The sequence below is a fragment of the Bradyrhizobium sp. CCBAU 51753 genome, from assembly GCF_015291565.1.
Lineage (GTDB): Bacteria > Pseudomonadota > Alphaproteobacteria > Rhizobiales > Xanthobacteraceae > Bradyrhizobium > Bradyrhizobium ivorense.
This window is the reverse complement of sequence record NZ_CP030037.1, coordinates 571,191-626,983: the sequence shown is the minus strand read 5'-3', so window position 1 is coordinate 626,983 and position 55,793 is coordinate 571,191. Positions and strand designations below refer to the sequence as shown.

The window sequence follows — 55,793 nt, the reverse complement described above, 5'->3', positions numbered from 1 at the left end:
CTGATCTTCAGCCAGCTTCTCCAGATAGAATCGTTCGAGCAGACCTCGCATCCGATCGCGTTCGATACTTCCATTCCAGGTGAGGAAGACCGCCGCACTTAAGATCTGGTCGCGAACGAATTGATCAACTGACCGATCTGTCGCGACGCTCAAAAGAGCCTCGACGTCACCGTCGAAGACGCCGGCGACAATGCGTGCCATGTCCTGCGTCAAGCCATCTCCGAGCAGGTCGTCGAGCTCGGCTTCGGGTCTGCGCAGGAGCCGCAACAGGTCCTTGCAAACTTGCGTATCGCGGGCGCCACCCAGAATATACAGACCCCGAAACAGCAGTCGGGCTTCATCATCGGACAGCCGCTCGCCGTTCGCAGCCCTGGCGAGGAGGGCACGTAGCGCGGGAGCGGCCTCCTCCATCCTGGTCAGGCACATCCCGATAGCAACGGCAGGCAAACGGCGTTCGGTGGCGACCGCCTCGAGGTAGTTTTCGATCGGCCTCAGATCGCCTTGGTCGAGGATGGCCTCGACTTCTTCCTTCTTCATGGAACTTGGTCCTTGTTGTCGGCGAGAGCTTACACCTGAGGCACTGTACCGGGCCACCTGCGAACCGGCTGCAGCATGGGAGCTATACCCGACGCGGCAATGCACGTGCTTGCGGGCTGCGCTGCGCTCGCCTTAATCTTCCGTGGCCGTACCCAACGAGGCGCGGCCCAAACGAAACATAGGGAAGAGACGGGCCATGGCTCAGCAGAGCGCCGCGCGCACGACTGCGCGCCCAGCGGAAAGCGGAACGTTCGATGCCGTCGTGGTCGGCGCGGGTTTTGCCGGCATGTACATGCTGCACCGGCTGCGCGGGCTCGGCTTCACCGCGCGGGTGTTCGAGGCCGGCGGCGGCGTCGGCGGCACCTGGTACTGGAACCGCTATCCCGGCGCGCGCTGCGACGTCGAGAGCCTGCAATATTCGTTCTCGTTCTCGGAGGAGCTCGACCAGGAATGGAGCTGGTCGGAGAAATATTCTCCGCAGCCCGAAATTCTCGCCTACGCCAACCACGTCGCCGACCGCTTCGACCTGCGCAGCCAGATCGTGTTCGACACCCGCGTCACCGCGGCGACGTTCGACGAGGACGCCGGCACCTGGCTGATCGAGACCGACCGCGGCGACCGGGTCACCGCAAAATTCTGCATCATGGCGGTCGGCTGCCTGTCGGCGCCGAACCGTCCGGCCTTTGCCGGCATGAGCGATTTCCGCGGCCCGATCTATCACACCGGCGAATGGCCGCATGAGGGTGTCGACTTCACCGGCCTGCGGGTCGGCGTGATCGGCACCGGCTCGTCCGCGATCCAGTCGATCCCGATCATCGCGCAGCAGGCCGAGCAGCTCACCGTGTTCCAGCGCACGGCGACGTGGTCAGTGCCGGCATGGAACGAGCAGCTATCGGCGGAGTATCTGAAGGAAGCCAAGGCGCATTATCCGGAGCTGCGCGCCAAGGCGCGGGCGCGGCCGACCGGCTTCTATTTCCTGTTCAACGCGCAGCCCGCGCTGCAGGCCAGCGCCGAGGAGCGCGAGCGGCTCTATGAGGAGGCGTGGGAGCGCGGCGGGCTGCCGTTCCTCGGCGCCTTCGGCGATTTGCTGTTCGAGAAGGCGGCCAACGACACCATCGCGGACTTCGCGCGCGCCAAGATCCGCGGCATCGTCAAGGATCCCGCGACCGCCGAGCTGCTGTGCCCGCAGAACGTGTTCGGCTGCAAGCGGCTCTGCGTCGATACCAACTATTTCCAGACCTACAATCTGCCGCATGTGAAGCTGGTCGACGTGTCGAAGGCGCCGATCGAGCGCTTCACGGCCGAAGGCATTGTGGTCGACGGCACCGAGTATCAATTCGACGCCATCGTCTCCGCCACCGGCTTTGCCGCGATGACCGGCTCGTTCGACAAGATCGCGATCACCGGCCGCGGCGGACGGACGCTCGCCGAGAAATGGCACGCTGGCCCACGCGCCTATCTCGGCCTCGCCTCGGAAGGCTTTCCGAACCTGTTCATGATCACCGGGCCGGGCAGCCCGTCAGTGCTGGCCAGCATGATCCAGGCGATCGAGCAGCATGTCGACTGGCTGGCGGACTGCATCAGTCATATGCGCGACATCGGCGCCGGCACCATCGAAGCGGTTCGCGACGACGAGGACGCCTGGGTCGCCCATGTCAACGACGTCTCGACCGTGTCGCTGCGCTCGACGTGCAGCTCCTGGTATGTCGGCGCCAACATCCCCGGCCGTCCCCGCGTATTCATGCCCTATATCGGCGGCTTCCCGATCTATGTGCAGAAGTGCAACGAGGTGATGAATTCGGGCTATGACGGCTTCGTGCTGGCCGGCGGCCGCGCCGGCAATGCGCCGCCGCAGGTGCGCTTCACCGAACGCTGGCAGGTGCCGCTCGACATCGAGGTGATCTCGCCGGCCGCGGTCGCCGCCCGGCGCGTTCCCGTGGTTTAGGCCACCGTTCGCACGAGGGAATCGCGCGTGGTAGTGTCGCGCCGGACCGCGTCCACGTCCGCGGTCCGGACGGAGGCGATGACCGACACTGCGCTACAGGGATTGATCGAGCGGATCGGCGCCGACCATGTCGCGCGCCGGCTGGCGATCGAGACCGGGCACAGGAAACAGCTGTTCGGGCAGGGCACGCTGTTCTTCAACGTGGAGAACTGGGATATCGCACCCTGGATCGTCGAGACCGGACTGAAATGCGTCGGGCTCTACGGCCGTGCGCGGCGCAATGCCGACCGGGTGGAGGTGCGGCGCAATCTGGTGACGTCGGCGCGTCTGCCGGCGGCGTTCGACGGTTTTGTCATCCTTCAGCTCAGCGACCTCCACGCCGACATGAGCATGGGCGCGATGCGCCATCTGATGGAGATCGTGCGCACCATCGACTGCGATATCTGCGTGCTGACCGGCGACTACCGCGGCAAAACCTACGGCCCGTTCGACGCCAGCCTGGCTGCGATGAACGAGCTCTGCGCGCGCATCAAGCGGCCGCGCTACGGCATTCTGGGCAATCATGACAGCATCCGCATGACGCCGGCGCTGGAGGCGATGGGCATCCGCATGCTGTTCAACGAACAGCTGGCGATCGAACGTGACGGCGCGACGATCCATCTCGCCGGGATCGATGACGCGCATTTCTACCGCACCGACGACATTCCAAAAGCCGCGGTGGCGATTCCGCGCGACGCCTTCTCGGTCCTGCTGGCTCATACGCCGGAGTCGTATCGCCAGGCGGCGGAGGCCGGCTTCGATTTGATGCTGAGCGGCCATACCCATGGCGGCCAGCTCTGCCTGCCCGGCGGCATCGCGATCAAGCTGGAGGCGCGGCTGCCGCGCCGGATGGGCAAGGGCGCCTGGCGTTTCGACAAGCTCGCCGGCTACACCTCGACCGGCGCCGGCACCAGCCTCGCGCCGGTGCGCCTCAACTGCCCGGCGGAGATCACGCTGCACACGTTGCGGCGGCTGGGGTGACGATGCTCTGAGCCACGGACTTCTCGCCTCTCCCCGCCTGCGGGGAGAGGCCGGAACGCATCGCCAGATGCGTTCCGGGTGAGGGGGAGCCTCAGCGAATCCTATCCCTACCGTCTATGCTGTGACAGCCCCTCACCCAACCCTCTCCCCGCAAGAGCGGGGAGAGGGCGAGGAAAGAGCAGACCTCAATTCCCCGGCTTCTTCGCGCCCGCGCTCTGCTCATTGACCTTGCAGGTGATCAGCAGCGTATAGCCGCGTGCGTCCTTGGCGATCTCGGACGTCTCCTTCTTTTTCGGCTCACTCCGTTCGTTGGACCGGTACTCCACCGCGCTGTTGTCGAGGAAATCGCGCAGCGCACCGGTCTTGATGGCGAAATTGATGTTTTCCGGTATCGACCCGGTCGCGCGCGCCATCCTGACCGCATCGAGCTTTCCCGCCACCACGCCGACCACGACGCCATCGAAATCGAACAGCGGTCCGCCGCTGTTACCCGGCTGCACCGCGGCGGTGATCTGCAGATGACGGGTGTCGTTGAGGATGCCGCTCAGCGAGCTGACGATGCCCGTGGTCACGGTGAAATCGGATGTCAGCAAGCCATGATAGGGGAAGCCGATCGCGACCACACCGTTGCCGACCTGAATGGAGTTTTGCTTGATCCTGGCGACATCCTTGAACGGGCTGGGCGCCTGCAGCAATGCAAGATCGTTGGTCTGATCACTCGATACCAGCCGCAGCTTGACCGCCGCCTCGCCGCTCAGATTGCCCGTGATCTCGCTGCAGCCGTCGATGACGTGATGATTGGTGACGATGTGGCCGCTGCTGCTGACGACGAAGCCGGTGCCGGTGCCGCCCCTCGCCTGCTTCGCCGGCGGGCCTGGTGCCGCCTGCTGTTGCTGCGGCGGCGCCGCCGCAGGCTTTGCCGCCACCGCGAACTCGCCGGCATTGGCGATGCCGCTCTTCTTGACCGACACGACGCAGTTGAGCAGCGCCGGCAGCAATTGCGCCGTTTGATTCAGGTTGAATTGAAACAGCTGGCCCTGCGCGAAGGCCGTCATCTGGCGCGCCTTGCGGAATTGGTTGACCAGCGCCGAGTTCACCGGCATCTCGACGCTCACAAGCTTCGCGCCGAGCGGCATGCCATAGACGTTGAACGCCGGCTGGCCGTCGAAGGTCAGCGTGAGCGGGAAGGCTTCGCCCGGCGTCAGCCGCCAGCTCTCATGGGAAAAGCCCAGCCGCCAGCTGCCGTTCTCGGCGATCGACACCATGAAGAAGATGCCGCTCTGGTAGGTGGTGCCCGCCGAGCAATGGGTGAAGGCACCATTGTTGTCATTGGTGAAGGCGCCGCCCTGCCAGTTGCCGACCGAGATCGAACCATAGGGGCCACGGGCATGCGATGGAGCCATCGACGCAAACAGCCACGCGGCCGCAACGATCGCCCAAATCACAACCCGCATGACACGCGCACTCCCCCAGCCCGAACCGATCATAGGCGGCGGCAAAGTTCACCCGCAAGTGGTGCGCGACCCGATGCATGGTCCCGCGACCGCGCAATACCGCCGCAGATGAGGCCATCGCACACCCTCTGGTTACAAAGGTATGTTCCTATTTTGTTCCAAGCATGTCAACTGCGGCGTGCGGCCGTAGCGGCCGTAGCCCGGATGCAGCGCAGCGCAATCCGGGGCCGGTCCATCCGCGGTGACTTGCGGCCCCCGGATTACGCTTCGCTCCATCCGGGCTTCGATATCCCCATCGTCGCGCCAGGACGACAATGCGAAAAGGGCGACGCGTCGATCTCAGCCGTTCCGGAATGCGTAGGCGTAACCGTTGAGCGCCGGGGCGCCGCCGAGATGGGCGTACAGCACCTTCGATCCGGCCGGGAAAAATCCCTTCTGCACCAGATCGATCATGCCCTGCATCGATTTCCCTTCATAGACCGGATCGGTGATCATGCCCTCGAGCCGCGCGCAGAGCCGGATCGCTGCTTTGGTCTCCTCCGACGGCACGCCATAGGCGGGATAGGCGTAGTCCTCGATCAGCACGACGTCGTCGGCGACGATGTCGCGGCCGAGTTCGACCAGCTGCGCGGTGTTCTGCGCGATCGACAGCACCTGCGCCTTGGTCTGCGCGGGCGTGAACGAGCCGTCGATGCCGATCACGTTGCGGGCGCGGCCGTCGGCGGCGAAGCCGACCAGCATGCCGGCATGGGTCGAGCCGGTCACGGTGCAGACCACGATGTAGTCGAACTTGACGCCGAGCTGCCGCTCCTGCGCGCGCACCTCTTCGGCGAAGCCGACATAGCCCAGCCCGCCGAACTTGTGCACGGAGGCGCCGGCCGGGATCGCATAGGGCTTGCCGCCGGCGGCCTTGACCTCCTCGATCGCCTGCTCCCAGCTCTTGCGAATGCCGATATCGAAACCGTCGTCGACCAGCCGCACATCGGCGCCCATCACCCGCGACAGCAGGATGTTGCCGACCCGGTCGTAGACCGCGTCCTCATGCGGCACCCAGCTTTCCTGCACCAGGCGGCACTTCATGCCGATCTTGGCCGCGACCGCCGCCACCATGCGGGTGTGGTTCGACTGCACGCCGCCGATCGAGACCAGCGTGTCGGCATTGGAGGCGATCGCATCGGGAATGATATATTCGAGCTTGCGCAGCTTGTTGCCGCCATAGGCCAGCCCGGAATTGCAGTCCTCGCGCTTGGCGTAGAGCTCGACCTTGCCGCCGAGATGCTTTGAGAGCCGATCGAGCTTTTCGATATGGGTCGGCCCGAAGGTGAGCGGATAGCGCGCGAATTTTTCCAGCATGCTGGGATCCTCATTGGGGTCTCGGAACGGCGGCAACACCTATCACCACGCGTGCGAAAGGTGCTCTCTAAGTCGAGGCCCGTGTTTCTTCAGTATTGCACAATTTTCGCATCTGATTATCTTTTCTCTCATGAAATCCCGACCGAATGAAAGATTCTTCCATGCCTGCCCGGCTCGATCGCGTCGACCTCAAGATGCTGAGATTGCTGCAGAAGAACGGCCGGCTCAGCAATGCCGAGCTCGCCGAACAGGTCGGCGTCAGCCCCGCCACCTGCCACCGCCGGACGCAAGCGCTGTTCGACGAGGGTTTCGTCGCCGGCGTCCGCGCCATGGTGGCGCCGCGCAAGGTCGGCAAGGGCACGCTGGTGATGGTCGGCGTCGTGCTCGACCGCTCGACGCCGGAGAGCTTTGCCAGCTTCGAGCAGGCGGTGGCGAAATTGAAATGCGTGCTCGACTGCCATCTCGTCGCCGGCGACTTCGACTATTTCCTCAAGATCCGTGCCGGCGACGTCGACGACTTCAAGCGCATCCATGGCGACCAATTGATCGCGCTGCCCGGCGTGCGCCAGACCCGCACCTTCTTCGTGATGAAGGAAGTGGTCGACAACGCGGCGCTGGAGTTTTGAACGGCCGCTACTTGCCGGGCGATTTCAGGAAGGCGACGATCTTGGCGCGATCCTCCGCCGAGCGCACGCCGGTGTAGGGCTTCATGCCGTTGCCCGACACCACGGCGTCGGGGTCCTCGATGAAGCGCGTGAGCGTGCTCTCGTCCCAGACGATGTCGGCGGATTTCATCGGTCCCGAATAGGGAAACTTTTCAACCGATCCGGCCTTGCGGCCGATGATGCCGTGCAGATGCGGGCCGACGCGGTTGTCGCCGTCCTTGACGGTGTGGCAGGTGCGGCAGGAATTGTTGAACGCCTGCTCGCCCGAGGCGCCCGCATCCTGTGCGCGGCCTGGCGACGGCAGCAGGCCAGTCATCCCGCAGATTGCAACGATCAGCGCTGGCCGCATGGATCACCTCTTCGGTGTGGCATGCCGTCAACGCAGGGGCGGCGTGAAAGGTCCTGTGCCGGCCTGCGCGCATCTGGCGCACCCGCGCCCTCGGCACTAGATGTGCTGCCATGCAACATCCCGCCCTCGAGGATTTCATCGCCGGCCACCAGCGCCTGTTTGTCCTAACCGGGGCCGGCTGCAGCACCAATTCCGGGATTCCCGACTATCGCGACAGCGACGGCAACTGGAAGCGGACGCGGCCGGTCACCATTCAGGCGTTTCTGGGCGAGGCCGGCACGCGGCAGCGCTACTGGGCGCGCAGCATGGTCGGCTGGCGGCGGTTCGGCCGCGCCGCGCCGAACGGCGCGCATTGCGCACTGGCCAAACTCGAGGCGCAGGGCCGCTGCGAGCAGCTCGTGACCCAGAATGTCGACCGCCTGCACCAGGCCGCCGGCAGCCGGAAGGTGATCGACCTGCACGGCCGCCTCGACGTGGTGCGCTGCCTCGGCTGCGGCGCGACCATGCCGCGCGAACAATTTCAACACGAGCTGGCGCGGCACAATCCGGCCTGGCTTGCGCTCGATGCCGCCGATGCCCCTGACGGCGATGCCGATCTCGAACACGATTTCACATCGTTCGTGGTGCCCGCTTGCGAGGCCTGCGGCGGCGTGCTGAAGCCTGACGTGGTGTTCTTCGGCGAGAACGTGCCGCGCGACGTCGTCGCCTCTGCGCAGGACCATCTGGCGCAGGCCGACGCCATGCTGGTGGTCGGCTCGTCGCTGATGGTCTATTCGGGATTCCGCTTCGTGCGCATGGCCGCGGAGCGCGGCCTGCCGATCGCCGCCGTCAATCTCGGCCGCACCCGTGCCGACGAGCTGCTGACGCTCAAGGTCGAGGACAGTTGCGAGACGGCGCTGGCGTTTTTGCTGTAGGGCACCGCTCTCTCCCGTCATTGCGAGCGCAGCGAAGCAATCCATCCCTCCTCACGCGCGGTGAGTATGGATTGCTTCGCTGCGCTCGCAATGACGGCGGCGTCCTAGAGCCCGGCTCCTACGCCCGCTGCCGCTGCGGCTTGGTCATCGGAAGATTGGCGTTCCAGTGCTCCCAGCTGACGCTGGCGAGGCTGCCGCGATCGGTGCCGAGCGGACGACGGGTGCGGCGCTCGTACTCGGCGATGCAGCGGCCGGACTCGCCGATCTTGCGCTGCAATTCATCGATCGTCATCTGGGTCTGCCGGCCGCAATTGGCCTTGCCGAGCTGCTCGGCCTCGACCGCCTTCAGTGCCGCGCGAAGCTTCTTGAGCTGCGCGCGCTGCCAGGCAATGTGACTGTTGCTGTCCGCTGTCATGTGGCCGCCACCATCTTCGATCGTTGCACGCCGTTGGGCACCTCGACATCGACCTCGAGCATCGAGACGAACTTGCCGCGGTCCATCCGGACCACGATCTTGTCGGGATCGATCTCGACATGCTTGGACACCACGGCGAGGATTTCGCCGCGAAGCAGCTCGAGAAGGTCGGATCCGCCGCCGCCCTGGCCGCGCTCATGCGCGAGCAGGATCTGCAATCGCTCCCGTGCGACGGGCGCCGATGCAGCGCGGCCGCCGAACAGCCGCATCACGTTGATCATGCCGCCCTCCTTCGCAGCAGCCGGTCCATCAGCCCCTTGCGTTCGACCGGTACGGTCATCTCGACCGCCTCGCCCATCAGGCGGCGCACCGCGTCGATATAGGCCCGCGACGGCGCGCTGCCGGCATTGTTCAGCGTCACCGGGCAGCCGACGTTGGAAGCGCGCAGCACGTCCTGGCTTTCCGGGACGATGCCGAGCAAGGGAGTAGCGAGGATCTCCAGGATGTCGTCGATCGACAGCATTTCGCCGCGCGCCGCGCGCGCGGCATCGTAGCGGGTGACCAGCAGATGCTTCTCGACCCGCTCGCCGCGCTCGGCACGTACCGTTTTGGAATCCAGCATGCCGATGATGCGGTCGGAGTCGCGCACCGACGACACTTCGGGATTGGTGACGATGATGGCCTCATCTGCGTAGCGCATCGCCAGCGTGGCGCCGCGCTCGATGCCGGCCGGGCTGTCGCACAGGATCCAGTCGAATTTTGTGCGGAGGTCCGCAATCACCCGGCGGATGCCCTCTTCGGTCAGCGCGTCCTTGTCGCGCGTCTGCGAGGCCGGCAGCAGCCAGAGATTCTCCAGCCGCTTGTCGCGGATCAGCGCTTGCGGCAGCTTGGCCACCCCCTGCACGACGTTGATCAGGTCGAACACGACCCGCCGCTCCGCGCCCATCACGAGGTCGAGGTTGCGCAAGCCGACGTCGAAATCGATCACGACGACGTTCTGTCCCATCTGCGCGAGCGCAGCACCAAGTGCGGCGGTGGAGGTCGTCTTGCCGACCCCGCCTTTTCCTGAGGTCACGACCAAAACCTTGGCCATCTCTGTCTCCTTGTGGTCGATCAGTTCAAAGCTGTGATGCGCAGCATTTCGCCCTCGAGCCACGCCTGGGCGGGCCGGTTGCGCAAGCTGTCCGAGATTTCCTCTGCAGTCTGGTAGTAGCCATCGATGGCAAGCAGCTCGGCCTCGATCCTCTGGCAGAAGATCCGCGCCGACGAATTGCCGTTGATGCCGGCCATCGCCCGTCCGCGCAGCGTGCCGTAGACATGGATCGAGCCGCCCGCGACGATCTCGGCGCCGGAGCCGACCGAGCCGAGCACGGTGACGTCGCCCTCGGCGAACACGATCGACTGGCCGGAGCGCACCGGGGTCTCGAGCAGCAGCGACGGCGACTTCTCCTTAGGCTTTGCCGGCTTGGGCCGCGGCTCGACCGTGGTGATGGCGCAGGCGCGGCCGCCGGTCAAAAGCGGCGGCATGTTGGCGCCGAGCCTCGATTCGTCGACGCCTTCGATACCGAGGATCCGGATGTTGCGCTCGCCGAGGTTGCCGACCAGATGCGCGATCGCGCTTTGGCTTAAGTCGACGGCCGACAGGTCGAGCACGACCGGCTTGCCGGCAAAGAAGCCGGGCGACTTCGCCAGCGTCGCATCGATCTCCTCAAGCCAGGAGACGATCGGCACCACGGGCGAGAACACGAACGCCACATAGGAACGGCCGCGCATGCGGACCTGCTGACGTACGGCCTGTTGAGTTGCGTCCATCGCCCCTGACTCACTTGTCTTGTCGAATGGTTAACAATCGACCCGCATGGTTAACCGATGGTTAACGCGCGTCAGGGATTTCACGGATTTGGGCTGACGGGGTCCTCACTGTGTCCATCGCGCAAAGGGCGCTGTGCAAGCCTGTCGGAATCGAATCCGGCTCGATCAACGCCGCGGCGACGGCGAGCGCTCGGCCTGCACCGACGCGTCGAACACCGCGCGGCATGACGGGCTGAGCTGATCGACCTGGGCCGCCATGCAATCCCTGATCCGGTTGCGGTCCGGGATGTAGGCGCCGCACAGCCGCACCGCGTCGCCCATGCAGGCCTGCCGCTGCATCGATTCGTTCGGTCCGGACTGGGCCAAAGCGGGCGCAATCGTTGCGGCGAGAAGCACGGGGGCAAGACGAAGTTTCATGGATCACTCTCTAACTGGCAGGTTGAAGGGGTGGCCGGGACGGTTGTCACGGCGCGGGTGTGCGGCCGTCACCGGCTGCGGATTCGCCGCCGGCTTGCGCCGGCGGAAGGTGCAGAAGCGATGCGATGGTGGTGTCGAGCAGTTGCGCCCAGGCCGTTTCGGCATCGATCTCGGGCGCGATCCGCGTCAACAACATTGGAAATGCCGGCGGCTGGTCGAGGGCCGCATTGAGCAACGCGAAGAACAGCGCCGGATGCTGGCTGCGGATGATGCCGGCCTCGATGCCGGCCTGAAAAAGCGCGCGTGCCGTCTCGTAGGCCGGACGCAGCAGCCTCTCGGTCACCAGGGTGGCGCGCTCCGGACTCTCGGCGCCGCGCCGAACAACGAAATTCCGCACTTCCGGATACGCCGCATAGAATGTCGCGACGCGGATGATCAGCGCGCGGAGCCGGTCGCCGAGCGAGCGACTGGCGTCGTGAGCGATCGCATGCACCTCGGCCATCGCCGGTACGGCGAGCGTCACGATGCGATCGAGACAGGCCTCCCACAGCGCGGCCTTGTTGCCGAAATGAACCCGCACAAGGTTCGGCGCGACCCCCGCCGCCGCCGCGACGCTGCGCAGATCGGCGCCATCGAAGCCGAGATTGGCAAAGGCTTCGGTCGCGGCGATCAGCAGCGCCTGGCGGCCGTCCGGCATGTCCTTGCTGCGGCGTCCCCTGGGACGGGAGGCCGGCGCGGCTGCCGCATTGTTCGTATCAGTCATCGCATCCCATATATGTTCATACGAACATATATGCACGTCAATTGACCTTTCAAGGGGGGAAGCCGAGCAGGGGATTTTGGGAAAAAATGCTTCCAAATCAGACGATTACGACTATTCCGGCTTGATGTTGGCCGACTTGACGATCGGCCACCATTTCTCAACCTCGGCGGCCTGGTGGCTGCGCAGCGCGGCGGGGCCCTGCTTGTCCGGCGGCGGGATCTCCTGCCCGAGCTCGGCGAATCGCTTGCCGACGGCGGGGTCGGCGAGCGCGGCCATCACCGCCTTCGACAGCACAGCCACGATCTCGCCAGGCGTCCCCTTCGGCGCCCAGATGCCGTGCCAATAGGCGATGTAGAGCCCGGGCAATCCGGCTTCATCGACGGTCGGAATCTCGGGCGCGGTTGCGAGCCGCGACGGCGCCGTCACCGCATAGGCCTTCACCGTCCCGCTTTTCACCTGCGGCAGCGAGTTGGAGGCCTGATCGAACATGATGTCGATATGGGAGGCCATCAGGTCATTGAGCGCGGGGCCGGCGCCGCGATACGGCACGAACGAAAAATTGGCCTGCGTCAACTGCTGAAAGAACACGCCGGCGACATGGGCGCCGGTTCCCGGCCCTGCGGTGCCCGCGGTGGCCTTGTCGCCATTGGCCTTGAGCCAGCCGATCAGCTCTTTCAAATCCTTCGCGGGCAGGTCGGGCCGGCCGATCACGAGCTGCGGCCCGCTCGCGATCAGCGCCAGCGGTTCGAATTCGCGCACGTCATACTGCAGCTGATAGATCGCGCCGTTGAGGCAATGCGTGCCCCAATGCCCGATCGTGATGGTGTAGCCGTCCGGCGTCGCGCGCGATGCGCGCAGCCCGGCGACCGTGCCGGAGGCGCCCGTGATGTTCTCGATCACGACGGGATGGCCGAGCGTGCCGCGCATGTATTCGGCGATGATCCGCGCCAGCACGTCGGTCGGGCCGCCGGCCGCGAACGGCACGATGATGGTCACGGGGCGCGATGGAAAGGATTCCGCGCGGGCGCCGGACGCGGCGAGCGGCAGCGTTGCTGCTCCGAGCGCGAGCTGCAGGAATGGCCGGCGCGCGATCATCGGCTCAGCGGCCCATCGCGGCCTGGACGCGTGAGGCGATGGCTTCCGCGAGCATGTGATAGCCCTCCGGCGTCAGATGAATCCCGTCCGGCTGATGCGGCAGGCCGCTCAGCATCTCATTGCCCATCATGACGACCGGGATGCCGCGCGAAGCGAGGCGGCTCTGGATCTCGCCGCTGCGGTCCGGGCTGCCCTTGCGCCGGTCGTTGCCGCCCGGCTGCAGGATGACGAGGCTGGTGCCGTTGGGCACGGCGCGATCGAGCCGCTGCAGCATGCCCTCGGTGGTGTCGCCATTGATGCCGGCATTAACGACGCGGGCGGGCTTGCCCCGCCCCTTGAGGATGGCCTGTAGCTGAGCGGGATAGGCCTCGTTGCGGGCCACGCCCTTACCGTAGGTATTGCTGGCGCCGAGCGCCACGATGGTGGCGGCCTCGGCCAGCGCAGATCCTGCGCCGAGGAAGATGATCGCCAGCAGGATTCCTGCCAGCGGTCGGATGCAACGGATCTTCATTATCATATTGCCTCGCCTCGATGCACGGCGGGTGAAATCAGGCGCTGAAAAGCATGCAGCGCGGCCGTGACGCCGGCGCGTCAGGGCGCGCAACATCATTCCACAAGATGTCCTGACGGAGAAGGCTCGGGCGGCTTCAGTCCGGTGAAACCAGCAGCCACGCCAAGTACCCGTAATAGGCCACCGCAAATATCGCGATCGCAAGCGCAACGCCTGCCGCGAGCCTGGCTACCAAGGGTCTGGGTGCCTCCATATGTCCACAAGTCGATGACAACGCCATTCGTTCCGCGGCGGCTGCTGGCTAACGATCGCAAAACCATCCGGACACCGCTAGACTGGCCAGATGAAGAAAATCGGCTTTCTCTCGTTCGGGCACTGGACGCCCTCCCCGCAATCGCAGACGCGCTCGGCCGCGGATACGCTGCTGCAGTCGATCGAGCTCGCCGTCGCCGCCGAACAGCTCGGCGCCGACGGCGCCTACTTTCGGGTCCATCATTTCGCGCGCCAGCTCGCCTCGCCGTTTCCGTTGCTGGCGGCGGTCGGCGCCAAAACCAGCCGGATCGAGATCGGCACCGCCGTGATCGACATGCGCTACGAAAACCCGCTCTACATGATCGAGGACGCCGGCGCCGCCGATCTGATCGCCGGCGGGCGGCTGCAGCTCGGCATCAGCCGCGGGTCGCCCGAGCAGGTGATCGATGGCTGGCGCTATTTCGGCTATCAGCCGGCCGAAGGCGAGAGCGATGCCGACATGGGGCGGCGTCACGCCGAGATCTTCCTCGATCTCTTGCGCGGCGAGGGTTTTGCGCAACCTAATCCGCAGCCGATGTTTCCCAATCCGCCCGGGCTGCTGCGCGTCGAACCGCACGCCGAAGGCCTGCGCGAGCGGATCTGGTGGGGCGCCGGCTCGAACGCCACCGCGGCGTGGGCCGCCAAGCTCGGCATGAACCTGCAGAGCTCGACGCTGAAGAGCGACGAGACCGGCGAAGCCTTCCACGTCCAGCAGGCCGCGCAAATTCGCGCCTACCGCGCCGCCTGGACGGAGGCTGGCCACACCCGCACGCCGCGCGTCTCGGTGAGCCGCAGCATCTTCGCGCTGATCGACGATCGCGACCGCGCCTATTTCGGCGGCGGCCGCGAGGAGGAAGACCAGATCGGCTTCATCGACCCACGGACCCGCGCCATCTTCGGCCGCAGCTACGCCGCCGAGCCTGATGTGCTGATCGAGCAGCTCCGCAACGACGAAGCCATCGCCGAGGCCGACACGCTGTTGCTGACCGTGCCGAACCAGCTCGGCGTCGCCTACAATGTGCACGCGATCGAGGCGATCCTGACCCACGTCGCGCCAGCGCTGGGCTGGCGGTGACCCTCTCGTAGAGCGGGATGACGTTGAGTTGAAGCGATTTGGCCTGGATTCGGTCCACCTCTCCCCATCGGGGAGAGGTGAACGTCCGACGCCGCTCCAACTCAACCTAACTTCGTCGCGTCCTAGAAGAAGAAATCGCCGGTATCGATCTGCGAGACCACCACGTTCTTCAGGAAGATCGCGTCACCGCCGGGGATGCCGACGACAACGCCGCCGGCGACCGTCGTCACCGCAAGCTGGGCGAAATTCAGGCCGCGTCCGGTCAGGTCGATGTGATCATGACCGCTGGCATCGGCATTGTTGGCGTTGAAGTCAGTGATGGTGTCGAAGCCACCTCCGGCCTGGCGATAGTTGAACGTATCGCTGCCGCCGGCGCCGGTGAACGTATCGCTCGCCGCGGTACCGGTGAAGACGTTGTTCGACACGTTTCCGGTGCCGTCGTGGGCAATGGGTCCGATGAACGTCAAGTTCTCCACGTTCGCCGGGAGCACATAGTTGGCGAGGAACGTCTGAACGGTATCGGTCCCCTCGTTGGCGACTTCGTAGACGGTGTCCTGATTGGACTGAACGGCGTAGATATCGTCACCCGCGCCGCCCTGCAGCGTATTGGGAGCGGAGCCGCCGCCGATCAGCGTATCGTTGCCGCCGAGGCCGACCAGATAGTTGCTGCCGCCGCCCGCGATCAGGATGTTATCGGAGCCGTTGCCGACGCCGACGAAGTCGCTAGATCCGGTGTGGGTCAGGTTCTCGACATTGGCCGGCAGCACGAATGTCGTGAGCGGCGTCTGGACGGTATCGGTGCCTTCGCCAGCGAATTCGACGATGGAGTCACCGGAGGCTTCGACAAAGTAGGTGTCGTTGCCGGTTCCGCCCTGCAGCGTGTTCGGACTGCCGGTGCCGCCGAACAGGCGATCGTTGCCCGCGCCGCCGACGATGTAATCCGACAAGGTGGTGCCGAACACCGTGTCGTCGCCGTCGAGCGCGTTGTAGACGCCACCCGGGCCCGGAAGGGTCACGGTATCGTTGCCCGCGGTGAACAGACCCGCCAGCGCATCGTCGTTCAGAATATGGCCGAGCGCGCTCGCCGCGTGCGAGTCGATCGTGCCGTTGCTGACGCCGTAGAGATCGATCTGGAACGCTTCATTGTTTTCGAACGCGGTGTCGCCGACGACATTGATCGTGACCGTCTTGGTGGTTTCGCCCGCCGCAAACGTCAACGCGCCGCTCAAGGCACCGGAAAAATCGGTGCCGTTGGCGGCGGGGGTGTTGTTGAGGCTCATCACCCAGTTCACGCTGGTCGAACCGGAGGTGTCTCCGCCCCGGCTGACGTTGAACGTGAACGGCGTGAGGCCGGAATCGCCCTCGGCCTTGTCGGCGGACAACGGCGCGATCGACACGATCGGCGCCGTATCATCGTTCTGGATGGCGCCGATCGCGCTGGCGGCGGATGGCGCAATGGTCGCGTTGGCCGCGCCATAGAGGTCGACCTGGAAGATTTCGGTCGGCTCGAGCACCTTGTCGGCCGCGACGTTGATGGTGATCAGCTTGCTGGTTTCGCCGGCGGCGAAGGTCAGTGCACCAGAGAGCGGCCCGACGAAGTCGACGCCGTTGGCGGCCGGCGCGTTGTTCAGACTGATCACCCAGTTGACCGAGGAGGCCGACGCCGTGCTGCCGTTGCGATCGACCTCGAACGTGAAGGGCGTCGAGCCGCCGGAGCTTCCTTCGGCCTTGCTGGCTGACACCGGAACGATCGACAGCACCGGAGGCGGTATGTCGTCGTTCTGGATGATGCCGACCGCGCTGCCGGCGCTCGCATTGATGCCGGCGCCGGAGGCGCCGTAAAGATCGACCTGGAAGATTTCGTTCGACTCGACCACCGTGTCGGCGGCGATGTTGACGGTGATGAGCTTGCTGGTTTCGCCGGCGGCGAAGCTCAGCGAGCCGGACAGCGGGCCGGCGAAGTCGGCACCGTTGGCGGCCGGCGGGTTGTTCAGGCTGATCACCCAGTTGACCGACGAGGCCGCGGCCGTGCTGCCGACCCGGTCGACTTCGAACGTGAACGGCGTCGAGCCGCCGGAGCTGCCCTCGGCCTTGTTCGCCGAGACCGGAACGATCGACAGCACCGGAGGCGGGATGTCGTCGTTCTGGATGGTGCCGATCGCGCTGGCAGCCCCCGGATTTATGGTGGCGGCGGCGGCGCCGTAGAGGTCGACCTGGAAGATTTCGTTCGATTCGACCACCGTGTCGGCCGCGATGTTGACGGTGATCAGCTTGGCGGTCTCGCCCGCGGCGAACGACAGCATTCCCGACAGCGGTCCGACGAAGTCCGCACCGTTCGCAGCCGGCTGGTTGTTCAGGCTGATCACCCAGTTGACAAACGAGGCGATCGACGAGCTGCCGCTGCGATCAACCTCGAACGTGAATGGCGTCGAGCCCCCGGAGCTGCCCTCGGCCTTGTTCGCTGAGACCGGGACGATCGACAATGTCGGCTGCGCGTCGTCGTTGAAGATCATCCCGATAGCACTAGCGGCCGCCGGATTGACGGCGGCGCCGGAGGCACCGTAGAGGTCGACCTGGAAGAGTTCGTCGGACTCGGGCACGGTGTCGGCCGCAACGTTGACAGTGATCAACTTGCTGGTTTCGCCGGCGGCGAACGACAGCGAGCCCGAGAGCGGCCCGACGAAGTCGGCGCCATTGGCGGCCGGTGCGTTGTTCAGGCTGATCACCCAGTTGACCGATGCGGCCGCCGCCGCGCTGCCGCTTCGGTCGACTTCGAATGTGAACGGCGTCGAACCTCCGGAACTGCCCTCGGCCTTGCTGGCTGAAATCGGCACGATCGACAGCGTCGCCTGGCTGTCGTCGTTCTGGATGATGCCTTGCGCGCTTGCGTTCGACGGGTTGATGGTGGCGCCGGCGGCGCCGTAGAGATCCACCTGGAAGATTTCATTCGACTCGACCACCGTGTCGGCGGCGACGTTGACGGTGATGAGCTTGCTGGTCTCGCCGGCGGCAAACGACACCGAGCCGGACAGCGGCCCGACGAAGTCGGCTCCGTTGGCGGCCGGCTGGTTGTTCAGGCTGATCACCCAGTTGACCGATGAGGTCGACGTCGTGCTGCCGCTGCGATCGATCTCGAAGGTGAAGGGCGTCGAGCCGCCGGAGCTTCCTTCGGCCTTGTTCGCCGACACCGGAACGATCGAGAGCGTCGGAGTCGACGGGGTCGACGAGCCCGTGATCGTGATCGGCAAACCTGCGGAGGGATTGTCCGCGTAGTTGGTCTCGACGGTCTGCTGGGTGGAATTGGCGATGACGCCGACATACCAGGTGCCCGGCGCGATATCCGCGGGCAGCTTTATGTCCACGAAGTAGTCCTGTGAACTGCCGTTCGCCGGCACCGCATCGAACAGATTGCCATACGTGATCTGGCGATCGCTCGTCGTGATCGTCGGATCGGACGAAATATAGTAGCCGACCGCCCCGGCCGAGGCCGAGGTGCTGCCGGAATTGTTGACGTGATAATGGAAGATGACGTCGCCGCCGGCCACCGTCGTGGTCGAGGGCAGGCCGATACCCGCGTTGGTGTTGACGTCCAGCAGCGTGGTCGTGAGATTGACGCCGGTGTTGCCTCCACCACCGCCACCGCCGCCTGAACCACCGCTACCGGTGGTGCCGATCGAATTGCCTGCGCTGGCGCTGAAGCCGGTGAGGTTGGCGGCCCCGCCCGCCCAGCCAGTCGAATTGTTGATCCAGACCATGTAGTAGTGGCCAGCCGGCAGGAATGTTTCCGCATCGATGTCGCTGGTGTTGCCGCCGTTGCCGTTTCCCAACGCGGTCAGATAGGCGTAGCTCCCGCCGGTGTAACCATTGGGATAGGCCGCCTGGAATTGCCCGAACAGCTCGTCATTCATGATCACGTAGACGCCGGCGCTCGCCTCAGCCTCCCAGAACTGCTGAACGTTGCCGGTGATGGTGAATCCCTGCGCGTCCCACGCGCCGGCATTGCCGTCGGCCCGCATCGGGACGTTGCCGACGAACGACTCTCCCGGAAGCGAGAGCGTCGACATTTCGCTGTAGGTCGGAATGCTTCCGCCGGTGAAGCTGCTGTTGGTGGTGATGCCGAGATACCAGGTGCCCGGGGCCAGGTTGACGGAGATAAATCCGGTGAAGTTGTCGGCGCCGAGCCGGACTCCGCTGAATGCGGCGCCGGACTGGAAGGCCGACAGGTTGCTGGAGTCGATCGCCCAGAACGAGACGCCGGCAAATTGCGCGGCCGTGAAGGCCGATACCGAGGTCACCGTACTGAACGTGAGGCCGCCGGGATTCACATGCCGCTGATGGGCGCTGTCGATCGTGAACGCGTCGTCGTCGCCGTCAACAAACACAAAATTCGTCATGGTGCATTCCCCCGAGTGCGGGGAAGGACGCGCCGGGCTTCCGCCAATGTTGGTTTCGACGATTGCTTGTATGCGCAGCAAAATTGGCGGGTCTTCAGGAATAATTCCTGGTCCGGATCTTAAAATCTCAGATCTTTACTATGCACGTAAGACGCTCGGAAAACAGCAATGGCAGAATGAAAAAAGCCGCAACAATCCCCCCAAACCCCAATAATAGATTGAAACATCGATTATTCTAGGAATTGAGTCAAGGTCCGCGCGCACTATCCAAGGTTGTCCGTGGTTTGCGGGAAGACTTGCCGGGCGTCGACGCTTCATATGTCGTGGCCCGATATCTGCTCGCCCCGTCACACCTTGCACGAAAGCCAAACGACTTTAGTATTACCGCCCTGCGGAACAAAGAAAGTCGAGCGCGGCCTGCCAGCGGTCCGCACCGACATTGAATACGTACCTGTTCTCGTTTCGGCCGTCGCCTCAGGCATGCACCACGACCAACTTGCCGCTGGCCTCGTTGGCCTCCATCACGCGATGGGCTTCGCGGATCTCCTCGAAACGGAAGGTTCTGATGGGCCTGACGTCGAGCCGACCCGCGGCCGCATCGGCGGCGATTTGCTGCAGCGGCGCATCCGAGAGCGGAAAGCCCGGCGTTCCGAACACAAAACTGCCGAAGAACGTCAGATAGACACCGCTGGCCATCTGCAGCAGCGGATTGAAGTCGGCGATCGGATCGAGACCGCCAAGCCAGCCGGCCAGACACGAGCGGCCGCCGCGGCGAAGCATGGCAAGCGAATCGAGCATCACCGTGTTGCCCACCAAATCGAGCACGGCATCGATCTTTTTCGCCTCCGGGATATGCCCCGATAAATCACGTCGCTCGATCTCACAGCGCTCGGCGCCCAGCTTTTCGAGCATGGCAAAGCGTTCGCGGTTGCGGGTCGTTGCGACCACCCGAGCCCCGGCATTGACCGCCATCTTGAGCGCCGCCTGGCCGAACGAGGACGTCGCGCCGCGGATCACGAGCAGCTGCCCCCGCTCGATGGCGAGGTTGCGGAACAGGCAGGTCCAGGCTGTCGCATAGGTTTCGGGAATCGCGGCGAGGTCGGCCCAGGGCAGATCCGATTCGATCGATGCGACGTTGGAAACCGGCGCGCGGGTATATTCGGCATAGCTGCCATTGATGGTGCGGCCGAGACCTCCCATCAGGGCGGCGACTTTGGCGCCGACGGGAAACTCGCCGCCGGGACAGGACTTCACGAGGCCCACGCACTCGATGCCGCTGACGGGCGCCGCTTCGGCCCACTCGCCCCGACGCATATGCATCTCGGCGTGATTGATGCCGAAGGCCTTGATCTGGATGACAACGTGCCCCGCCTTCGGCTCGGGCTCCGGGATGTCCTTGATGACAAGACTGTCGAGACCACCGAACTTTTCAAGCACGATTGCACGCATCGAACCATCTCCCGAATCCATTGTAAATGCGCGGAACGCCTCCAGCCCGGTCATCAGATGCTTTCGCGGATGGCGGTGGATCGGTTACAGGCGCACAAAGAAGTTATTCGTCCGCGGAAAGGTCAGGCAGACATCCGCAATCGCGCTTCGCCGGCGATCGGATCCTCGGCCTATTCGAATTCCCTGCGAAAAACCGTCGGCGTCCAGCCGGTGGTCTTTCGGAACGCGCTGCTGAAGGAACTGGTCTGGGCGTAGCCGAGGCTGAGCGCGATATCCGTGATCGATGTCGTCCGATCCGCCAGCAGCAATTTGGCGACCTCCATGCGACGCTGGACCTGGTATTGATGCGCCGGGATTCCGAACGATTGCTTGAACGCGCGACAGAAGTGATGAAGGCTCAGCCGAGAAAGCTCGGCGAGCGTCAGCAGGCAGATCTGTTCGCCAAGATGCTCTTCGATGTAGCCGACCACAGCGCGCTTCTGCCAGCTGGCAAGACCGCCGCGGATCACCGCCGGCTCGCGAACCAGTTCCTGGTCGACGCGAGAGAGCTCATGGGCCAGTACGCCGGAGAGCGCCTCCAGATACGGCGCATGTTTGGCCTGGCCGCTCTCGATCGTATGCTTCAGCTTCGATGCCGTTTCCCAGACCAGGCTGTCTTCGAAGTACAGTCGTGGCAGCAGGGCGGTTTCGCCGTCCGATGCACGGAAGGCCGCGGGATTCAGATAGAGAAACGTCAACCGCGTTGACGCTCCGGCTTCATGACACTCACGGTATGCGCAGCCCGCGGGCACGAAGGTGAGTTTGTGCACAAAACTTCGAAGCCGCGATCGCAGGCCATCGATCGTCGTCTCGCCGTTCTTGCGCATGCCCTCGTCGTACAATGCGAGCAGATGCCAGAGTCCCTGGAAGTGGAACTCGATCTTGCTGCCGATCGGCACGTGGATGCTTTCCGAATGCCACCAATGCCAGCCCGTGCCCAGGCGCTTGGCGGCTTCAGCGGGGGTGATCTTGACGGTTTGATGATGGACGGTACCGCCGACTGATTTCAGCGGGTCCGCGTCAACTCTCTCCCTGCCCTGTACGATGTCGACAGAAACGCCATCGATGCCATCCTGGCGCATCATTCTGCGCTCCCTCGAACTCGACATGCATGTCGCCATCGCGATCATTCCTCCTCGGAAGCAAGGGTCCATGCGAGGCCGTATGGCAGCACAGTACGCGGCGACACCATGCTGTCGGCGGTGGATATCGACAATCTCTCGGTTGGGATGCACGATCCCATACCTTGGTATGGGCGGCTTGAGGACGGGCAAGTTTCCGGTAATCGCAAGCGACGGCGGCGGCCGCTACCGCTCGATGTCGAGAGCTTCGGCCATTCGAGCCAGCGTCGCCACCGAGCTCGCGCCCAACTTCCGCATCACGCTGCCGCGATGCATCTTGACGGTGACCTCGCTGATCGAGAGCTCGGTGGCAACCTGCTTGTTCATGAGCCCCGAGGCCACCAGCGCCATGACCTGGCGTTCACGCGTGGTCAAACGCGCATACTTCTCCCGCAACACCGCGATCTGCGCGATATCCTCGCGCCGATCGAGGTCAAGCCGGATCGCAACCGCGATCGCATCGAGCAAATCCTGATTCCTGATCGGCTTGGTCAGAAAATCCACCGCGCCCAGTTTCATCCCTCGCACACTCATCGGGATGTCACCGAAGCCGGTCATCAGAATGACGGGCAGCCCGACGTTGATGCTTGCAAGATACTCCTGCAGCTCGAGGCCGCTGGTGCCCGGCAACCTGACGTCCAGCACCAGGCATGCCGGCGTATCGGGGAGTTCGGCCTTGAGAAAATCCGCGGCCGATTTGTACAGCGCGACTTGATAGTCCAGCGAGCGGAGCAGGTCTCCGAGCGACTCAAGCACCGCCACGTCGTCGTCGACGATATGCACGAAGCCCGACGACGGCATTCTTGGTTGCTTCTTCGCGTCTGAATCGATGGGCATGCCGGGAGAACGAATGCGAATGTCGCGCCTTGCGTCTTGGTTTCTTGCACCCATTGACGCCCTCCTTGCGGGGCGAACTAAGCTCTTTCTGCCCCTCAGCGGAAGCCCCCGCGAAGATGGCCAACCCCGATCAGATTACCAGCGTCAGTGTGACGCATGTAACCGTTCGTGTTGAATTTGACAAGTTAGGCGTTCCGACTGCCGAAGGAACCGCGCCGCTGCCGTTCCACGGGCTGGAGCGAACCGACACGGGCAACTCACGGCCAAGCGGATGTCGGTCACCCGGCCGTCGCGCAGCCGTCCGTTCCACCTGCATGAGATCGCGACGGCGCTCATGCCAGCGCGACTGGTTGCTGGCAACTGCCGAAGTCGTGATCGAAATCATCCTCCGAGATGTAACCGCTTCGATCGCGCCTGCGAATATCCAGATGCGCGACGAGAGCGACGCGGCGAATTCGCTTTCCTTGGCGCAACGTCCCTCTCGCAGCATCGCGTTGGACAATCGGAAGGGAGACGAGGCGAATGACCCGGATCAGCCACCGCCGGCGCAACGACGGACACATTGCAGCGTCTCGCGGGGAGGCGGGCCGTCCGGGCGAACCACAGACCGTTGCTGCATCGGCGTGCAATCGCAGGCCCCGCATCAGCGCACGCGCATGACGACCTTCGCTGCCAATGCCGTCGGTCTCGACTTTCTGAACGCGCTCGGCGAGTTGCCGGGCGCCACGTCAAGGACGATCTCCGATGGCGAAACCTTCCTGCAATGGTTGCAGGACACGGCGCTGGTGCCGGCGGAAATCGTCGAGAGCGTGCGGAAGACGGCGGAGCGTGACGCGCTCGAGACCGTGGCCGCTGATGCCAAGGCCCTGGGCAAGTGGTTTCGAACCTTCGTCGAGGATTTCAAGGGCGCACCATTGCCGCCTCAGGCGATCGAACGACTGGGGCCGCTCAATCGAATCCTGGAACGGGATGTCCAGGTCACCCATATTGACGTGTCCGGCGGACTGAACGGCGGCATCGCGGGATCCGGCCTCAAATGGTCCACGGCGCGCATTTGGCGATCCCCCGACATGCTGCTGCTGCCGGTCGCCGACGCGATGGCTGAACTGGTGTGCGAGGAAGATTTCAGCAATGTGCGGAGCTGCGAAGGTCCCGAGTGCGGGCTGCTGTTTCTGGACAGAACCAGAGGACGCGTTCGACGCTGGTGCTCGATGGCGGTCTGCGGCAACCGCGCCAAGCGCGCGATGCGACGAAGCTCCGGAAGCCGATGATGCCGGGAACGGACCGTCGGTGTGAGCGGGGCTATTTGCGGGCGCGCGAGGCGCGCTCGCGATGCGCCGCCTGCTTGGCCCGATTTCCGCACACGGCCATCGAACACCAGCGGCGCGCGCGTCCGCGCGTCCGGTCCACGAACATCAGCGTGCAGCGATGTCCCTCGCAGGCCTTGACCTGCCGAAAATCCTCGTCGCACACCAGCTCGGCCATCGCTTTCGCAATCGGAAACAGCAGCGCATCCGGCGATCGCCACCGCCGCTGCGGACGCCATGCCAGCCCGGAAACCGGGGCGTCGTCTTCACCCGCGCCTCCCGGCTTCCTGCGACCAGACTCGCGGGAGACGATCTGGCCGAACCCCTCGTCCCTCATCAGTATCCGGTTCAACGGCTGCAGCTCCTGAAGCACCTTCGGCTTCAGCGGCCTGCCCTTGTGCGCCTTCACAAATCCGCGGAACCACTCGCGCAGCTTGCGGGCCTGCGCCGCGACCGCGTCAAATTCGCCCGGCGCCGCCGCCTTGCGCATGTCGGCAATCGCCTCAGGCGTCACCAGGCCGGCCTGCAACAGCCAGGCAATCAGATCCTCGCCCGATCCGATCCAGTCGACCTCGGTGTCCACGGGCGTCGCGAGCGAATTCAGGAAGTCGAGACCGGGAGAATCCGCGACCAGGATCGGCGCGGGACGCGGGTCAGTCATCGGAATCACCTAGGGCGTTGCCCAAGGTGTAACCGCTCGAAGCCGTCTCGACAAGTTAAGCCGATCGCCAGGGCTGGCGTGCTTCAGCCGGCGCGGGAGGCGATCTCACGATAGCGCCTTCGCAACGACCGGGCTCGTGACGCGGGCCACGTCCTGCTTCAGGAGATACAGCGACACGGCCAGCAGGACGACATCCTTCATCAGGAACGGCACGTTGCCGGTCATCGCCGGAAACCCTCCGGCCGACGCATCCCAGCCATCCGGCATGAAGGGAATGATGCTGACGGTCGCGACAAACGTCGCGCTCGAGCCGACGGCACCGAGAACGCCGAGACGCTTGTCCCGAAAGCCGGCGAACAGAAGCGCCCCCCAGGTCCATTCGGCGACGCCAAGAAACCAGCTGGCGCCCTGATGCCCGAAGACGGGATAAAGCCACCAGATCAGCGGGCCATTGCTAATGAACGGCACCAGACGGTCCGCCTCATACGCCCACCACTTTTGATAGCCGAAGAAGAAGAACATAATCACCATCGAGGCGCGGACGATATGGTAATCAAGATCGTTCGCGAGCAGCCCCGACCGGCGCAGGATGCCGACGATCGGGTTCAGCGTGACGTCGATGAGCGTGTTCATGGTGATGACTCCTGATTGCTCCTAGCTGACCCACTCTCCCCGAACCGACCCGGAATCGAGTTCGAGGAGCAGACGGCAAACCAGGCCGGTTGGGGCGAAATCCAGATCGACCTGCGCGCGGGGCAGTGCCTTCGCGATCAGGCGCATGCCAAAGCCCTCGTTCGCCGGCTTTCTCACCTGCGGTCCGCCGCGCTCGCGCCACTGGATGGCGAGGGCCCGGCCGCAGGGTCCCGGCACGATGTCCCAAAGCACCTCGACCGATCCCGACCTCGAGCTCAGGGCGCCGTGCTTGCCGGCGTTCGTCACCAGTTCGTGGAAGATCATATGAAGCGGCAGCGCAACATGCGGCTCGAGCGTGATGTCCGGTCCCGCCAGAACGAGACGATCGCCCGGGCGTGCCGCGTGCGGCCTGAGCGTCAGCTGAAGCAGCTTCGCCAGCATGACACGGGATTGGTGCGCGCGCTCGATCAGATCATGAGCGTCCGACAACGCCTCGATCCTGGCGTGGACCGCCGTGCGATAATCATCGACTGTGGTCGCCTCAGTGTTGGTCACGAGACACTGAACGACGCCAAGCAGATTGTGGATGCGATGCCGAAGCTCCCGCACCAGCAATTGCGTTGCGGCGTTGCGCTCGCGCCCGAGATCACACCCGGGCTTCCCGCGCGCAGCCCGAGATGGGTCGGAAGCTGTCGGCCTCATTCATCAACCCACTCTTGTCGGATCCGCACGAACTCGATCGTCCCGACCTCCGTTCGCTACGGAGCCGCGCCGAAGGCATGCGCATTGTCGGGCATCTCGCGACGGCCGGCTATTTCGGGATTGTGACCGTTGAGGTGATCTTGATGAATTAGCGCCGCGCGCTCCACGCTGACGCGACGCATTGGCGGCATTCCCGATGCAGCTCAGCAGGCTCGCCGCGTCGGCATCAGGACACGAAGGTTGCAAGTTTCTTGAGGCCGCGATGGATATTGATTTTGACCAGGGATGCGGACTGCCCGGTCGCTCCGGATGCGCGCGCGATGCTGAGCCCCTTCAGTTTCACGAGGCGGATCACGCATTCCTGCGCCGGCTTCAAGCGGCCGAGCAGATGATCCAGCGCGGCGGCACTGACCGCGGCGCCCTCGTGATCCTCGACCGCAATCTCCTCGTCGAGCGACAGCGCGGTATATCGAGATGCGTCACGGATCCGGTCGATCCATTTGTAGTGCGCGATCGCCATGACCCATGCGCCGAACGACTTCGATGGTATGTAGCTGTAGCGTTTGGCGTGGATGGCCAGAAGTGCGTCCTGTCTCGCATCGTCGGCAGCCGGATGAGGCAAGCGACGGGCATAGTAGCGGCGCAACCACACGTCCAGTTCTCGAAGCAACTGCTCGTAGGCCCGACTGTCGCCGGCCTGCGCCGCGGTCATGAGAGCTCCCCAGCGCCGAGAGGACTTGTTCCAGCTCTCCCATCGGGCGTTGTGCCGCGGACGGGCGCCGCGCCCGGCGCGCGAAGGACCAGCATCACCGACGGACGCCGGCGAAGCCGATATCGGAGGGACGATGCCGTCGTTCGCGGGCGTTTTCATCTGACCAGGCTCCTCTCGATACAATCGAGCAACGAACTCGTTTCAAATGGCTTTCTGAGCAGGCACAGAGCGCCTCTCAAGACCGCTTCGTCGTCCAGATACTTGTCGGGAAGAGCCGTAATGAGAATGACCGGGGTGGCGATGCCCTGCTGCTGCAGCTCCCGGATCAGATCGAGGCCTCCCATTCCGGGCATATGAACGTCGGCGATGATGCAGTCCAAAGCGAATCTGCCGGCGGACGTCAGCAATGTCTCCGCCGAGGTAAAGGCCTCGGCGCGATAGCCGACGGAGCGCATCAGGTCGACCAAGGATGAGCATAGCGGTTCGTCATCATCGACAACTGCGACAAAAGGAATTGTCACCGAAGGCAGTCCTGCAAGGTGGCCAAGATCACCGCACCCAACAAGACGAAGACGGCCTCGTTGAGCCTGGGTGAGCTATCGCGCGGCATCCGGGCGTTGAAAATTGCCAAGCAAGGGAGCGCGCATGACCTCCCCGGCCTGGACAGTCCACCTGCGCCGAACGGCAGCGCAATTCGCCGCGACACGATGCTTTCAAGCGCGTCCCCAAAACAATATCTCGGTTGTGATGCCAGGACCCATACCTTGGTATAGGTTTCTCCGCGGCGTCCGCCCCGCGAGAGGGAGCCGGTCGCTGTTCGTTCCCGTCGGGTGCGGGCGTGAAAGTCCGCAAGATTGCGAAATCCGCGGCAACGGACGCGCTGCGCCTCCCCGAGACCCCTGATATTGCTTGATCGACGCACAGCGCCCGACGCGAGCGCATGTCTGATCATCGAAAAGCGAAGGGGAGCTCGTCACCCCGCGTTCGACGGCCCATTGGAGCCACTCACATGGACGCTCTCATAGCGAAGCTCTCGAAACTGGACATCGTCAGAGGCGACTTCGATTATCATTTCGTTCGCGCGACGATGATCATCGTCTTCCTCGTCTTCGGCTGCCAGAAATGGTTCGACTATGAAGCGCACGCGCTGATCCCGTTCATCAGCCACGGGCCGCTGATCTTCTGGCTCTATCCGGTGTTCGGCATACGCGGCGCGGCGTTCTTTCTCGGCAGCGCGGAATTCTTGATCGGCGCGCTGCTGCTGCTGGGGTTCTGGAACAGAAGGCTGGCTGTCCTCGGTTCGCTCGGTTCGTGCGCGACCTACGTGGCAACGGTAACGATCATCCCGTTCTTCCCCGAAGCCTGGGCGGCGCCCGCCGGCGGCTTTCCGGCCGCGACGCTGCCCTTTCTCTTTCTTGTGAAGGATATCGTGCTGCTGTCGGCATCGGTGTATCTGCTGAAGCAGGATATCCTGCGCGCAAGCAACAACGAACGCTGGATCGCATTCAGCGAACGGGAAGCGACCAACTAAAGAGCCCGATCGTTGAAACGGGGTGTCCGCGCCTTCCGATCCTGATCGGTGGGTCGAGCCGGTCTGCGAACGGTCCGTCAGGTCAATCGCCGGCGACCGCGTCCTCATCGACGACAGCATCGCCGGGCATCTCATCCCGGTCGGCCGGAATCGTGAACTGGAACAGCGCTCCGTTTGGCTCGCACCGGCTCGCCGACAAGCGTCCGCCATGCGCTTCAACGATCGAGCGACAAATCGCCAAGCCCATTCCCATGCCGTCGGCCTTGGTTGTGTAGAAGGGCTCAAAGAGACGCGGGGGACACTCCGGCGGCAACCCCGGGCCGGTATCCCGAACGCCGACCCGCACGCCTTCCGCAGTGCTTTCGGTGCTGATCTGCAATTCACGGCGACCTGAACTGATGCCGCTCATCGCCTGAATGGCGTTGACGATCAGGTTCAGCAGGACCTGTTGCAGTTGCAGGCGGTCTCCCTGGACGGGGGGCAACGAAGACGCAAACCGGGTGCGCACACTGACGCCGTGCTTGATGGCCTCGCCGTGGGTGAGAACAGCCACCTCCTGAATCGCGCTGTTGATATCCAACGGCTCTCTGCGCGACGGCTGCTTCTTGGTAAGACCCTGCAGGCCTGTGATGATGCCGCCGCCGCGCAGCGCCCCTTCGAGCACTCGCTCGATGGAACGCCGTGCCTCTTCGAGGCCAGGCGGCTGTTTCGCAAGCCATCGCAGGCCGGCGTCTCCGCTCGCGACCACGGAGGTCAACGGCTGTTTGAGTTCGTGGGCAATCGACGCGGCGAGTTGTCCAAGGATGGCGACGCGGTTCGCGCGTGCCAGCTCGTGCTGCAGCTCGCGATACTGCCGCTCGCGACGCGTGCTCTCCAGGGCAATGGAGGCCTGCGCGGCGAAGTCGGTAAACAGGGCAATCTCCTTGTGGGTGTATGGCCGCACCCCGATCCGGCCCAGATTGATCGTGCCGATGAGATCGTCATCCTTGAACATCGGCACGACCAGCATGGTTCGAACGCCGAGCATGTCGACGACACCCCGGATGAGCGGCTCACCGCGATGATAGGCCTCGTGGACCGCCAGGTCGGGGATATGGCTCGGTATCCTGCTGGCAGCCAACGCGCCGACATAGCTGCCGTGATCCACGAGGTCCGGCACCCGCCACCGCTTGAAGAGGTCGGGATTCCCTCGGATCGCGACCAGACGGAAGCCCTCTTTCTCGAACAGACGCAGGCTGCCGAGGTCACCGCGGCACAGCCGCGCGGCGCTGTCGAGGATAGCGTCGAAGATCGGCTGCAGATCGCTTGGCGAGCGGGCAATGGCACGCAGGACTTCCGATACGGCCGCTTGCTGTGCAACGAGTTCGGCTACCTGCTGTTCCAGCTCCGAACGGGAAGACACGCGAGGGCGCGCACCCCGCTTCCCGGCAGGTCGCCTCGTCCGTACCGGTCGCCTCATCGCTCCGTGTTGACTCTCTCAGGCGGGTGCTCTGGCCGCAGTCCGCGTGCATTCGCGCCGGGGGCGGTCAGCGGGTGAGCCAGCATCGTGGGGTCCAAATATCGTCGCATACACGCTCGCGGCTCCGGCGTGAAGTAACCCCGATACAGCGAGTAAACAGGTTACTCGAGAACGGTTTGTCCAGCCAATTCCGACATAGCTAATTCGCGGGGAAGAGTCGTTTCGTTACAGGCAGACGAGAGAAAATCCCCTGTCCGCAGAACAGCTGGCCGATCGGATCTTCGAAGCTCGCGAGATCCTGGTTGTGGAACGCAAAGCCGTTGTTCTCGCGACAAAGTGATCCTTCAGACGCCCGTCGATGGAGCTTCGCCATCGCTCCCGGTGTCATGTGGAGCTGTTGCGAATTCTGCTCGGGGGTGTAACCGGCTTGACCGCGTGTCCGAACATCCAGAGTCCACCGGTCCGTGACCGACCGCCCGGCCCGCCGATGGAGCTGACCAACGCGTCCTCTCGAGCGGACGGCATTCTTGCGTCCGGTATGCGCGGGAAGATGAAGGCAGGTGTTTTCCAGCCGGCGAGACCCAGTCGCCGCCAACGCTATCCGTCCCCCCGAAGGATGCGCGATCGATGATTGACCTCACGAAATGCGCCGTCGAACGCCTGCGGGCAGACGATACGTTCATCCTGTATCGGGCCGATCCGCGGGGCGGCGCGCGCTCGCAACTCGTCCTCGTCCCGCGGCAACCGACGATACGCAGCCTCGAGAAGCTTGAAAACGAATACGCCCTGGCCGCCGATCTTGACCCGGCCTGGGCCGTGCTTCCGGTCGAGTTGATCCCCCACAAGGACAACATGATGCTTGTGCTCGAGGACCCCGGCGGCGAACCGCTGGCCGGGCGCATCGGCAATCCGCTTGACCTTGACGCTCGACTTCGGCTGGCGGTCGGGATGGCCGGCTGTGTGGCCAGGCTGCACCGCCAGAGGCTGGTGCATCGCGACATCAAGCCGGGAAATTTTCTGGTCACCGAGCGCGACGGCCTGCGCCTGACCGGGTTCGGGAACGCCACGCATCAGACCCCCCAGGAGACCGCCCACGGCGTCGCCGCAGACGTGATTGCCGGTACGCTGCCCTATATCTCGCCGGAACAGACCGGCCGGATGAACCGGCCGATCGATGGCCGCAGCGATCTCTATTCACTTGGCGTCACGCTTTATGAGCTGTTCACCGGCACCCTGCCGTTCAGCGCATCTGCGCCCGAGGAGTGGATCCACTGCCACGTCGTCCGCGCGCCTCCCGCGCCGAGCGCGCGAATGCCGGACCTGCCGCCACAGATTTCCGCCATCGTGCTCAAGCTGCTGTCGAAGGAGCCCGCCGACCGCTATCAGTCCGGAGAGGGTCTTGCGGCCGACCTCGAGGAATGCCTGGCGGAGTGGACCGCCCGGCGGCGCGTCCATCGTTTCGCCCTCGGCAGGTACGATGCCGTCACCACCATCCGGATCCCACGCACCCTTTACGGCCGGGCCGATGAAATCGCCGCCCTGCACACGGTCTACGACCGCGTCGCCGCGTCAGGGCAGACCGTGGTTGCGCTGATCTCCGGGCCTTCCGGTGTCGGCAAATCATCGCTCGCCGCGGAATTCCAATCCCATCTGGCGCCGGAGGGTGCCCTGGTCGCGACCGGCAAATTCGATCAGCAAACGCGAGATACGCCCTATGCGGCGCTCAACCAGGCCTTCGCATCGCTGCTGCGCCAGATTCTCACCTACGATGACGAGGAGGTTGCCGCCTGGCGGCAAACGCTGGCCGAGGCGATCGGACCGAACGGTCATCTTGTGACGGAGCTGATTCCCGCGTTCGAGCTGATCCTCGGTCGGCAGCCTCCGGTCGAGGACCTGACGCCCCAGGATCGGTTGAACCGCCTGCGCATCGTGTTCCGGCGGCTCGTCGGGGCCTTTGCCCGCCCCGGCCGCCCCCTCGTCCTGTTTGTCGATGACCTGCAATGGCTGGATGTGGCGACGGTCGATCTGGTCGGCGATCTCGTCACTCGGCGCGATGTGTCGAACCTGATGCTGATCGGAGCCTACCGGACCAACGAGGTCGGCCCCTCCCATCCACTGACCTTGCAGCTCGACACGATTCGCACCGCGGGCGTCCCCGTCGAGGAGGTCGTGCTGGATCCCCTGAGTTCGCTCGACATTGCAGTCTTGATTGCAGAAACACTCGAATGTGGCCGCGCGGAAGCGCGGTCGCTGGCAAAGCTGGTTCATGCCAAGACCGGCGGCAATGCGTTCTTTGCCACCCAGTTCCTCAGGACGCTGAATGACGAAGGCCTGCTGGCGTATGATCCGCGTGCGGGCGCCTGGCAGTGGGATATCGCTCGCGTGCGGGCCCAGGGCCTCGCCGACAGCGTCGCCGATCTGATGGCGGCAAAGCTGAACCTGCTGTCTGGAGGTTCGCGGCAGGTCCTGCTGGATCTTGCATCCCTCGGCAGCGCCGCCGAAGTTGACGGTCTCGCGGTCGCCTCCGGCCGGTCGGTGCAGGAGGTCATTGCGAGCCTGCGTCCGGCGCTGCAGGCCGGCCTCGTCGCCCGCAAGGGCAGGTCTTACGCCTTCGTGCACGATCGCGTGCAGGAGGCTGCTTACGGGCTTGCGCCCGCCGAATCCAGGCCCGCTTTGCATCTCCGCATCGGGATGGCGCTGGCAGGACAAACAGCTCCGGACGAGACGAGCGAGAAGCTGTACATCGTCGCCAACCAGCTCAATCGCGGCGTCAGCGCCGTGACGAACGACGTCGAACGGCAACACATCATCGCAGTCAACCTTGCGGCCGGCCGGCGCGCACGGAGTGCGGCGGCCTACAATGCCGCAATCGCCTATCTCGAGATCGCCCAGCAGTTGCTCGGCGACGACGCGCATCCGCGCTGTAGCGAGAGGGCGTTTGCAATCGCCTTGCTGCGCGCCGAATGCGAATTTCTGGTCGGACATCTCGATGTCGCGGAAGCACATTTGCTTCTGCTGTCGCAGAATTGCGCCAACCTGCAAGCCAGCGCGGCCGTCGCCAGGATTTTGTCCAACCTCTGCTCGATGCAGGGCCAGCTTGCGCGCGCCGTTGCCGTCTGCCTCGATGTTTTGCGTTTGATCGGGATCGACTGGCAACCCCATCCGACCGACAGCGAAGTGGACGAGGAAGGCCGTCGCCTGCGGATGCTGTCCGAGCAGCTGTCCGACGACGACCTTCGCGCATTACCCCCCATGACCGACCCCGACCATCGCACGGCGATGGCAGTGTTCGCCGACCTCGTCTCACCTGCTCTCCTCACCGATCTCAACCTGTCGCACCTTGTGATCATGGGAGCGGCACGCCTGACGCTGCAGCACGGAAGCTGCGAGAGCGCTTGCTACCCGCTGGTGTGCGTGTTCAGCGTTTTCTTCAACCGTTACGCAGATCCGCAATTCGGTGTCCGCCTGGCGCAGCTCGGGGTTTGGCTGGCGGAGCGGCAGCCGCAACTCGGATTCAGCGGCCGGGCGATCGCCGTATTCGGCTATTATGTCATCCCTTGGGTTCAGCCGATCCGGTCCGCGTTGCCGTTCGTTCGACGCGGCCGCGATATTGCATTGGCGACCGGTGACCTTGCCTGGGTCGCCTATTTGAGCTGGATGCTGACATCGATCCGCCTGTTCTGCGGCAATCCGCTTCAGGAGGCCTTGAATGATGCAGAAGGGGACGTTGCGTTCGACCAGGCCGCGGGTTTCGAACTGCCGGCCGCAAACTCGGCGACGCAGAGAGATCTGGCGCTCAGCCTGATCGGCCACGAAAACGACCGCAGCTTCGAGGTGCCCGGTCCCACCGACGTCTATCCCCGGCATGAGGCTTGGCCTCAGACGGCCTGCATGCATTATGTGAACCGTATCCAGGTCAACGTGCTGGCAGGGCACCACGATGCTGCTGTTGCATTCGTCGCACGGGCCGACAAGCTTTACCTGCGCGTACGCGCCTATCTGGAGCTGGTGGAATACCGGTTCTATGCAGCGCTCGCCCATGCGGCCGCACACGATGCGGCACCGCCGGAGCGACGCGAGCTGCATGTCGAAAGCATTCGTCAGCATTGGCACGAGCTCGCCATCCGCTGCGCGCACGCCACGGAAAATTTCGCCGGCCGATTGACGCTGCTCGCGGCCGAGATCGCGCGCATCGAAGGCCGCGAACTCGAGGCGGAACGGCTGTACGAGGAAGCGATCCGCCTGGCCCGGGAAGCCGACTTCGTGCAGATCGAAGCGATCGCCGCCGAGCGCGCGGCACGGTTCTACGAGGCGCGTGGCATTCGAACCGTGGTCCTCTCCTATCTGGCGATTGCACGCGACTGCTACCAGCGGTGGGGTGCTGACGCCAAGGTCCGGCAACTCGAGCGCGCCCATCCGCATCTACCCTCCTCGGACGCACGCACCCCGATTGCGGCTTCCGACCTGCCGCTGCAGCAGCTCGACGTCAACGCGCTGTTCAAGGCGTCTCGCGCACTGTCCGGAGAAATCGAACTTGATACGTTGATCCGGACCTTGATGCAGGTCGTGATCGAGCAGGCCGCCGCCGAACGCGGCATCCTGTTCCTGATGGGGAACGACGGTCCGAAGATCGCCGCGGAGGCGCATCTTTCGGCAAACGGCGTCGACGTGACGATGTCGGAGGCGGACCATCGTCACGTCCAGTTCTCCCAGCCGGTATTGAACTACGTTGTCCGGACCCGAACGAGCCTCAATTCGGCCGAGCCGGCAAACAAGGCCCTGTTCTCGGCAGATCCTTACTTGCGGAAGAGACGCAGAGTCTCGTTTCATTGCCTCCCGATCGTCGCGCAGGCCAAGCTCGTCGGCGTGCTCTACCTCGAGAGCAACGTTACAGTCGGAGCATTCACGCCGCAGCGGGCGATCGTGCTTGACCTGCTCGCGGCGCAGGCGGCGATCTCACTCGAGAATGCACGGCTATACGCCGACCTGCAGCGCAGCGAAGCCTTTCTGGCCGAGGGACAGAGCATCAGCCACACCGGAAGCTGGAGCTGGAATGCGCGCACTGGCCGATTGATCTGGTCCGACGAGCACTATCGGATCTTCGGCGCGGATCCCCGCAGCGGAAAGCCGCCGAGCATTGTGCGCGCCTTTCGCATGGTTCATCCCGAGGACCGCGCCGCCCTTCGCAGCACGGTGCAAGCGTCGATGCGCAATGACGAGGTCTTCGACTGCGAATTCCGCCTGGTCCGTCCGGACGGAGTGCGGCATTTGCATATCGTAGGACGACCTACTCCCTGCGAACCAGCGCGGCTGAGGAGTTACATCGGCACCACGATCGATCTGAGCGATTACAGGCGTGCGCAGGAAGCGTTGCAGGCGGCGCAGTCCGATCTTGCGCATGCGTCCCGCCTCACCGCGTTCGGCGAATTGACCAGCCTGATCGCGCATGAAGTGCGCCAACCGCTGACGGCGATCGCCGCGAGAGCCGGCGCCTGCAGCGCCTGGCTCGCGCGCAACCCTCCCGAGATCGGCAAAGCCGCCGCAGCGGCAGCGCGCATCGCCGGATACGCGCATCGCGCCAGTGGCGTGATGGAGAGCATCCGCCAGATGACCAGGAAGTCGGCGCCGACGCGAGCGCCGCTCGATGTGATCGACGCGATCAGGGAAACCGCGGCGCTGTTGAGCAGCGAGATCCGCCGGCAACGCGTGGTGCTCAGAATGGATCTTGCGGTCGGCCCGCACATCGTGCTCGGGGACCGCGTGCAATTGCAACAGGTCGTCATGAACCTGATGATGAACGGGATAGAGGCGATGGCAACGACGGATGACCGGCCTCGATTTCTTTCCCTCGGCGCAGCACTGACCTCCTCGGAGACCGTCGCGGTCGCCGTGGCTGATGTCGGCATCGGCCTGCCGGCCGGCGAGACCGAGCATCTGTACGATGCCTTCTTCACGACCAAGCCGAGCGGCCTGGGCGTCGGCCTGTCGATTTGCCGGTCGATTATCAAGGCGCATGGCGGCGCGCTGTGGGCATCGCCCAATCATCCCCACGGCAGCGTGTTTCGCTTCACGCTACCCATCGCGCACTCCGACTCCCGGCCGAGCTAGCCTGGCGCAGCCGGCCGCAATTTCGGAATATTGGAAGAATATCGCTGAGTTGCCCGACGTGTCAAGTGGGTCTTGCCGAAGGCCGGCAGCCGCCGGTTACTTTGCATGGGGTTGTTTTTCGGCATTTTGCAGCGCGCACCTGCGGCGACGCCGCGACTCCCGCTTTCGATCCCAGCATTCGTCAAGATCGGCGTAGCCGCAACAATCCGGAGAAAGAGTTTGAGGTCGAGAACCTCTATGACCACGAGGATCAGGCATCGTCCGATCTGCCGAAAGGAGACGACCAGTGAAGATATCCTCGATTGCTTCATGCACGCTGCCGTCAGCCGGTCTGCTTCTTGCCCTCGCCACGCCAATCGCGGCGGAGTCCGCGCCAAACCCGTCATCGGCCAAGGCGCCTCCGCCAGCAGCCGTTGAAGATGTCCGCGTGCAGCCGCGCGGCCAGGAGTTCATGCCGAATTCGGCGGAAGACCAGGCCACTCAGCGTCGCCAGTCGATCTTCAACGAACAGCAGGGCATCGACAATGCCGAGTTCGACCGGAAGCTGAAGATCTGTCGCGGCTGCTGATGCGGTCGTTGCGGAAGACGCGCCGAGCCGCGGCCGCATGCGCGGCCGGCTGTCTTTCGGCCTTGCAAGCCTGACGTTGTTCAGAGCGCCATGGTGGTCAGGCCGCCCTTTTCCAGGATGAAGGCGGCGATCTCCTCCACGCCCAATCCGCTTTTCAGATTCGAGAAGATGAAGGGTCGTATGGCGCGCATGCGCCGGGCGTCGGATTCCATGACCTGGAGATTGGCCCCCACCATCGGCGCGAGGTCGATCTTGTTGATGACCAACAAGTCCGACCGCGTGATGCCGGGCCCGCCCTTGCGCGGAATCTTTTCGCCCGCGGCGACGTCGATCACGTAGATGGTCAAGTCGGCCAGCTCGGGGCTGAACGTGGCGGCGAGATTGTCGCCGCCCGATTCCACGAAGCAGAGCTCGGTAGCCGGGAATTTCACGTTCATGTCGTTGATCGCGGCAAGGTTCATCGAGGCATCCTCGCGGATCGCGGTATGCGGGCAGCCACCCGTCTCGACGCCCATGATCCGTTCGGCCGGAAGCGCCTCCGCCCGGGTCAGGATCAGCTGATCCTCCTTGGTGTAGATGTCGTTGGTGATCACATAGATCGAGTAGAAGTCCCGCAGATGCTTGCACAACGCCTCCACCAGCGCTGTCTTGCCGGAGCCGACCGGCCCGCCGATGCCGACACGGAACGGTCCGTGGCTGGGTGGAGCGGGCCGCGTGCGAGGCGACGACGTCGTGCTTGCGTTCGTGCTCATGACCGGAACAACCTCGTATACTGTGTTTCATGCGCGATCGAAGCGAGCTCGACCATGAGACCCGCCGACCCCAACTCATCGATGGTCGCGCTGACTGCTTTGGCGCTCAGGGCGAGGATCGGGTGCTCAAGCGCCGCGATCGCAAGCTGACCGTCGGTTTGACCGAGGGGGATCAGCCTCACGCCCGCCATGACCAAATTGGCGACGTAGCTGTGCAGGAAGGCCGGCAGGGCAAGGCAGAGCGGAATTCGCTCGCGCGCCGACCGCGCACCAAGCACGACGGCCAGCACCGGCGCGCACTGCAGGTGCGCGAAGACATCGAGGATCCGGTCGGGCCAGACCTGACGAAGCGTCGCAAGACAGGCCGACGATTGCTGTGCCGACTCCAGCACGAACTCGGACGTGCCACGGAAAGCCGCGGCCAGCCCCGCAAGCTGCGCGAGTTCGGCCTCCCGGCCCTCGCTCACGGAGCGATAGGCATCCTTGAAGAAGATCGCCTCATTGCGGCCGGAGCCGTAGCAAAGGTCGGCCTCGAGCCAGTCGACAAGGCTGGCGCGGCTGGTGATATGAGCGGCCTCCACCGCCCATTCGAGACCATGCGAATAGCTGTAGGCGCCGTTCGGGAACGACGGCGAGAGCCAGCTCTGCAGGCGCAGCAATGCCTGCGGCAATTGCGCAAATTGCTCGGCAGTCATCGCGTGCTCCGAATGTGCCGGCATGGCATCAATACATGAAGTAGCGCTGCGCCATCGGGACTACCTTGACCGGCGGACAGGTCAGCAGCCGCCCGTCGGCGCGAACCTCGTAGGTCTCCGAATCGACCTCGATGTGCGGAACTGCGCTGTTGAGAACCATCGAATGCTTGCCGATCGCGCGCGTGTTCGACACCGGGAGAAGTCGCTTCGCCAGCCCAAGCTGCCGCGTCCTGTCGAGCGAGGCCTGACTGACGAACGTCACCGAGCTTGCCGCGACTGAGCGGCCGAATGCGCCGAACATCGGCCGATAATATTCGGGCTGCGGCGTTGGAATCGACGCATTGGGATCGCCCATGATGGCGGCCGCGATGGTGCCGGATTTCAGCACCATGTCGGGCTTGATCCCGAAGAAGGCCGGCTCCCAGATCACGATATCGGCGATCTTTCCGACCTCGATCGAGCCGACATAGCCGGAAATGCCCTGCGCGATCGCCGGGTTGATCGTGTACTTGGCGATGTAGCGCCGGGCGCGAAAATTGTCGTTCTGGCCCGCCTCCTCCGGCAATCGGCCGAACTGCAGCTTCATCTTGTCCGCGGTTTGCCAGGTGCGTGTGATCACCTCGGCGACGCGCCCCATCGCCTGGCTGTCGGACGATACGATCGAGAGCGCCCCGATATCGTGCAAAATATCCTCCGCCGCGATCGTCTCCTTGCGGATCCGGCTTTCGGCAAACGCCACGTCTTCCGGAATGCGGCGGTCGAGATGGTGCGTCACCATCAGCATGTCGAGCGCTTCGTCGAGGATGTTGACGGTGTAGGGCCGGGTCGGATTGGTCGACGCGGGAATGACGTTCTTCTCGCCGCACGCCTTGATGATGTCGGGAGCATGCCCGCCGCCGGCCCCCTCCGTATGGTAGGTGTGGATCGTCCTGCCCTTGAATGCCGCCATCGTGCTCTCGACGAAGCCGCCTTCATTCAACGAGTCGGTGTGGATCATGACCTGGATGTCCATCGCGTCCGCGACGGAGAGACAGCAATCGATCGCCGCGGGGGTCGCGCCCCAGTCTTCGTGCAGCTTCATTCCGCATACGCCGGCTTCGATCTGCTCGATCAATCCCGCGGCCACGCTTGCATTTCCCTTGCCGAACAGCCCGATGTTCACCGGGAATGCGTCGGCCGCCTCCAGCATGCGCTGGATGTGCCACGGTCCGGGGGTGCAGGTGGTCGCCGTCGTTCCCGCCGCCGGACCGGTTCCGCCGCCCATCATGGTGGTCACGCCGGAATACAGCGCCTCCTCGATTTGCTGCGGGCAGATGAAATGGATGTGCGTGTCGATCCCGCCGGCCGTGACGATCTTGCCCTCGCCTGCGATGATTTCGGTCCCCGGCCCGATCACGATGTCGACGCCGGCCTGCACATCGGGATTGCCGGCCTTGCCGATTGCGGCAATGAGCCCGTCCCTGATCGCGATGTCGGCCTTGACGATGCCCCAGTGGTCGAGGATCAGCGCGTTGGTGATGACGGTGTCGACCGCTCCCTCACTGCGCGTGCGTTGCGATTGTCCCATGCCATCGCGAATGACCTTGCCGCCGCCGAACTTCACCTCCTCGCCATAGACCGTGAAGTCCTTCTCCACTTCGATGAGGAGATCGGTATCCGCGATGCGGACCTTGTCTCCGACGGTCGGTCCGAACATCTGCGCGTAGGCCGCGCGGCTCATGGTGTAGGCCATCGGTGCTTACCTCATTCGTCACTTGCCGGCGTCGCCTGACGCGGACAGCGGCCCCATGACGGCGCCGCTGAAGCCATAGATGCGGCGGGCTCCGCCATACGGGATCAGGGAAACGTCACGCGATTGACCAGGCTCGAAGCGCACCGCGGTGCCTGCCGGAATATCGAGCCGGCATCCGAGGACCGCCGCGCGATCGAACGCCAGGGCCGCGTTGACTTCGGCAAAATGATAGTGGCTGCCCACCTGAACCGGGCGATCACCGGTGTTCGAGACCGTGATCGAAATGACCTTCGCATCCTTGTTCAGGACGAGATCGCCCGCACCGGGGATGACCTCGCCGGGGATCATGACGGCACCCGCAGCGAATGCACGGCGGTGCGCCTCGCAAGGACTGGGGATTGCGCGATCCGGGACAGGCGCATGCTTCACTCCTATCGAATGGGGCTATGGACCGGGACCAGCTTGGTCCCGTCCGGAAAGGTCGCTTCGATCTGGATCTCGCGGATCATCTCCGGGATGCCGTCCATGACCTGATCGCGCGTGAGGACCCGGCCGCACTCGGACACGAGTTCGTTGACCGTCCTTCCGTCGCGGGCTCCCTCCATGATGAAGTCCGCAATCAATGCGATGCTTTCGGGATAGTTGAGCTTGACGCCTCTCGCGAGCCTGTCGCGCGCGACAATTGCCGCGAGGGCCACCATCAACTTGTCCTTTTCGCGTGGCGTCAGGTTCACACCGTCCTCCGTTCGCTGAGGCGCACTAGCACGACCACATCTTTGGAACCCGAAAGGGGCCGGTGCCGAGTTCGCGGCTGAATTGATCGAGCAGGCGGCGCAGCTCGCGCTTCAGGTCGGCGCCGGCGATTGCGGCCAGGCGCACGATGATGATCGCGCCGACAATGGTGGCGGCACATTTGCAGTCGAGCGAGCTCGCGATCTCGCGCAAGACGTCGAGTCGCCTGGCCAGACCCGGCCCGAAATAGATCAGGGTGCCGACGGCTCTCCAGCTCGAGAGCAGCGCGTCCCTGTGCAAATGCGCGAACGTGTCGTCGGATATGAGCAAGGCATCCGCCCAGACCAGACGGCCGTCGAGCCTGACGCGCCAGCTATCGAGAACGTAGCCGCCTCGGACTTCCTCGCCGCTGTCGATGCGGCCGAGAACCAGCCACTCGAGGGCGATCACCTCCGCACCGGAGCGAAGATCGAGCTCGGTGCGCCGTTCGATACGCGCCCGATCGAAGATGATCGTCTCCTGCGGAAGCCACGCCAGCCTGGCAGTCTCGTGAGCTGCCAGCCGGGTCGTGATTTGCGCCGGGCGATCGAGGGCCCGGTAGACCTTCTCCGCGGCCTGCGTCGTGACGGCGACGGACGCCGCGCCCCGGGCGACCACCTCGACATCCAGCCGGTCGCCGCCGGCGATCCCGCCCGAGCAGTTGATGACCACCGTTTCCAAGGATCGTCGGCCGTCGACGCCAGGAAACGCCAGCGCGATCGGAAATTTCTGATAGGTGTCGACAATCCTCGTACCGCTCGCATTGCCCGCAAACACGACACGACCGGCGCCGACCGCGCGCTCAAGATCAATATCGCGAGCACTAGCCTGTCCCGTGCTGCTTCCGGGCAACTCTCGTGGCTCTCCGTGAGCGAGCTCGTACATTGAACGACTGAATCAAACCGGGGTTGCAGTTGCGGTGCGCACGCATGAGGTTGGGCGCTTCCTTAGGAGACGCCCAACGTCGTTTCGAGGCCGATCAGAAGCCGGCAAGTCCCTGCGGGCTGTTGTAGGGAATCGTGACGCGGGTGACCTCCATCAGCGAACCGTCGGGCTGGGTGGCATAACCCAACAGCTTCGAGGCGTTGCCGTAGATCTGATAGAGGAACGCGCCGTCGGTCGAGATCCAGCTGTCGCTCGGGCCGCTGGTCACCGTTCCGTTCAGCCCGCGCGCCGTGCCGTCTCCCGGAACCTTCGGGCATGCCGGATCGCGCGCGATTTCCAGGCCACCGCCATTGATGTGATAGCTGCAGATATTGCTGTAGCCGAAGTTGGTCGCATACACCGTCCGGTCATCGGGGGAGATCGCCAGCCAGCACAGCTCGGTCGGCACGCCCGCGCTGGTGTCGATCTTCACGAGATCGCCGATGTTGAGCGTTCCGTCTTTCCCGATGGTGCAGACCGAGCAGCCGTCACCAACGGCGTATCCGATGATGAACGTATCCGGCCGCTTGTTCAGGAAGGCGAGATAAAAGGGAGAGCCGCCTTTCGCGTCATAGAACCTGGCGGTACCGAGCGAGCCATCCTTGTGCAGCGGAAACGCGGCGAGGCCGTCGGGATCCGGCGCGTTCGACGCGATCGAGTGCATCGCGCCGCCGGCGCGCTGGACCCAGAGCATCGGTGAGCCATCCGGATAGAAGCCGGTGTGCGCGATCGGCTCGTCGAACGTGGTGCCGACGAGAACGAGCTCCTCGTTGGGCGCGACCACGACCATGGTGGAGACGCGATTCCGCTTGCTGTAGGTATTGACGGTGTGACGGTCCGGCCGCAGCTTGAGCTTGCCCTCGGCATCGACCGTCATCATCCGGAGATGATCGGGGCCGAACGAGTGCAGCACGAACAGCGTTCGTGAGGACGGCGCAAAAGCAAGCGATTTGGCGGTGCCGCTCTTGCCCTCCACAGGATTGCCGGTGGACTGCACGTCCAGCAATGTCAGCCGGCCGTCCTCGCTGACCCGGAAGCTCGAGACGGAGTTGTCGCCACCATTGGTCGTGAACAGGAAGCGTCGGTCCGACGAGAGAATGATGCTTGCCGCGCCCTCGAAGGCATTGGGTGCACTTTCCTGGCCGCTGATCGGCTTGTAGACGCCCGAGCCTGCGCCGCCGGTGGCGATGCGCTCGAGCTCGACAAGCGAGCCATCCGCTCTCCGTTCATAGCGGACGATGGTATTCTTGACCTCGTTGGTCTGCATGTAGAGGTGTCCGGGCTTGCCCTTCGCCATGGGCCTGTCCTTCATCGTCATTGACTCTGTGGCCATCTCATTACTCCTTTGCCTGATTATGGTTGGTAGACTCGCAACGCTCAGCAACGCCGTCAGCGTTTCAATGACGGATATCCATCGAGATAGACCCAGTCAGATGCTCGCGCGGGCACGTGGCATGTTCGACATTCGGCCTTGTAGTTGATCGTGGTTGTCTTCGAGGGATCCGCTGCGTTGAACCACGACCATCCCCAGCCGTCGCCCCACAGCGCATTGCCCGGATATCGGTTGGTGGCGTCCTTCACCATGACGAACCAGCCTTTCAATGCGTCGGCGTGGCTGACGGTGCCGGTCGTCAATTCACCGGTCGCGGTCTTGAACACTTCCTTGACGAGCACCGCACCATCCGGAAAGCGCTGGTCCTTCTGAAAGGCATCGATCGTTCCCGGCGACGCATAGACGACGTGAATCTCCTTGGAGCCTCGGCCGTCGTCGGCCGCGATCGCCCAGCTCCCGAGGAGCTGATAGGTCCGTCGATAATCATCGGGCACATGCAGGCGTCCCTCGGAGTCCACAGCCGTCCCGCCGCCCGCAACGGCGGCCTGCGCGCCCGCTTCCGTCGCTTCGTGCTCGGCCAACGCTGCGACTGCAGCGAACATCACGAGACCGACGGCTGCGCCCTGGATGATACGCATGTAGCCAGCTCCGCCGATCACCGCGCATCCTTGTTATCCAGCAGCGGATAGAACTGGGTCCACACCTCGTCCTTCTTGGCATTCGCGATATGGCAATAGGCGCACTCGTCCTTCGCCTTGACCTTGGCCATCGCCGCCTTGGGCTCATGGTGATTGAAGTTGAAGTATCCCCAGCCGTTGGTGTCGGCGAAGCGCTTGGAGTCCTTCACGGTGACGTCCGCGCCGTTCCATTTGCCGGGGAAATACCCCCGCCCCGACGCCTCGGTCCGCGAACCGTCCGGGTTCTCCTGCGTCAGCGTGAGCTGAAGCTCCTTGAAGAAGATCGTCCCTTCGGGAAACTCACCGGTCTTCTTGTAGATCTCGTAGGCGCCCGGCTCGATGTACACGTTGTGAAATTCGGGGAAGCCGGCCTGGCCGCCGTTGAGGGCATTCGGCGTCAAGGGAGACCCGACGTAAACCCATTCGTGGAAATTCTTCGGCAGGAGCAGCTGTCCGTCGGCGGCGTATTCCGGCAGGTAACGCGCCCTCGCCTGCGTCTGCGCATTCCCATCCTTGAGCGAACCAAAGAACAGGATCGTTGCAACAGCACTGCCTGCAATCACGGCTGCTGCCGCCTGGGTTCCCATACGCATCGCCTTTCTCCTGCTGTTTCGGCCGCACGCCACAACGTCAGCGACCGATGCATTCTCGTTCGACTTGGACGGTGCTTAGATAGCGAGCTGATGCAGGCCACGCGCGTCGGCGATTGCTTTGGCTTGTTCAATCTTGACGCATTCGGATGTTTGCAATCGAGGCCGCGGCTTTGCCGCATTCAGCCGATCAGCCCGCGAAGCGACGGCCGCTTCAGGTGATAGTCCGTGTCGTTCTCGAACGCGTGACCGACGCGAAGAACCATCGACTCGTCGAACGGCTTGCCGACAATCTGAAGGCCGATCGGAAGGCCATCCGGCGCGAACCCGCACGGAATCGAGGCCGCAGGAAGCCCTGCCATGTTGAATGGCGCGCAGAATCTGGCCGAGACCTCGAATACGGTTTCGTGGCGCGAGCCGATCTTGCTCATGGTTTCGCCGACCTTCATCGCGGTATTCGGCAGCGTCGGCGTGATGATCACATCGATAGCCTGCATGGTTTCCCGCAGTGCCGACGTCCAGGCGAAGCGCACGCGCTGCGCGTTGATGTAGGTCGTGGCGAGCGTCAGCTCGCCCGCCTCGAGCAGCATCCGGACGTCTTCGCCATATAGGTCGGCTTTGCCACGCAGGCTCTGCTGATGATAGACGGCCGCCTCGGCCAGCGCGATCGGCAGCCATGCGTCGACAATCCCGTCAATACCCGGAACGGCGATCGGAACGATGATAGCGCCGAGCTTCTCCAGCCGCTTCACCGCGGTATTCAGTGCGTTGGCCACCGCGGGCTGGATGTCGTCAAAGAAATAGTTGGTGGGCAGTCCGATGCGGACACCTCTGACATCGCCGTCGAGCGCTTTCGTGTAGTCGGGTACCGGCACGTCTTTCGTGCTCGGGTCGTGTGGGTCGACGCCGCTCATGATCTCGAGCAGGATTGCGAGGTCACGAACGCATTTCCCCATCGGCGCCGGATGGTCGAGTGACCAGCTGACGACCGTGATACCGCGCTTGCTGACGCGTCCGTAAGTCGGCTTGATGCCCGCGATTCCGTTGGCCGCCGCCGGCGTACGGATCGAACCGCCGCTGTCGCTGCCTATTCCGGCCAGGCACATTCCGGCCGCGACTGCCGCCGCGGCACCGCCGGTCGATCCCGAGGGAATGTGATCGATGCTCCAGGCGTTGCGCGTCGGTGGAGAGTCGAAGCCGAAGGCGAATTCGTAGGTCGTGGTGGTGCCCAGGATGACCGCGCCGGCCTCCCTGAGCTTTTCGACCACCGCAGCATCGGCATCCGCTGCGTAATCGTCCCGCACCTTCGAGCCGGACCGCGTTCGCACGCCCCTGACATCGTACAGTTCCTTGATGGCGACCGGGACACCGTGCAGCGGTCCGCGATATTGTCCGCTCCTGATCTCGGCGTCCGCCTGCCTGGCGGCCGCGCGCGCTTCGTCCGACAGTACCTCGACATAGGCCTTGAGCTGCGGATCGATCAGCAGGATGCGTTCCAGCATGTGTTCGGTCAGATCGATCGGCGAGAGCGACCCCGAGAGTATCGCCTTCGCCGCGCCTGCCACGTCCAGGGTGAGAAGATCGCCCATCTGCACCCCCGCTTTACCGCGCATCGAACACGAGCGCCGGCGGCGACTCCACCGGCAGCAGCTCGGCTCGCCGCATCACCCCGCTCCGCATCGCGACCAACAGCGCCGCCACCTTGGCCTTGTTGGCGTCTTTCACGGAAAGGCCCGCCATCGCGGAGAGGTCGGCGAGCCCCGCGGGATCAATCGCCTTGCTAATCATTCCGTCTCCCCGGCAGCCGCCCCCGAACGCGCGTCCGGATTAACAAGGTCATGCTGGGAAAACTTCAGATAGTGGATCAATTCGCACCCTGCGCGTTCGCGATTGCTTTGTCTTTCGCAGTCTTGACGTATTCGGCGTCAGCCCCATCGACAATTCATCGGCCGGGTCGCATGTCAGGCAAGACAGTGCCCGCCAAACTGTCACGCAAGGCCGCACGCGAACAAAGGCACCAATCTATGGCTGAAGTCCCCGTTTCTCGCGGCTTCAAATCGAAGCGACAAACTTCCGAGCAGGGCCGCCTGCCCCCCGGACAATATCGCACGACCGATTTTCCGATTCTGTCGGCAGGACCTACGCCGGACATCCGGGTTGCCGACTGGAAGCTCGCGCTTCAGCTTGGCGGATCGTTGGTGCGGGCGTGGACGTGGGACGAATTCGAGGCGCTGCCGCAAACCACGCTCAACACCGACATTCATTGCGTCACCAAATGGACCAAGCTGGATACGACCTGGCAGGGCGTCTCGTTCGACGATCTCCTGAAATCGGCCGGGCTTGAAAAGCCGCCGCAGGCCTTTGTGATGGCGCATTGCTACGGCGGCTACACGACGAACGTTCCCGTCGAGGATTTGATCGCGGGCAAGGCCATGATCGCGACCCGTTTCGACGGTGTGCCGCTCGCCCCCGCCCATGGCGGACCGGCCCGCCTGCTGGTGCCGCATCTTTACTTCTGGAAGAGCGCGAAGTGGCTGCGCAGGATTCGCTTCATGCCGGAAGACGAACCCGGCTTCTGGGAGGCGCGCGGATATCACATCTATGGTGATCCCTGGAGGGAGCAGCGATATGACGGCGACTGAAGCGCCTCCCGCGCCGAACAAGATCGCGTGGCAGGTCGCCCAGGTCGAAGCCGTCGTGACGGAAACGAGCCGGGTGAAGAGTCTTGTCTTGCAGCCGGCGCATTGGGCCGGCCACCGACCCGGCCAACATGTCGACATACGATTGACCGCGGATGACGGCTACCAGGCCGAGCGCAGCTACTCCATTGCCTCCGCCCCGGAAGACAAGCTACTGACCTTGACGGTGGAGCGGGTCGACGACGGTGAGGTTTCCCCGTATCTGCTTGACGAACTGCGCGCTGGCGATCGGCTCGAGTTTCGCGGCCCCATCGGCGGCCATTTTGTCTGGACATGGAGCCTTGGCGGTCCGATCTGCCTGATCGCGGGCGGGACCGGCATCACGCCGCTGATGGCCATGCTGCGCCATCGCGAACGGTCCCCGGGCGGCATCCCGGCATTGCTGATCTATTCAGCGAGGAGCCTGGCAGACGTCGTCTACCGGGAGGAGCTCGATGCGACTGCCCGTCGCGACAATGACTTCCGGCTGGTTTATGCGCTGACGCGCGAGCAACCCGACGATTGGCCGGGCCATCGGGGGCGGATCGACAAGACCCTGCTTGCCGACCACTGCTTTCCGCCGGCCCAGAATCCGATGTTCTACATCTGTGGTCCCACGGCCTTCGTCGAGAACGTTTCCAGTCTCCTCGTCGAGCTCGACTTCAATCCTCTCAGCATCAAGACCGAACGCTTCGGACCATCAGGAGGGTGACACCATGGCCAGCAACGTCGCCGACCTCATGCTCGACGGTGATCCCGCCACGCAGCTTCTCCAGGATATCTTCACCTTCGACATCACGCTGGCCAGGATCCGGTGCGGGGAATGCGGCTCCGCATTCGGCCTCGGCGCGCTGGCGCTGGTGGGAGATTCGCAGGAGGCCCGCGTGAGATGCTCCAACTGCGAAAGCGACCTGATCCGGGCGTCGCGAACCCGGGAGGGATTGCTGCTTGAATTGAGCGGCACTCGACACTTGCACTTTTGAAGACAGATCGCGCGAGACAATCGGCAACTGTCGAAGGCGGGCCTGCGCTGAATTTGTTGTCCGCAGGTCGCTCCCTCATATAGACTACGCGCCATCTCTGGGAGCGAGGCCATGAAAGCGTTCTTACTCGCCTGTACAGCCGCGATCGTGATCGCGGCGGCCGGCTTTGTCGTCCTTAATCAGGTCCAGGATTCGGCCCAGCAAGCGTTCGCGACGACCGGCGTGCGGCTCTGATCAAGCGCCCGCACGCGATGGGTCGCGCGGGTCCTATTCCGCCGCGGTAGCGGAGGGCTGCGGCCGCGCACCGTCGGTGCGCGCATTCTCCTCATCCAGCCACAGGCTGTGGTGCTCCCGGGCCCAGTTGACATCGACGGTGCCGCTCCCCATCGCTTCGAAGGCCCCTTCCATGCCGATCGTGCCGATATAGATGTGCGCCAGCATGACCCCCACGAAAAGCACCGCGACGATGGCGTGGACCATCTGCGCAATCTGCATCCCCTCGATACCGGACAGATAGAAAGGAAACATCAGCTCATATCCGGTGGCCGAGACCAACAGACCGCCGACGACCACGATCCAGTACACCGCCTTCTGGCCGGCGTTAAAGCGATAGGCCGGCGGGTGATCGTGGCCCACGATCCCTCCGCCGCGCTTCAGCCAATCGACATCCACCCGGTTCGGGATGTTGCCGGCGATCCACATCACGAAGATCAGCAGCACGCCGATGGTGAACGGGAAGCTCAGATAGTTGTGGGCATACTTCGCCCACTGCGACCATGCGGAAAACGCCTCGTGGCCGATCAGCGGCAGCAGCAGCGGCCGGCCGAACGTGACGTTCAATCCGGAGATCGCCAGCACGATGAAGCAGGTCGCGGTCATCCAATGCACGAAGCGCTCGTATGACGTAAAGCGCACGATGGTCCGGCCGGAACGACCACTCTGCAGCCGCACCATGCCGCGGCTGAGATAGAAGATGATCAACAGCGCGAGCATGCCGACGATGGCAATGCCGCCAATCCAGCGCAGCGTCACATTGCGGAACTCGCGCCATTCACGGCCGGCCGGCTGTTCCAGCACACCGGAGCGCTGATCGGGAATGCTGACGCGTCCCTGGATCCGGTTCAGCTCCTGCAGCAGCTGCTGCTCCTTCACGGCGCTCGCGGTCGGATTGACCTGCTGGGCCATCGACGGCGCGGCCGCCGTGACCAGCAACAGAAGCGCGCTTGCGCCGATCGCAAGGCGGACGAATCGTGCCAAACGCGTCATAAGGTCCTCCCGATCTTGAGCGGCGGCAGACGATGTCATCGTCAGGACTCGATCGTCTCGCGATAGGCGGTCTTCCAGCCCCAGGCGCCGGAGCCGTAGCCGCGCTTCATCACGCGCTCCTTGTAAATCTTGGCGATGACCTCACCGTCGCCCGCCAGCAGCGACTTGGTCGAGCACATCTCGGCGCAGAGCGGCAGCTTGCCCTCGGCGAGACGGTTCGCGCCGTATTTCTCGTATTCCTCCTTGCTGCCGTCGGCCTCGGGGCCGCCGGCGCAGAACGTGCACTTGTCCATCTTGCCGCGCGAGCCGAAATTTCCGACCTTCGGATATTGCGGCGCGCCGAACGGACAGGCGTAGAAGCAGTAGCCGCAGCCGATGCACAGATCCTTGGAGTGAAGCACGACGCCGTCGGCGGTGGTGTAGAAGCAGTTCACGGGGCAGACCGCCGAGCAGGGCGCGTCGGTACAGTGCATGCACGCCATCGAGATCGAGCGCTCGCCCGGCTTGCCGTCCTCAATGGTGACGACGCGGCGCCGGTTGATGCCCCACGGCACCTCGTGCTCGTTCTTGCAGGCGGTGACGCAGGCATTGCACTCGATGCAACGGTCGGCGTCGCAGAGGAATTTCATACGTGCCATGGTCGTTGCTCCCTATGCTGCCGCAATCTGGCAGAGCGTGACTTTCGGCTCCTGCATGCCGGTCGCGGGGTCATATCCGTAGGTGGTGATCGTGTTGGCGCTTTCGCCGAGCACGATCGGATCGGTGCCCTTCGGATAGTTGCCGCGCAGGTCCTTGCCGCCGAGCCAGCCGCCGAAATGGAAGGGCATCCAGGCGACGCCCTTGCCGACGCGCTCGGTCACCAGCGCCTTCATCCTGGCGCGCGAATTGTTTTCGGCGCCGGTGACCCAGACCCAGCCGCCGTCCTTGATGCCACGGTCGGCGGCATCGGCCGGGCTGATCTCGATGAACATGTCCTGCTGGAGCTCGGCGAGCCACGGATTGGTGCGCGTCTCCTCGCCGCCGCCCTCGTACTCGACGAGCCGTCCCGACGACAGGATGAGCGGGAATTGCTTGGCGATCCCCTTCTCCACCGCCGCCTTCTGAACGGAGAAGCCGATGTTGGGCACCCGGAACTGCTTGGCGTCGGGCAGCGTCGGATATTTCGCGACGAGATCGACGCGCGGCGTGTAGATCGGCTCGCGATGCACCGGAATCGGATCCGGCAGGCCGAACGCGTTCATGCGTGCCTTGCCGTTGCCGTAGGGCACGCAGCCGTGCATCAGCGCGACGCGCTGGATGCCGCCGGACAGGTCGAGCGACCATGACACCGCATCTGGAGTGGCGGGGTTGACCTTGTTGATGGTCGCCATTTCGGTCTCGGTAAGGTCCTTGTCCCAGCCGAGCTTCTTCAGGCTCGCCAGCGTGAATTCCGGATAGCCGTCCTTGATCTCCGAATCCTTGGAATAGGATCCGTCCGCCAGCAGGCTCACTTTCCGCGTCGTGCCGTCGGGAAGCTTCTCCTCGCGCTCGATCCCGAAGCGCGGCCGGAACGTGCCGCCGCCATCCATCACGGCCAGATTGGTGTTGTAGAGGAGCGGCGTGCCTGGATGCCTGACTTCCGGCGAGCCCCAGCACGGCCAGGGCAGGCCGTAATAGTCGCCGCCGATCTCGGGATCGTCCTTGGGCGCCCGCATCGTCAGGAAGTCGAACTTGGCCTGGTTCTTCATGTGCGCCTTGAGCCGCTCGGGCGACTGGCCGCAGTAACCCGTCGACCAGCTGCCGCGGTTCATTTCGCGCAGGGTATCCTCGGCCTCCGGAAGGCTGTTCTCGACCTTGATGTTCTTGAACATCCTGTCCGCGAAGCCGAGCCGCTTCGCCAGCAGGTAAATGACCTCGAGGTCATCCTTCGATTCGAACACCGGCTTGACGATCTGCTCGCCCCATTGCAGCGAACGGTTCGAGGCGACGCGCGAGCCCTTGCATTCGAACTGCGTGGCGATCGGCAGGAGATAGAGGTTGTCGCGGCGTCCCGCCTCCACGGCGAGCGAAGCCCAGGTGGTCGGATGAGGATCGGCGACCACCAGCAGCTCGAGCGCCTTCAGGCCATTGAGCGACTCGGGAACGCGCGTGATGCTGTTGCTGGCGTGTCCCTGCACGATGACCGCCCGCACATTGTCCTTCTGCGCGACCTGGTCCTTTGGCAGCGTCGCCGCCTCGAACCAGCGGGTGAGCGGGATGCCGGGCGCTTCCATGACCTGCTTGGAGTCGAAGCGCGACTTCAGGAAGTCGTAGTCGACCTCCCAGACCCGCGACCAATGCTTCCAGGCGCCTTCGGCGAGGCCGTAATAGAAGGGCAGCGTGACGATATCGAGCCCGACGTCGGTCGCGCCCTGCACGTTGTCATGGCCACGGAAGATGTTGGCGCCCATGCCCGGCCCGCCGACATTTCCGGTCAACAGGAGCAGGATGCAGCTCGCCCGCACATTGGCGGTGCCGACGGTCTTCTGGGTCTGGCCCATGGCCCAGATCAGCGTCGACGGCCTCTCCGTGGCAAACATCTTGGCAACGCGCTTGAGCTGTTCGCCGGGAACGCCGCTGACCCGCTCGACCTCCTCCGGATTCCACTTCTCGACTTCCTTCCGGAGATCGTCGAACCCATAGACGCGCTGCCTGATGAACTCCTTGTCTTCCCATCCGTTCTGGAGGATGTGCCACATCATGCCGTAGAGCACCGGGATATCGGTGCCCGGCCGCATCCGCACATATTCGGTCGCATGCGCGGCGGTTCGCGTCAGGCGCGGGTCGATGACGATAAAGTTGGCCTTTTGCAGCTCCTTGCCTTCGAGCAGATGCTGGAGCGACACCGGGTGCGCCTCGGCGGGGTTGCCGCCCATGACGACCTGGGTCTTCGCGTTGCGGATGTCGTTGAAGCTGTTGGTCATCGCGCCGTAGCCCCAGGTATTGGCTACGCCGGTCACGGTCGTTGAATGGCAAATCCGCGCCTGGTGGTCGGTGTTGTTGGTGCCCCAGAATGCGCCGAGCTTGCGGAACAGATAGGCGCCTTCATTGGTCATCTTGGCCGAGCCGAGCCAATAGACCGAATCGGCACCCGACTTCTCGCGAATCTCCAGCAGCTTGTCGCCGATCTCGTTGATCGCGGTGTCCCAGGAGACGCGCGTCCACTGCCCGTTCACGAGCTTCATCGGATAACGCAGGCGGCGTTCGCTGTGCACGAGCTCGCGCACGGAGGCGCCCTTGGCGCAATGCGACCCGCGATTGATCGGGGAATCCCAGCTCGGCTCCTGGCCGATCCACACCCCGTTCAACACCTCCGCGGTGACGGTGCATCCAACCGAGCAATGCGTGCAGATGCTCTTGCGAGCGGTCGCTCCGGATGCGAGCGGACCTGCGGTTGCCGCTCTCGCCTTTTGTACGCCGCCGACCGGCAGCGTGCCCAGCGCGGCAAGCGCGCCGCCGGCAAGCCCGGACCGGCGCAGGAACGTGCGGCGGTCGAGACCGCCGCCTTGACCGGACAACTCCGCCGCGATGGACCCACGCGAAGCAGATTCGGAACGCTGTTGTGTTCTCTTGATCAGCACGGCAGCCTCCCCTCAACCCGGATAGCGATTGACGCGGTAGTACGCCTTCACATGATCGGTTTCCTTGTAACGCGCCTTGCGCTTCTCGGCCTCGTTCTCGCTGTCGGCCTGCGCAGGGGTGATCAAGGGTGTTGCCAGCGTCGCTCCCGCGCCGACTGTGCCGACGCCGACCGTGCGAAGGAAATCGCGGCGGCCGACTGTCGTTTTCTTCTCGTCCCTCATCGCTTCTCTCCCGGACCGGTGGCGCCGGTCAGTTGGCGAACGTGAAAGCCTCGGATTCTATTTCCAGAAAAACGCGTCCAAGCGTTCCGACCGCTCGGTAGAATTTGGCGCTTTCCGCCTTCTCGATGTCGGCGAACAGACGTCCCATCCAGCGCGACACGTGCTTCTCGAAGAAGGCGCGCTGCTCCTGCGGCGATGCCGCAAAGCGCGTCGCCGCAAAGCCCGCCATGATCTCGCAGAGCGTCGCCGCGTGATCCTCGGGCTCGGGATTGTTTTCTGCCCGCTCGATGCCGAGCACGGCGAGATCGTCGCGCAGCCGGGACAGCGGCCGTTCGTTGAGAAAACCGGTCAGGTAATAGGATGCGTAAGGCAGCAGCTCGCCGCGGCCGACACCGACGAACAGATTGAAATATTCGCGCTCGACCTCGGTTGCGACCGCGACCATTGCGGCCTCGGCAAGCGCGGCATGGGCGCGGCCAAGCGGCGTTGCATCGCCCTTCAATTGCGCGATTTGTTCGATCAAGGCAGCCGGCGGCGCGGACGACAGCAAGGCTGCGAGCAGCGCATATTCCTGCGCGCGAGCGGCATCGATCGGATCCACCGCATCGTCTGTCACGGCGGACTCGGCATAGAGATCGGGACGAAGCACCTTGCGCGACACCCCCGTTGCGCTTTCGACCGCAATGACGCGTTGCGCGGGCACCCGGTTCCAGTTCGACACCGAGGGCTGGGCAATACCGATCTTTCTGGCCAGCGGAGCTACACCGCCAGCGGCATCAATGGCGCGTTCAAGGCCAGGATCGCGCACGCCGACCTCCCACCCTAGGGGCCAAGCGCTTGATTGCGTTTGTGTGTCAAAGATTACGGCGCGCATGGCGACGCGGTCAATCGAGTACATAGCCTAAGGCTATCCCCTTTAGTCGCAGTCTACTGAGGCAGCGCGCCGCCGTGCGTGCGGTGCGGAAGCTGTGATTTGTCATCTGCGGATTCCGGTTGCAATGCAGCAGAAGCGGACGGCAATTCCGCGGCTGCGGGCTCGCCGGGTGATCCAATCGCCTGCGTTGAAGGTGGCGCGGGACTCGCAACCGAATGAGCCGATCGCGCACCGTCTCCGGCAATGGCTGCTTCCGGGTTCGGAAGGTTCTCGGCAGTCTGCACCAGGCCGCCGACGACACGGCGGACCAGCGCGTCGATCTGCTCGACCGAATAGTCCAGCGGACCGAAGCCGGGCATGGCGTTCGGGTCGTTGAAGTCCCAGGCGTTCTCCGCGAGCCCCACGAAATCACGGATAGCGGGATCGGCGCTCCAGGCGCGACGAAGCGCCGCACGGCTCAACGCCGGTGGAATGCCTTTGCGCAGGAAGGCGGCGATGTCGGTCGCGGCGTCGATCGATTCGATCGGGGGCAACTCCGCGAGCTCCGCCTCAGTGAGAACCGGCTCTGCCGGCGTTTGGTCGGGCAGCTCGAGCTCATGCGCGCCGGCAACGTCCGTCGGAGCCGGCTCCGCCTGGCCAACCTTCGCCTGCTGCTTGCGGCGCGACCAGCGCGCCAGGAATTGCTCGTCGCTCATTCGTGGCCGCCTTCGTGGTGACGCCGCGCAAGCGCCTCCGGATCGGCGCGACGCCGCTCGCGCTTGACGAATTCCGACGCGACGTGGTGCTCGGCGATGAACTTTTCGATCGCCTGATGCAGCACCTCCGGCATCGGCACCGCCTCGACCAGATTGGCGCCGGCCTCGGTGAATGCCTCCCCTTCCGCCGGATCTGCAGTCACGGCCGAGAGGGCATACGGCCAGCTGCCCTCGGCAGGCGTCAATACGATCCAGACACAGGGAGCGCCGGTGGCAAGATTGTCGCGATAGCGCGCGGCTTCCGAACGATAGAGGTCGACCGTCGCGCTCCCCGCATAGAACAGCGTCGTTCCCTCCTGCTCCCGGATGACGGTCCACGGCGTCAACTGCGGCGCGTCGGGCAATACGCCGGTGCCGCGCCAGACAAAATCGATCCACGGCGAGTCTGCTTTTCGGCGCTCGACCACAACGCCGACCGGAATGCGCAGCAATGGCAGGACTGGGCTCACGTTGCAGCCTCCAGGTGCTTGATCGGCAACCCCGTCAACAGGTTCTGCGGCTTCAACCGCACCAGCTGATCGGCGGTCATTGCCAGGATCAGATAGACCGGCTCGCGCGCGACGGCATCAACCACCAGCCCGGCATCGGGAAAGGTCAGCTGAAACAGCGACAGCACGCGGTTCACGACAGTCTCATCCAGCGTCTCTCCATGCCAAAGCCGATCGCCGATCCGGGTGGCATCGGCATCGAGGCCGACATACCAGGTGAGCCTGGCATTGCGCAGCGCGGTCAGCGGCGCGATGGCGACATCAACGCCGAGCAGATGCGAGATCCAGCGCCTGATGGCCTCGGCCAGCGCCGCCGCCCCCCGCCCGCCGGCGGTGAGATCGAAAGCAAAATCAAACAGGTCGCTGCGCCACCAGTAACTGTCGGCAGTCTCCTCGCTCAAGATATCGACCCCGGCGCTGGTCGTGCCTCCCAACATCGACATCAGCGACAACACGGGCGTTGGGCTTGGCCCGCCGATGACCTCCTCATCGCCGAGCAGCAGCGAATGTTCGTGCGGCACGATCCGCTGCGGCCGGAAGAACAGTTCGGCCGCGCGCAGCACAAAGGGGTCCTCGCAGCCATCGAGTGCATTCCGCAGGATCACGTGCACGAGGTGGTTCACGAACAGCGGTGGCAGGTGAACCGAGTGCGAGCGAACCGATGCGAGATAGGCGGCTTCCAACGTGGGCTCGCGCAGCAAAAGGGCGCGGAATTCCAGCACGAATTGCCAGTTCTCCCGCGCATCCGCATCGGCGATCGCGGCAACTTCTTCTGCAGTAACCGCCCGGCGCGGATCGGCCAGCAGCGCCTGGTGCAGCCGCCGCTCGGCCGCGCAAGCGTCATCCGGCGGCATCAATTCAGGGCGCACGAAATAGGCCTTGAGAAACTCGTCCGTCACCACAAGCCCGCCATTCGCATCACGATCGAGCAGATGGTGGCCGCAGGCTATCCAAAAATCCTTCATCGGTGCGGCCGCTCCTCGCTCAGCTTTGCAAGGTCGAGATCGCCGTCGGTCTCCGTGTCATCCACCACTTCCATGAAGGAGAACGCCTTGCCGTGACGCTGGCCCTCGCGCAGTTGCAGCCTGCGGAAGGACTCGCGAACCTCGCCGTCGCCCGCCGAGCGATGAACCGCAATCAGGGCGCCGACGGGATGCGTGCAGAGCGATTGCGCGAAGGCGACCTCCTCTTCGGCCGCAAGGCGCGCCGCCGCCAGATCCGGTGCGCCGAACCGTTCGACAAGCTGGCTGGCCAGGAGCTCCACCAGCGTCCGGCAATCGTCCTCGGTCGCGGGGACGATTTGCGCCAGCGTCGACC

Annotated in this window: 57 protein-coding genes and 1 pseudogene (2 of these 58 cut by a window edge); 16 read left to right on the top strand and 42 right to left on the bottom strand. The window is 64.3% G+C overall.

All coding sequences use genetic code 11. The features are described 5' to 3' along the window. Positions 1 to 411: pseudogene (locus tag XH93_RS42865) on the bottom strand (DUF1186 domain-containing protein) (its annotated part extends 162 nt beyond the left edge of the window); the annotation flags it as partial. A gap of 322 nt (positions 412 to 733) precedes the next feature. Between XH93_RS42865 and XH93_RS02925 the strand changes: the two are divergent. Together XH93_RS02925 and XH93_RS02920 are read left to right on the top strand one after the other, a co-directional pair. Beyond that, positions 734 to 2,482, top strand: a complete 1,749-nt coding sequence (locus tag XH93_RS02925) for an NAD(P)/FAD-dependent oxidoreductase (protein WP_194472321.1) — start codon at positions 734 to 736, stop codon at positions 2,480 to 2,482. A 78-nt stretch (positions 2,483 to 2,560) separates the two neighbouring features. After that, a complete protein-coding gene (locus XH93_RS02920) occupies positions 2,561 to 3,502 on the top strand; it encodes a metallophosphoesterase (protein WP_194472320.1) in 942 nt (313 codons plus the stop codon). 185 nt (positions 3,503 to 3,687) lie between these two features. Here the strand turns inward: XH93_RS02920 and XH93_RS02915 are convergent, their stop codons facing one another. Further along, entirely contained in the window at positions 3,688 to 4,956 is a 1,269-nt protein-coding gene (locus XH93_RS02915) for a S1C family serine protease (RefSeq protein WP_194472319.1), read from the bottom strand. 339 nt (positions 4,957 to 5,295) lie between these two features. Next, positions 5,296 to 6,309, bottom strand: a complete 1,014-nt coding sequence (locus XH93_RS02910; RefSeq protein WP_194472318.1) for a 1-aminocyclopropane-1-carboxylate deaminase — start codon at positions 6,307 to 6,309, stop codon at positions 5,296 to 5,298. A 161-nt stretch (positions 6,310 to 6,470) separates the two neighbouring features. On the opposite strand from XH93_RS02910, the gene XH93_RS02905 reads away from it, so the two are divergent. Further along, on the top strand, positions 6,471 to 6,935 hold the full coding sequence (locus XH93_RS02905; RefSeq protein ID WP_139479813.1) for an Lrp/AsnC family transcriptional regulator: 465 nt from the start codon (positions 6,471 to 6,473) through the stop codon (positions 6,933 to 6,935). Positions 6,936 to 6,942: 7 nt separating this feature from the next. Here the strand turns inward: XH93_RS02905 and XH93_RS02900 are convergent, their stop codons facing one another. Further along, complete coding sequence (locus tag XH93_RS02900; RefSeq protein ID WP_371814913.1) at positions 6,943 to 7,323, bottom strand: cytochrome c family protein; 381 nt, start codon at positions 7,321 to 7,323, stop codon at positions 6,943 to 6,945. Positions 7,324 to 7,433: 110 nt separating this feature from the next. On the opposite strand from XH93_RS02900, the gene XH93_RS02895 reads away from it, so the two are divergent. Continuing rightward, positions 7,434 to 8,237, top strand: a complete 804-nt coding sequence (locus XH93_RS02895) for an NAD-dependent protein deacetylase (RefSeq protein ID WP_194472317.1) — start codon at positions 7,434 to 7,436, stop codon at positions 8,235 to 8,237. Positions 8,238 to 8,355: 118 nt separating this feature from the next. On the opposite strand, the gene XH93_RS02890 is transcribed toward XH93_RS02895, so the two are convergent. The 8 genes from XH93_RS02890 to XH93_RS02855 form a co-directional block, all read right to left on the bottom strand. Further along, positions 8,356 to 8,652, bottom strand: a complete 297-nt coding sequence (locus tag XH93_RS02890; RefSeq protein WP_194472316.1) for a hypothetical protein — start codon at positions 8,650 to 8,652, stop codon at positions 8,356 to 8,358. Continuing rightward, positions 8,649 to 8,930: a cell division topological specificity factor MinE gene (gene minE / locus XH93_RS02885; RefSeq protein WP_139480159.1), complete on the bottom strand. Its 282-nt coding sequence runs from the start codon at positions 8,928 to 8,930 to the stop codon at positions 8,649 to 8,651. The genes XH93_RS02890 and minE overlap by 4 nt, the downstream gene beginning before the upstream one ends. Beyond that, on the bottom strand, positions 8,930 to 9,745 hold the full coding sequence (gene minD, locus XH93_RS02880; RefSeq protein ID WP_139861629.1) for a septum site-determining protein MinD: 816 nt from the start codon (positions 9,743 to 9,745) through the stop codon (positions 8,930 to 8,932). Before minD ends, minE begins: the two co-directional genes overlap by 1 nt. Before the next feature lie 20 nt (positions 9,746 to 9,765). After that, positions 9,766 to 10,464 (bottom strand): septum site-determining protein MinC, encoded by a 699-nt coding sequence (gene minC / locus XH93_RS02875; RefSeq protein WP_194472315.1) that lies wholly within the window; start codon positions 10,462 to 10,464, stop codon positions 9,766 to 9,768. 165 nt (positions 10,465 to 10,629) lie between these two features. Further along, a complete protein-coding gene (locus tag XH93_RS02870; RefSeq protein ID WP_139479818.1) occupies positions 10,630 to 10,881 on the bottom strand; it encodes a hypothetical protein in 252 nt (83 codons plus the stop codon). Between the two features lie 46 nt (positions 10,882 to 10,927). After that, positions 10,928 to 11,644, bottom strand: coding sequence for a TetR/AcrR family transcriptional regulator (locus tag XH93_RS02865; protein ID WP_244626637.1), 717 nt, complete (start codon positions 11,642 to 11,644; stop codon positions 10,928 to 10,930). Between the two features lie 111 nt (positions 11,645 to 11,755). After that, a complete protein-coding gene (locus XH93_RS02860; RefSeq protein ID WP_194472314.1) occupies positions 11,756 to 12,739 on the bottom strand; it encodes a tripartite tricarboxylate transporter substrate-binding protein in 984 nt (327 codons plus the stop codon). 4 nt (positions 12,740 to 12,743) lie between these two features. After that, a complete protein-coding gene (locus tag XH93_RS02855; RefSeq protein ID WP_194472313.1) occupies positions 12,744 to 13,250 on the bottom strand; it encodes a GDSL-type esterase/lipase family protein in 507 nt (168 codons plus the stop codon). A gap of 343 nt (positions 13,251 to 13,593) precedes the next feature. On the opposite strand from XH93_RS02855, the gene XH93_RS02850 reads away from it, so the two are divergent. Then, entirely contained in the window at positions 13,594 to 14,616 is a 1,023-nt protein-coding gene (locus XH93_RS02850) for an LLM class flavin-dependent oxidoreductase (RefSeq protein ID WP_194472312.1), read from the top strand. A 122-nt stretch (positions 14,617 to 14,738) separates the two neighbouring features. Here XH93_RS02850 and XH93_RS02845 read toward each other — a convergent pair whose 3' ends face one another. The 4 genes from XH93_RS02845 to XH93_RS02830 all read right to left on the bottom strand — a co-directional run bounded on the left by XH93_RS02845 (position 14,739) and on the right by XH93_RS02830 (position 22,456). Continuing rightward, positions 14,739 to 19,010: a Calx-beta domain-containing protein gene (locus tag XH93_RS02845; protein ID WP_194472311.1), complete on the bottom strand. Its 4,272-nt coding sequence runs from the start codon at positions 19,008 to 19,010 to the stop codon at positions 14,739 to 14,741. Between the two features lie 474 nt (positions 19,011 to 19,484). Next, positions 19,485 to 20,513, bottom strand: a complete 1,029-nt coding sequence (locus XH93_RS02840) for a zinc-binding alcohol dehydrogenase family protein (protein ID WP_246799473.1) — start codon at positions 20,511 to 20,513, stop codon at positions 19,485 to 19,487. 116 nt (positions 20,514 to 20,629) lie between these two features. Further along, positions 20,630 to 21,583 carry an AraC family transcriptional regulator gene (locus tag XH93_RS02835; protein WP_246799472.1) on the bottom strand — a complete coding sequence of 318 codons (954 nt, stop codon included), beginning with the start codon at positions 21,581 to 21,583 and terminating at the stop codon, positions 20,630 to 20,632. A 222-nt stretch (positions 21,584 to 21,805) separates the two neighbouring features. Next, positions 21,806 to 22,456, bottom strand: a complete 651-nt coding sequence (locus XH93_RS02830; RefSeq protein ID WP_210241716.1) for a response regulator transcription factor — start codon at positions 22,454 to 22,456, stop codon at positions 21,806 to 21,808. Positions 22,457 to 22,572: 116 nt separating this feature from the next. Between XH93_RS02830 and XH93_RS41980 the strand changes: the two genes are divergently transcribed. Then, positions 22,573 to 23,727 carry a CGNR zinc finger domain-containing protein gene (locus tag XH93_RS41980; RefSeq protein WP_246799471.1) on the top strand — a complete coding sequence of 385 codons (1,155 nt, stop codon included), beginning with the start codon at positions 22,573 to 22,575 and terminating at the stop codon, positions 23,725 to 23,727. A 31-nt stretch (positions 23,728 to 23,758) separates the two neighbouring features. On the opposite strand, the gene XH93_RS02820 is transcribed toward XH93_RS41980, so the two are convergent. The 3 genes from XH93_RS02820 to XH93_RS02810 form a co-directional block, all read right to left on the bottom strand. Then, positions 23,759 to 24,424 (bottom strand): ABATE domain-containing protein, encoded by a 666-nt coding sequence (locus tag XH93_RS02820; protein ID WP_194472310.1) that lies wholly within the window; start codon positions 24,422 to 24,424, stop codon positions 23,759 to 23,761. A gap of 105 nt (positions 24,425 to 24,529) precedes the next feature. Further along, positions 24,530 to 25,057, bottom strand: coding sequence for a YkgB family protein (locus XH93_RS02815; RefSeq protein WP_194472309.1), 528 nt, complete (start codon positions 25,055 to 25,057; stop codon positions 24,530 to 24,532). Between the two features lie 21 nt (positions 25,058 to 25,078). Continuing rightward, entirely contained in the window at positions 25,079 to 25,759 is a 681-nt protein-coding gene (locus XH93_RS02810; RefSeq protein WP_194472308.1) for a sensor histidine kinase, read from the bottom strand. Between XH93_RS02810 and XH93_RS02805 the strand changes: the two genes are divergently transcribed. Next, on the top strand, positions 25,735 to 25,911 hold the full coding sequence (locus tag XH93_RS02805; protein WP_194475553.1) for a hypothetical protein: 177 nt from the start codon (positions 25,735 to 25,737) through the stop codon (positions 25,909 to 25,911). The two genes, XH93_RS02810 and XH93_RS02805, sit on opposite strands and share 25 nt — an antisense overlap. Before the next feature lie 74 nt (positions 25,912 to 25,985). Here the strand turns inward: XH93_RS02805 and XH93_RS02800 are convergent, their stop codons facing one another. Next, positions 25,986 to 26,471 carry a sigma-70 family RNA polymerase sigma factor gene (locus XH93_RS02800; RefSeq protein WP_194472307.1) on the bottom strand — a complete coding sequence of 162 codons (486 nt, stop codon included), beginning with the start codon at positions 26,469 to 26,471 and terminating at the stop codon, positions 25,986 to 25,988. Between the two features lie 155 nt (positions 26,472 to 26,626). After that, positions 26,627 to 26,992, bottom strand: coding sequence for a response regulator transcription factor (locus XH93_RS02795; RefSeq protein ID WP_194472306.1), 366 nt, complete (start codon positions 26,990 to 26,992; stop codon positions 26,627 to 26,629). Positions 26,993 to 27,010: 18 nt separating this feature from the next. Between XH93_RS02795 and XH93_RS02790 the strand changes: the two genes are divergently transcribed. Together XH93_RS02790 and XH93_RS02785 are read left to right on the top strand one after the other, a co-directional pair. Further along, the gene (locus XH93_RS02790; protein WP_194472305.1) at positions 27,011 to 27,244 is read left to right on the top strand and encodes a hypothetical protein; all 234 of its coding nucleotides are present in this window, start codon (positions 27,011 to 27,013) and stop codon (positions 27,242 to 27,244) included. Positions 27,245 to 27,558: 314 nt separating this feature from the next. Then, complete coding sequence (locus XH93_RS02785; protein ID WP_371814912.1) at positions 27,559 to 28,002, top strand: YkgB family protein; 444 nt, start codon at positions 27,559 to 27,561, stop codon at positions 28,000 to 28,002. 82 nt (positions 28,003 to 28,084) lie between these two features. Here XH93_RS02785 and XH93_RS02780 read toward each other — a convergent pair whose 3' ends face one another. After that, entirely contained in the window at positions 28,085 to 29,404 is a 1,320-nt protein-coding gene (locus XH93_RS02780) for a sensor histidine kinase (RefSeq protein WP_194472304.1), read from the bottom strand. A 684-nt stretch (positions 29,405 to 30,088) separates the two neighbouring features. Here XH93_RS02780 and XH93_RS02775 point away from each other — a divergent pair. The 3 genes from XH93_RS02775 (at position 30,089) to XH93_RS02765 (ending at position 36,137) form a co-directional block, all read left to right on the top strand. Further along, positions 30,089 to 35,569: an AAA family ATPase gene (locus XH93_RS02775; protein WP_194472303.1), complete on the top strand. Its 5,481-nt coding sequence runs from the start codon at positions 30,089 to 30,091 to the stop codon at positions 35,567 to 35,569. 65 nt (positions 35,570 to 35,634) lie between these two features. Then, on the top strand, positions 35,635 to 35,859 hold the full coding sequence (locus XH93_RS02770) for a hypothetical protein (RefSeq protein ID WP_194472302.1): 225 nt from the start codon (positions 35,635 to 35,637) through the stop codon (positions 35,857 to 35,859). Then, positions 35,856 to 36,137: a hypothetical protein gene (locus tag XH93_RS02765; RefSeq protein WP_229173040.1), complete on the top strand. Its 282-nt coding sequence runs from the start codon at positions 35,856 to 35,858 to the stop codon at positions 36,135 to 36,137. Before XH93_RS02770 ends, XH93_RS02765 begins: the two co-directional genes overlap by 4 nt. An 80-nt stretch (positions 36,138 to 36,217) precedes the next feature. Here XH93_RS02765 and ureG read toward each other — a convergent pair whose 3' ends face one another. The 11 genes from ureG to XH93_RS02710 form a co-directional block, all read right to left on the bottom strand. Further along, positions 36,218 to 36,889 (bottom strand): urease accessory protein UreG, encoded by a 672-nt coding sequence (gene ureG / locus XH93_RS02760; RefSeq protein WP_194472301.1) that lies wholly within the window; start codon positions 36,887 to 36,889, stop codon positions 36,218 to 36,220. After that, a complete protein-coding gene (locus tag XH93_RS02755; RefSeq protein ID WP_194472300.1) occupies positions 36,886 to 37,584 on the bottom strand; it encodes an urease accessory protein UreF in 699 nt (232 codons plus the stop codon). Before XH93_RS02755 ends, ureG begins: the two co-directional genes overlap by 4 nt. A gap of 28 nt (positions 37,585 to 37,612) precedes the next feature. Next, entirely contained in the window at positions 37,613 to 39,316 is a 1,704-nt protein-coding gene (ureC, locus tag XH93_RS02750; protein ID WP_194472299.1) for an urease subunit alpha, read from the bottom strand. Between the two features lie 18 nt (positions 39,317 to 39,334). Next, positions 39,335 to 39,664 (bottom strand): urease subunit beta, encoded by a 330-nt coding sequence (locus XH93_RS02745; RefSeq protein ID WP_139479834.1) that lies wholly within the window; start codon positions 39,662 to 39,664, stop codon positions 39,335 to 39,337. Positions 39,665 to 39,747: 83 nt separating this feature from the next. Further along, positions 39,748 to 40,050, bottom strand: a complete 303-nt coding sequence (locus XH93_RS02740) for an urease subunit gamma (protein WP_139479835.1) — start codon at positions 40,048 to 40,050, stop codon at positions 39,748 to 39,750. A 25-nt stretch (positions 40,051 to 40,075) separates the two neighbouring features. After that, positions 40,076 to 40,939, bottom strand: a complete 864-nt coding sequence (locus XH93_RS02735) for an urease accessory protein UreD (RefSeq protein WP_246799469.1) — start codon at positions 40,937 to 40,939, stop codon at positions 40,076 to 40,078. A gap of 127 nt (positions 40,940 to 41,066) precedes the next feature. Next, positions 41,067 to 42,344 (bottom strand): beta-propeller fold lactonase family protein, encoded by a 1,278-nt coding sequence (locus tag XH93_RS02730; RefSeq protein ID WP_194472297.1) that lies wholly within the window; start codon positions 42,342 to 42,344, stop codon positions 41,067 to 41,069. Positions 42,345 to 42,400: 56 nt separating this feature from the next. After that, positions 42,401 to 42,982, bottom strand: coding sequence for a cytochrome P460 family protein (locus tag XH93_RS02725; protein ID WP_194472296.1), 582 nt, complete (start codon positions 42,980 to 42,982; stop codon positions 42,401 to 42,403). A gap of 17 nt (positions 42,983 to 42,999) precedes the next feature. Next, entirely contained in the window at positions 43,000 to 43,614 is a 615-nt protein-coding gene (locus XH93_RS02720) for a cytochrome P460 family protein (RefSeq protein ID WP_194472295.1), read from the bottom strand. Positions 43,615 to 43,793: 179 nt separating this feature from the next. Beyond that, complete coding sequence (locus XH93_RS02715; RefSeq protein ID WP_194472294.1) at positions 43,794 to 45,200, bottom strand: amidase; 1,407 nt, start codon at positions 45,198 to 45,200, stop codon at positions 43,794 to 43,796. A 13-nt stretch (positions 45,201 to 45,213) separates the two neighbouring features. Then, positions 45,214 to 45,399 (bottom strand): hypothetical protein, encoded by a 186-nt coding sequence (locus XH93_RS02710; RefSeq protein ID WP_139479840.1) that lies wholly within the window; start codon positions 45,397 to 45,399, stop codon positions 45,214 to 45,216. A 236-nt stretch (positions 45,400 to 45,635) separates the two neighbouring features. Here XH93_RS02710 and XH93_RS02705 point away from each other — a divergent pair, with 236 nt between their 5' ends. From XH93_RS02705 to XH93_RS42655, 4 genes are all read left to right on the top strand, one after another. Further along, positions 45,636 to 46,253 (top strand): sulfite oxidase-like oxidoreductase, encoded by a 618-nt coding sequence (locus XH93_RS02705; protein WP_194474965.1) that lies wholly within the window; start codon positions 45,636 to 45,638, stop codon positions 46,251 to 46,253. Next, positions 46,240 to 47,001 (top strand): ferredoxin reductase, encoded by a 762-nt coding sequence (locus XH93_RS02700; protein ID WP_194472293.1) that lies wholly within the window; start codon positions 46,240 to 46,242, stop codon positions 46,999 to 47,001. Before XH93_RS02705 ends, XH93_RS02700 begins: the two co-directional genes overlap by 14 nt. 4 nt (positions 47,002 to 47,005) lie before the next feature. After that, positions 47,006 to 47,272, top strand: a complete 267-nt coding sequence (locus XH93_RS02695) for a DUF6510 family protein (RefSeq protein ID WP_194472292.1) — start codon at positions 47,006 to 47,008, stop codon at positions 47,270 to 47,272. Between the two features lie 111 nt (positions 47,273 to 47,383). Continuing rightward, positions 47,384 to 47,506 carry a hypothetical protein gene (locus tag XH93_RS42655; RefSeq protein WP_256436574.1) on the top strand — a complete coding sequence of 41 codons (123 nt, stop codon included), beginning with the start codon at positions 47,384 to 47,386 and terminating at the stop codon, positions 47,504 to 47,506. 33 nt (positions 47,507 to 47,539) lie between these two features. Here XH93_RS42655 and XH93_RS02690 read toward each other — a convergent pair whose 3' ends face one another. The 9 genes from XH93_RS02690 to XH93_RS02650 form a co-directional block, all read right to left on the bottom strand. After that, on the bottom strand, positions 47,540 to 48,538 hold the full coding sequence (locus XH93_RS02690) for a formate dehydrogenase subunit gamma (protein ID WP_194472291.1): 999 nt from the start codon (positions 48,536 to 48,538) through the stop codon (positions 47,540 to 47,542). A 41-nt stretch (positions 48,539 to 48,579) separates the two neighbouring features. Further along, positions 48,580 to 49,176 carry a formate dehydrogenase FDH3 subunit beta gene (gene fdh3B, locus XH93_RS02685; RefSeq protein ID WP_139479844.1) on the bottom strand — a complete coding sequence of 199 codons (597 nt, stop codon included), beginning with the start codon at positions 49,174 to 49,176 and terminating at the stop codon, positions 48,580 to 48,582. A 12-nt stretch (positions 49,177 to 49,188) separates the two neighbouring features. Continuing rightward, positions 49,189 to 52,137 carry a formate dehydrogenase subunit alpha gene (locus XH93_RS02680; protein WP_194472290.1) on the bottom strand — a complete coding sequence of 983 codons (2,949 nt, stop codon included), beginning with the start codon at positions 52,135 to 52,137 and terminating at the stop codon, positions 49,189 to 49,191. 12 nt (positions 52,138 to 52,149) lie between these two features. Then, a complete protein-coding gene (locus XH93_RS02675; RefSeq protein ID WP_139479846.1) occupies positions 52,150 to 52,359 on the bottom strand; it encodes a twin-arginine translocation signal domain-containing protein in 210 nt (69 codons plus the stop codon). Positions 52,360 to 52,387: 28 nt separating this feature from the next. After that, positions 52,388 to 53,167: a molecular chaperone TorD family protein gene (locus XH93_RS02670; protein WP_139479847.1), complete on the bottom strand. Its 780-nt coding sequence runs from the start codon at positions 53,165 to 53,167 to the stop codon at positions 52,388 to 52,390. A gap of 119 nt (positions 53,168 to 53,286) precedes the next feature. Continuing rightward, positions 53,287 to 53,928: a DUF3306 domain-containing protein gene (locus tag XH93_RS02665; protein ID WP_194472289.1), complete on the bottom strand. Its 642-nt coding sequence runs from the start codon at positions 53,926 to 53,928 to the stop codon at positions 53,287 to 53,289. After that, positions 53,925 to 54,437 carry a DUF3305 domain-containing protein gene (locus tag XH93_RS02660; RefSeq protein WP_139861601.1) on the bottom strand — a complete coding sequence of 171 codons (513 nt, stop codon included), beginning with the start codon at positions 54,435 to 54,437 and terminating at the stop codon, positions 53,925 to 53,927. Before XH93_RS02660 ends, XH93_RS02665 begins: the two co-directional genes overlap by 4 nt. Further along, positions 54,434 to 55,441, bottom strand: coding sequence for a DUF6352 family protein (locus XH93_RS02655; RefSeq protein WP_194472288.1), 1,008 nt, complete (start codon positions 55,439 to 55,441; stop codon positions 54,434 to 54,436). The genes XH93_RS02660 and XH93_RS02655 overlap by 4 nt, the downstream gene beginning before the upstream one ends. After that, positions 55,438 to 55,793: the 3' portion of a DUF6505 family protein gene (locus XH93_RS02650; RefSeq protein ID WP_194472287.1), read on the bottom strand. Its footprint extends 184 nt past the window's final position; the window shows 356 of its 540 coding nt (coding positions 185–540); its start codon lies off the right edge, out of view; its stop codon occupies positions 55,438 to 55,440. The genes XH93_RS02655 and XH93_RS02650 overlap by 4 nt, the downstream gene beginning before the upstream one ends.

What these genes read in the sequence shown, in the direction of transcription:
- XH93_RS42655 (WP_256436574.1), top strand. Translation starts at nt 47,384, where the DNA reads ATGAAAGCGTTCTTACTCGCCTGTACAGCCGCGATCGTGATCGCGGCG.
- XH93_RS02905 (WP_139479813.1), top strand. Translation starts at nt 6,471, where the DNA reads ATGCCTGCCCGGCTCGATCGCGTCGACCTCAAGATGCTGAGATTGCTG.
- XH93_RS41980 (WP_246799471.1), top strand. Translation starts at nt 22,573, where the DNA reads ATGGCCAACCCCGATCAGATTACCAGCGTCAGTGTGACGCATGTAACC.
- XH93_RS02820 (WP_194472310.1), bottom strand. Translation starts at nt 24,424, where the DNA reads ATGACTGACCCGCGTCCCGCGCCGATCCTGGTCGCGGATTCTCCCGGT.
- XH93_RS02745 (WP_139479834.1), bottom strand. Translation starts at nt 39,664, where the DNA reads ATGATCCCCGGCGAGGTCATCCCCGGTGCGGGCGATCTCGTCCTGAAC.
- XH93_RS02895 (WP_194472317.1), top strand. Translation starts at nt 7,434, where the DNA reads ATGCAACATCCCGCCCTCGAGGATTTCATCGCCGGCCACCAGCGCCTG.
- XH93_RS02675 (WP_139479846.1), bottom strand. Translation starts at nt 52,359, where the DNA reads ATGAGGGACGAGAAGAAAACGACAGTCGGCCGCCGCGATTTCCTTCGC.
- XH93_RS02690 (WP_194472291.1), bottom strand. Translation starts at nt 48,538, where the DNA reads ATGACGCGTTTGGCACGATTCGTCCGCCTTGCGATCGGCGCAAGCGCG.
- XH93_RS02715 (WP_194472294.1), bottom strand. Translation starts at nt 45,200, where the DNA reads ATGGGCGATCTTCTCACCCTGGACGTGGCAGGCGCGGCGAAGGCGATA.
- XH93_RS02700 (WP_194472293.1), top strand. Translation starts at nt 46,240, where the DNA reads ATGACGGCGACTGAAGCGCCTCCCGCGCCGAACAAGATCGCGTGGCAG.
- XH93_RS02845 (WP_194472311.1), bottom strand. Translation starts at nt 19,010, where the DNA reads ATGACGAATTTTGTGTTTGTTGACGGCGACGACGACGCGTTCACGATC.
- ureG (WP_194472301.1), bottom strand. Translation starts at nt 36,889, where the DNA reads ATGAGCACGAACGCAAGCACGACGTCGTCGCCTCGCACGCGGCCCGCT.
- XH93_RS02775 (WP_194472303.1), top strand. Translation starts at nt 30,089, where the DNA reads ATGATTGACCTCACGAAATGCGCCGTCGAACGCCTGCGGGCAGACGAT.
- XH93_RS02810 (WP_194472308.1), bottom strand. Translation starts at nt 25,759, where the DNA reads ATGAGGCCGACAGCTTCCGACCCATCTCGGGCTGCGCGCGGGAAGCCC.
- XH93_RS02800 (WP_194472307.1), bottom strand. Translation starts at nt 26,471, where the DNA reads ATGACCGCGGCGCAGGCCGGCGACAGTCGGGCCTACGAGCAGTTGCTT.
- XH93_RS02835 (WP_246799472.1), bottom strand. Translation starts at nt 21,583, where the DNA reads ATGATGCGCCAGGATGGCATCGATGGCGTTTCTGTCGACATCGTACAG.
- XH93_RS02755 (WP_194472300.1), bottom strand. Translation starts at nt 37,584, where the DNA reads ATGACTGCCGAGCAATTTGCGCAATTGCCGCAGGCATTGCTGCGCCTG.
- XH93_RS02720 (WP_194472295.1), bottom strand. Translation starts at nt 43,614, where the DNA reads ATGCGTATGGGAACCCAGGCGGCAGCAGCCGTGATTGCAGGCAGTGCT.
- XH93_RS02920 (WP_194472320.1), top strand. Translation starts at nt 2,561, where the DNA reads ATGACCGACACTGCGCTACAGGGATTGATCGAGCGGATCGGCGCCGAC.
- XH93_RS02725 (WP_194472296.1), bottom strand. Translation starts at nt 42,982, where the DNA reads ATGCGTATCATCCAGGGCGCAGCCGTCGGTCTCGTGATGTTCGCTGCA.
- minD (WP_139861629.1), bottom strand. Translation starts at nt 9,745, where the DNA reads ATGGCCAAGGTTTTGGTCGTGACCTCAGGAAAAGGCGGGGTCGGCAAG.
- fdh3B (WP_139479844.1), bottom strand. Translation starts at nt 49,176, where the DNA reads ATGGCACGTATGAAATTCCTCTGCGACGCCGACCGTTGCATCGAGTGC.
- XH93_RS02840 (WP_246799473.1), bottom strand. Translation starts at nt 20,513, where the DNA reads ATGACCGGGCTGGAGGCGTTCCGCGCATTTACAATGGATTCGGGAGAT.
- XH93_RS02830 (WP_210241716.1), bottom strand. Translation starts at nt 22,456, where the DNA reads ATGCCCATCGATTCAGACGCGAAGAAGCAACCAAGAATGCCGTCGTCG.
- XH93_RS02730 (WP_194472297.1), bottom strand. Translation starts at nt 42,344, where the DNA reads ATGGCCACAGAGTCAATGACGATGAAGGACAGGCCCATGGCGAAGGGC.
- XH93_RS02815 (WP_194472309.1), bottom strand. Translation starts at nt 25,057, where the DNA reads ATGAACACGCTCATCGACGTCACGCTGAACCCGATCGTCGGCATCCTG.
- XH93_RS02915 (WP_194472319.1), bottom strand. Translation starts at nt 4,956, where the DNA reads ATGCGGGTTGTGATTTGGGCGATCGTTGCGGCCGCGTGGCTGTTTGCG.
- minC (WP_194472315.1), bottom strand. Translation starts at nt 10,464, where the DNA reads ATGGACGCAACTCAACAGGCCGTACGTCAGCAGGTCCGCATGCGCGGC.
- XH93_RS02910 (WP_194472318.1), bottom strand. Translation starts at nt 6,309, where the DNA reads ATGCTGGAAAAATTCGCGCGCTATCCGCTCACCTTCGGGCCGACCCAT.
- XH93_RS02655 (WP_194472288.1), bottom strand. Translation starts at nt 55,441, where the DNA reads ATGAAGGATTTTTGGATAGCCTGCGGCCACCATCTGCTCGATCGTGAT.
- XH93_RS02710 (WP_139479840.1), bottom strand. Translation starts at nt 45,399, where the DNA reads ATGATTAGCAAGGCGATTGATCCCGCGGGGCTCGCCGACCTCTCCGCG.
- XH93_RS02925 (WP_194472321.1), top strand. Translation starts at nt 734, where the DNA reads ATGGCTCAGCAGAGCGCCGCGCGCACGACTGCGCGCCCAGCGGAAAGC.
- XH93_RS02695 (WP_194472292.1), top strand. Translation starts at nt 47,006, where the DNA reads ATGGCCAGCAACGTCGCCGACCTCATGCTCGACGGTGATCCCGCCACG.
- XH93_RS02900 (WP_371814913.1), bottom strand. Translation starts at nt 7,323, where the DNA reads ATGCGGCCAGCGCTGATCGTTGCAATCTGCGGGATGACTGGCCTGCTG.
- XH93_RS02850 (WP_194472312.1), top strand. Translation starts at nt 13,594, where the DNA reads ATGAAGAAAATCGGCTTTCTCTCGTTCGGGCACTGGACGCCCTCCCCG.
- XH93_RS02665 (WP_194472289.1), bottom strand. Translation starts at nt 53,928, where the DNA reads ATGAGCGACGAGCAATTCCTGGCGCGCTGGTCGCGCCGCAAGCAGCAG.
- XH93_RS02805 (WP_194475553.1), top strand. Translation starts at nt 25,735, where the DNA reads ATGGGTCGGAAGCTGTCGGCCTCATTCATCAACCCACTCTTGTCGGAT.
- XH93_RS02870 (WP_139479818.1), bottom strand. Translation starts at nt 10,881, where the DNA reads ATGAAACTTCGTCTTGCCCCCGTGCTTCTCGCCGCAACGATTGCGCCC.
- ureC (WP_194472299.1), bottom strand. Translation starts at nt 39,316, where the DNA reads ATGGCCTACACCATGAGCCGCGCGGCCTACGCGCAGATGTTCGGACCG.
- XH93_RS02705 (WP_194474965.1), top strand. Translation starts at nt 45,636, where the DNA reads ATGGCTGAAGTCCCCGTTTCTCGCGGCTTCAAATCGAAGCGACAAACT.
- XH93_RS02890 (WP_194472316.1), bottom strand. Translation starts at nt 8,652, where the DNA reads ATGACAGCGGACAGCAACAGTCACATTGCCTGGCAGCGCGCGCAGCTC.
- XH93_RS02785 (WP_371814912.1), top strand. Translation starts at nt 27,559, where the DNA reads ATGATCATCGTCTTCCTCGTCTTCGGCTGCCAGAAATGGTTCGACTAT.
- XH93_RS02855 (WP_194472313.1), bottom strand. Translation starts at nt 13,250, where the DNA reads ATGAAGATCCGTTGCATCCGACCGCTGGCAGGAATCCTGCTGGCGATC.
- XH93_RS02860 (WP_194472314.1), bottom strand. Translation starts at nt 12,739, where the DNA reads ATGATCGCGCGCCGGCCATTCCTGCAGCTCGCGCTCGGAGCAGCAACG.
- XH93_RS02865 (WP_244626637.1), bottom strand. Translation starts at nt 11,644, where the DNA reads ATGACTGATACGAACAATGCGGCAGCCGCGCCGGCCTCCCGTCCCAGG.